The organism is uncultured Marinobacter sp. (assembly GCF_913055835.1).
Lineage (GTDB): Bacteria > Pseudomonadota > Gammaproteobacteria > Pseudomonadales > Oleiphilaceae > Marinobacter.
The window spans coordinates 1-57,026 of sequence record NZ_CAJXKQ010000005.1; the positions used below are offsets into that span (position 1 = coordinate 1).

General features: G+C 57.3%; 54 protein-coding genes (1 of these 54 running past the window's edge). 22 read left to right on the top strand and 32 right to left on the bottom strand.

The window, feature by feature from the left end; translation table 11 throughout:
* Positions 1-149 precede the first annotated feature (149 nt).
* Positions 150-737 (bottom strand): hypothetical protein, encoded by a 588-nt coding sequence (locus QZ534_RS04445; RefSeq protein WP_296931837.1) that lies wholly within the window; start codon positions 735-737, stop codon positions 150-152.
* Between the two features lie 614 nt (positions 738-1,351).
* Here QZ534_RS04445 and QZ534_RS04450 point away from each other — a divergent pair.
* Together QZ534_RS04450 and QZ534_RS04455 are read left to right on the top strand one after the other, a co-directional pair.
* Entirely contained in the window at positions 1,352-1,603 is a 252-nt protein-coding gene (locus tag QZ534_RS04450; protein ID WP_296931839.1) for a type II toxin-antitoxin system Phd/YefM family antitoxin, read from the top strand.
* The gene (locus tag QZ534_RS04455) at positions 1,600-1,851 is read left to right on the top strand and encodes a Txe/YoeB family addiction module toxin (RefSeq protein WP_296931842.1); all 252 of its coding nucleotides are present in this window, start codon (positions 1,600-1,602) and stop codon (positions 1,849-1,851) included. Before QZ534_RS04450 ends, QZ534_RS04455 begins: the two co-directional genes overlap by 4 nt.
* 74 nt (positions 1,852-1,925) lie before the next feature.
* On the opposite strand, the gene QZ534_RS04460 is transcribed toward QZ534_RS04455, so the two are convergent.
* Positions 1,926-2,594, bottom strand: coding sequence for a hypothetical protein (locus QZ534_RS04460; protein WP_296931844.1), 669 nt, complete (start codon positions 2,592-2,594; stop codon positions 1,926-1,928).
* A 471-nt stretch (positions 2,595-3,065) separates the two neighbouring features.
* Positions 3,066-3,416: a DUF413 domain-containing protein gene (gene maoP, locus QZ534_RS04465; protein WP_296931846.1), complete on the bottom strand. Its 351-nt coding sequence runs from the start codon at positions 3,414-3,416 to the stop codon at positions 3,066-3,068.
* 458 nt (positions 3,417-3,874) lie between these two features.
* Here maoP and QZ534_RS04470 point away from each other — a divergent pair, with 458 nt between their 5' ends.
* From QZ534_RS04470 to QZ534_RS04485, 4 genes are all read left to right on the top strand, one after another.
* Positions 3,875-4,900: a DUF2235 domain-containing protein gene (locus QZ534_RS04470; protein WP_296931847.1), complete on the top strand. Its 1,026-nt coding sequence runs from the start codon at positions 3,875-3,877 to the stop codon at positions 4,898-4,900.
* Positions 4,901-4,998: 98 nt separating this feature from the next.
* Positions 4,999-5,331 carry an SMR family transporter gene (locus QZ534_RS04475; protein WP_296931849.1) on the top strand — a complete coding sequence of 111 codons (333 nt, stop codon included), beginning with the start codon at positions 4,999-5,001 and terminating at the stop codon, positions 5,329-5,331.
* 27 nt (positions 5,332-5,358) lie between these two features.
* Positions 5,359-6,087, top strand: a complete 729-nt coding sequence (locus tag QZ534_RS04480) for an SGNH/GDSL hydrolase family protein (RefSeq protein WP_296931851.1) — start codon at positions 5,359-5,361, stop codon at positions 6,085-6,087.
* 20 nt (positions 6,088-6,107) lie between these two features.
* Complete coding sequence (locus tag QZ534_RS04485) at positions 6,108-6,998, top strand: mechanosensitive ion channel domain-containing protein (protein WP_296931853.1); 891 nt, start codon at positions 6,108-6,110, stop codon at positions 6,996-6,998.
* An 18-nt stretch (positions 6,999-7,016) separates the two neighbouring features.
* On the opposite strand, the gene QZ534_RS04490 is transcribed toward QZ534_RS04485, so the two are convergent.
* The 4 genes from QZ534_RS04490 to QZ534_RS04505 form a co-directional block, all read right to left on the bottom strand.
* Positions 7,017-8,696 (bottom strand): NAD-dependent malic enzyme, encoded by a 1,680-nt coding sequence (locus QZ534_RS04490; RefSeq protein ID WP_296931855.1) that lies wholly within the window; start codon positions 8,694-8,696, stop codon positions 7,017-7,019.
* Positions 8,697-8,834: 138 nt separating this feature from the next.
* On the bottom strand, positions 8,835-10,493 hold the full coding sequence (locus QZ534_RS04495) for an acetolactate synthase large subunit (RefSeq protein WP_296931857.1): 1,659 nt from the start codon (positions 10,491-10,493) through the stop codon (positions 8,835-8,837).
* Positions 10,490-11,683, bottom strand: coding sequence for an L-lactate dehydrogenase (locus QZ534_RS04500; protein ID WP_296931860.1), 1,194 nt, complete (start codon positions 11,681-11,683; stop codon positions 10,490-10,492). Before QZ534_RS04500 ends, QZ534_RS04495 begins: the two co-directional genes overlap by 4 nt.
* A gap of 5 nt (positions 11,684-11,688) precedes the next feature.
* Positions 11,689-13,302 (bottom strand): FAD-dependent oxidoreductase, encoded by a 1,614-nt coding sequence (locus QZ534_RS04505; RefSeq protein ID WP_296931862.1) that lies wholly within the window; start codon positions 13,300-13,302, stop codon positions 11,689-11,691.
* A gap of 88 nt (positions 13,303-13,390) precedes the next feature.
* Between QZ534_RS04505 and QZ534_RS04510 the strand changes: the two genes are divergently transcribed.
* From QZ534_RS04510 to QZ534_RS04530, 5 genes are all read left to right on the top strand, one after another.
* Positions 13,391-14,404, top strand: coding sequence for an AraC family transcriptional regulator (locus QZ534_RS04510; protein WP_296931864.1), 1,014 nt, complete (start codon positions 13,391-13,393; stop codon positions 14,402-14,404).
* A gap of 74 nt (positions 14,405-14,478) precedes the next feature.
* Positions 14,479-14,865, top strand: coding sequence for a hypothetical protein (locus QZ534_RS04515; protein WP_296931866.1), 387 nt, complete (start codon positions 14,479-14,481; stop codon positions 14,863-14,865).
* Positions 14,866-15,015: 150 nt separating this feature from the next.
* Positions 15,016-15,624, top strand: a complete 609-nt coding sequence (locus tag QZ534_RS04520) for a sigma-70 family RNA polymerase sigma factor (protein ID WP_296931869.1) — start codon at positions 15,016-15,018, stop codon at positions 15,622-15,624.
* Entirely contained in the window at positions 15,621-16,352 is a 732-nt protein-coding gene (locus QZ534_RS04525) for an anti-sigma factor (RefSeq protein ID WP_296931871.1), read from the top strand. Before QZ534_RS04520 ends, QZ534_RS04525 begins: the two co-directional genes overlap by 4 nt.
* A 117-nt stretch (positions 16,353-16,469) precedes the next feature.
* On the top strand, positions 16,470-16,898 hold the full coding sequence (locus tag QZ534_RS04530; RefSeq protein ID WP_296931873.1) for a hypothetical protein: 429 nt from the start codon (positions 16,470-16,472) through the stop codon (positions 16,896-16,898).
* 63 nt (positions 16,899-16,961) lie between these two features.
* Here QZ534_RS04530 and QZ534_RS04535 read toward each other — a convergent pair whose 3' ends face one another.
* Positions 16,962-17,204, bottom strand: a complete 243-nt coding sequence (locus tag QZ534_RS04535) for a hypothetical protein (protein ID WP_296931875.1) — start codon at positions 17,202-17,204, stop codon at positions 16,962-16,964.
* Positions 17,205-17,292: 88 nt separating this feature from the next.
* Positions 17,293-18,789: a hypothetical protein gene (locus tag QZ534_RS04540; RefSeq protein WP_296931877.1), complete on the bottom strand. Its 1,497-nt coding sequence runs from the start codon at positions 18,787-18,789 to the stop codon at positions 17,293-17,295.
* 377 nt (positions 18,790-19,166) lie between these two features.
* On the opposite strand from QZ534_RS04540, the gene QZ534_RS04545 reads away from it, so the two are divergent.
* Positions 19,167-19,661, top strand: coding sequence for a gamma-glutamylcyclotransferase family protein (locus tag QZ534_RS04545; RefSeq protein ID WP_296931879.1), 495 nt, complete (start codon positions 19,167-19,169; stop codon positions 19,659-19,661).
* A gap of 13 nt (positions 19,662-19,674) precedes the next feature.
* On the opposite strand, the gene QZ534_RS04550 is transcribed toward QZ534_RS04545, so the two are convergent.
* On the bottom strand, positions 19,675-20,955 hold the full coding sequence (locus QZ534_RS04550; RefSeq protein WP_296932191.1) for an FAD-binding oxidoreductase: 1,281 nt from the start codon (positions 20,953-20,955) through the stop codon (positions 19,675-19,677).
* 184 nt (positions 20,956-21,139) lie between these two features.
* On the opposite strand from QZ534_RS04550, the gene QZ534_RS04555 reads away from it, so the two are divergent.
* Positions 21,140-22,657 carry an aldehyde dehydrogenase gene (locus QZ534_RS04555; RefSeq protein WP_296931880.1) on the top strand — a complete coding sequence of 506 codons (1,518 nt, stop codon included), beginning with the start codon at positions 21,140-21,142 and terminating at the stop codon, positions 22,655-22,657.
* A 70-nt stretch (positions 22,658-22,727) separates the two neighbouring features.
* Here QZ534_RS04555 and QZ534_RS04560 read toward each other — a convergent pair whose 3' ends face one another.
* Entirely contained in the window at positions 22,728-24,092 is a 1,365-nt protein-coding gene (locus tag QZ534_RS04560; protein ID WP_296931882.1) for a glutamine synthetase family protein, read from the bottom strand.
* 255 nt (positions 24,093-24,347) lie between these two features.
* Between QZ534_RS04560 and QZ534_RS04565 the strand changes: the two genes are divergently transcribed.
* From QZ534_RS04565 to QZ534_RS04585, 5 genes are all read left to right on the top strand, one after another.
* Positions 24,348-24,674, top strand: coding sequence for a hypothetical protein (locus QZ534_RS04565; protein WP_296931883.1), 327 nt, complete (start codon positions 24,348-24,350; stop codon positions 24,672-24,674).
* Positions 24,675-24,960: 286 nt separating this feature from the next.
* Positions 24,961-26,067, top strand: a complete 1,107-nt coding sequence (locus QZ534_RS04570) for a polyamine ABC transporter substrate-binding protein (RefSeq protein ID WP_296931885.1) — start codon at positions 24,961-24,963, stop codon at positions 26,065-26,067.
* A 3-nt stretch (positions 26,068-26,070) separates the two neighbouring features.
* On the top strand, positions 26,071-27,189 hold the full coding sequence (gene potA, locus QZ534_RS04575) for a polyamine ABC transporter ATP-binding protein (protein WP_296931887.1): 1,119 nt from the start codon (positions 26,071-26,073) through the stop codon (positions 27,187-27,189).
* A 4-nt stretch (positions 27,190-27,193) separates the two neighbouring features.
* Positions 27,194-28,123: an ABC transporter permease subunit gene (locus QZ534_RS04580; protein WP_296931889.1), complete on the top strand. Its 930-nt coding sequence runs from the start codon at positions 27,194-27,196 to the stop codon at positions 28,121-28,123.
* Positions 28,116-28,943, top strand: a complete 828-nt coding sequence (locus QZ534_RS04585; protein ID WP_296931891.1) for an ABC transporter permease subunit — start codon at positions 28,116-28,118, stop codon at positions 28,941-28,943. The genes QZ534_RS04580 and QZ534_RS04585 overlap by 8 nt, the downstream gene beginning before the upstream one ends.
* 24 nt (positions 28,944-28,967) lie before the next feature.
* Here QZ534_RS04585 and QZ534_RS04590 read toward each other — a convergent pair whose 3' ends face one another.
* The gene (locus tag QZ534_RS04590) at positions 28,968-29,858 is read right to left on the bottom strand and encodes a LysR family transcriptional regulator (protein WP_296931893.1); all 891 of its coding nucleotides are present in this window, start codon (positions 29,856-29,858) and stop codon (positions 28,968-28,970) included.
* 104 nt (positions 29,859-29,962) lie between these two features.
* On the opposite strand from QZ534_RS04590, the gene QZ534_RS04595 reads away from it, so the two are divergent.
* Together QZ534_RS04595 and QZ534_RS04600 are read left to right on the top strand one after the other, a co-directional pair.
* Positions 29,963-30,403 (top strand): DoxX family protein, encoded by a 441-nt coding sequence (locus tag QZ534_RS04595; protein ID WP_296931895.1) that lies wholly within the window; start codon positions 29,963-29,965, stop codon positions 30,401-30,403.
* A gap of 24 nt (positions 30,404-30,427) precedes the next feature.
* A complete protein-coding gene (locus QZ534_RS04600) occupies positions 30,428-31,201 on the top strand; it encodes a class III extradiol ring-cleavage dioxygenase (protein ID WP_296931897.1) in 774 nt (257 codons plus the stop codon).
* An 85-nt stretch (positions 31,202-31,286) separates the two neighbouring features.
* Here QZ534_RS04600 and QZ534_RS04605 read toward each other — a convergent pair whose 3' ends face one another.
* The 12 genes from QZ534_RS04605 to QZ534_RS04660 form a co-directional block, all read right to left on the bottom strand.
* Complete coding sequence (locus QZ534_RS04605) at positions 31,287-32,282, bottom strand: branched-chain amino acid ABC transporter permease (protein ID WP_296931899.1); 996 nt, start codon at positions 32,280-32,282, stop codon at positions 31,287-31,289.
* Positions 32,283-32,284: 2 nt separating this feature from the next.
* Complete coding sequence (locus tag QZ534_RS04610; RefSeq protein ID WP_296931901.1) at positions 32,285-33,172, bottom strand: branched-chain amino acid ABC transporter permease; 888 nt, start codon at positions 33,170-33,172, stop codon at positions 32,285-32,287.
* Between the two features lie 104 nt (positions 33,173-33,276).
* The gene (locus tag QZ534_RS04615) at positions 33,277-34,488 is read right to left on the bottom strand and encodes an ABC transporter substrate-binding protein (RefSeq protein ID WP_069184246.1); all 1,212 of its coding nucleotides are present in this window, start codon (positions 34,486-34,488) and stop codon (positions 33,277-33,279) included.
* A 72-nt stretch (positions 34,489-34,560) separates the two neighbouring features.
* Complete coding sequence (locus QZ534_RS04620) at positions 34,561-35,283, bottom strand: ABC transporter ATP-binding protein (RefSeq protein ID WP_296931904.1); 723 nt, start codon at positions 35,281-35,283, stop codon at positions 34,561-34,563.
* Positions 35,280-36,083, bottom strand: coding sequence for an ABC transporter ATP-binding protein (locus QZ534_RS04625; RefSeq protein WP_296931906.1), 804 nt, complete (start codon positions 36,081-36,083; stop codon positions 35,280-35,282). The genes QZ534_RS04620 and QZ534_RS04625 overlap by 4 nt, the downstream gene beginning before the upstream one ends.
* Before the next feature lie 78 nt (positions 36,084-36,161).
* Entirely contained in the window at positions 36,162-36,965 is an 804-nt protein-coding gene (locus QZ534_RS04630) for an alpha/beta hydrolase (RefSeq protein WP_296931909.1), read from the bottom strand.
* A 4-nt stretch (positions 36,966-36,969) separates the two neighbouring features.
* Positions 36,970-37,386, bottom strand: a complete 417-nt coding sequence (locus QZ534_RS04635) for a PaaI family thioesterase (RefSeq protein ID WP_136631801.1) — start codon at positions 37,384-37,386, stop codon at positions 36,970-36,972.
* A complete protein-coding gene (locus QZ534_RS04640) occupies positions 37,383-39,032 on the bottom strand; it encodes an AMP-binding protein (protein WP_296931912.1) in 1,650 nt (549 codons plus the stop codon). The genes QZ534_RS04635 and QZ534_RS04640 overlap by 4 nt, the downstream gene beginning before the upstream one ends.
* Positions 39,033-39,204: 172 nt before the next feature.
* Entirely contained in the window at positions 39,205-40,266 is a 1,062-nt protein-coding gene (locus QZ534_RS04645; RefSeq protein WP_296931914.1) for a proline racemase family protein, read from the bottom strand.
* Positions 40,266-41,408: a zinc-binding dehydrogenase gene (locus tag QZ534_RS04650; protein ID WP_296931916.1), complete on the bottom strand. Its 1,143-nt coding sequence runs from the start codon at positions 41,406-41,408 to the stop codon at positions 40,266-40,268. Before QZ534_RS04650 ends, QZ534_RS04645 begins: the two co-directional genes overlap by 1 nt.
* A gap of 100 nt (positions 41,409-41,508) precedes the next feature.
* The gene (locus tag QZ534_RS04655; RefSeq protein WP_296931918.1) at positions 41,509-42,609 is read right to left on the bottom strand and encodes an AI-2E family transporter; all 1,101 of its coding nucleotides are present in this window, start codon (positions 42,607-42,609) and stop codon (positions 41,509-41,511) included.
* A gap of 144 nt (positions 42,610-42,753) precedes the next feature.
* Positions 42,754-43,479, bottom strand: a complete 726-nt coding sequence (locus tag QZ534_RS04660; protein WP_296931920.1) for a DUF3592 domain-containing protein — start codon at positions 43,477-43,479, stop codon at positions 42,754-42,756.
* A gap of 183 nt (positions 43,480-43,662) precedes the next feature.
* On the opposite strand from QZ534_RS04660, the gene QZ534_RS04665 reads away from it, so the two are divergent.
* Positions 43,663-44,529 (top strand): SUMF1/EgtB/PvdO family nonheme iron enzyme, encoded by an 867-nt coding sequence (locus QZ534_RS04665; RefSeq protein ID WP_296931922.1) that lies wholly within the window; start codon positions 43,663-43,665, stop codon positions 44,527-44,529.
* Between the two features lie 14 nt (positions 44,530-44,543).
* Here the strand turns inward: QZ534_RS04665 and QZ534_RS04670 are convergent, their stop codons facing one another.
* From QZ534_RS04670 to QZ534_RS04705, 8 genes are all read right to left on the bottom strand, one after another.
* Positions 44,544-47,216: a LysM peptidoglycan-binding domain-containing protein gene (locus QZ534_RS04670; RefSeq protein ID WP_296931924.1), complete on the bottom strand. Its 2,673-nt coding sequence runs from the start codon at positions 47,214-47,216 to the stop codon at positions 44,544-44,546.
* A complete protein-coding gene (locus QZ534_RS04675) occupies positions 47,203-48,063 on the bottom strand; it encodes a DUF4123 domain-containing protein (RefSeq protein WP_296931927.1) in 861 nt (286 codons plus the stop codon). The genes QZ534_RS04670 and QZ534_RS04675 overlap by 14 nt, the downstream gene beginning before the upstream one ends.
* Complete coding sequence (tssI, locus tag QZ534_RS04680) at positions 48,032-50,146, bottom strand: type VI secretion system Vgr family protein (RefSeq protein WP_296931929.1); 2,115 nt, start codon at positions 50,144-50,146, stop codon at positions 48,032-48,034. The genes QZ534_RS04675 and tssI overlap by 32 nt, the downstream gene beginning before the upstream one ends.
* Before the next feature lie 192 nt (positions 50,147-50,338).
* Positions 50,339-51,226: a 3-hydroxyisobutyrate dehydrogenase gene (mmsB, locus tag QZ534_RS04685; RefSeq protein ID WP_296931931.1), complete on the bottom strand. Its 888-nt coding sequence runs from the start codon at positions 51,224-51,226 to the stop codon at positions 50,339-50,341.
* 191 nt (positions 51,227-51,417) lie between these two features.
* A complete protein-coding gene (locus QZ534_RS04690; RefSeq protein ID WP_296931933.1) occupies positions 51,418-52,488 on the bottom strand; it encodes an enoyl-CoA hydratase/isomerase family protein in 1,071 nt (356 codons plus the stop codon).
* A 33-nt stretch (positions 52,489-52,521) separates the two neighbouring features.
* Positions 52,522-53,301: an enoyl-CoA hydratase gene (locus tag QZ534_RS04695; RefSeq protein ID WP_296931935.1), complete on the bottom strand. Its 780-nt coding sequence runs from the start codon at positions 53,299-53,301 to the stop codon at positions 52,522-52,524.
* 62 nt (positions 53,302-53,363) lie between these two features.
* Positions 53,364-54,530, bottom strand: coding sequence for an acyl-CoA dehydrogenase family protein (locus QZ534_RS04700; RefSeq protein ID WP_296931938.1), 1,167 nt, complete (start codon positions 54,528-54,530; stop codon positions 53,364-53,366).
* A gap of 93 nt (positions 54,531-54,623) precedes the next feature.
* A complete protein-coding gene (locus tag QZ534_RS04705) occupies positions 54,624-56,117 on the bottom strand; it encodes a CoA-acylating methylmalonate-semialdehyde dehydrogenase (protein ID WP_296931940.1) in 1,494 nt (497 codons plus the stop codon).
* A gap of 161 nt (positions 56,118-56,278) precedes the next feature.
* Between QZ534_RS04705 and QZ534_RS04710 the strand changes: the two genes are divergently transcribed.
* A protein-coding gene (locus QZ534_RS04710) for an AraC family transcriptional regulator (RefSeq protein WP_296931942.1) crosses the window boundary here: on the top strand, positions 56,279-57,026 show its 5' portion. It continues 128 nt past the right edge of the window; 748 of the gene's 876 nt are visible here — the first part of the coding sequence; its start codon is at positions 56,279-56,281; its stop codon lies beyond the right edge, outside the window.

Below are 57,026 nucleotides of genomic sequence, written 5' to 3' on the forward strand. Positions count from 1 at the left end.
CGTCGCACTCAAAAGCGAAAAACAAATCAGAGAGACCACGATAAATCCATGTTTTAGCGACTAAAGACGATTCCATGAGTGACCTCTAACGCCGTGGATAAGCTGCCGGTGCAGAGCGCAGCGTAGTACTGGTCACATTCACCCATTGGTTACGTGTTTTCGCCATCTGATTCACCGCGATAGATTTCATAAAGCTCATCAATAATAGGTTGAATATCCAACCTCAGCCCAAGAGATTCAAAAATGCCTGAGTCTGTAAAAAAGGCCCTGAAAAAGTGATACGGAACCTCATCTCTTCGCATCTCCGGCCCCACATATGCCGGATACACATTTCCCACTATGGGCTTTGACCATAGATAGCTATCTAAATTTTCGTCTAAGTGCTCAAGGTGATTTCTTAGATCTTTGTTTCGAATAGAACTATTACTCTTTATCTTGAAAGCCTTACGTAAACTTTGGGCCCGTTTTTTGTGAACTTTATTAATACCCTTGTTGATGGGCCAAAAGTACTTAGAAAGGCTAGCAGTATGAATCAATATACTTTGTATCGAATCAAGGATTGGGTCTGTAAGGCTATGAGGATCTTCTTCCGCATTTCTAGCCTCTAAACATTGTACAAGGAACTGGACAGAAGCAATTGCCGACTCCAAATTGAACCTGATAGCTTGACCATAAAAAGCGAAATGCGCCGGTTGAATGCCCTCATACCTGTCTATGTATTCTTTCATGTCTTCCATGATCACTCACTACACATAACGCCGCCAGCATGCGCGGCTACGAAATGGAGGCGAAGCCGCAATGTAGTAGACGTCGCCGTGACTGGCATGGTTAGGCATTTTCTCGGTCCCTCGCACCGCACGGAGCAGCCGGTAATTTGTCCGCCAGAGTGCGCTGCCATGCCGTAGCAACTTCCTGGGAACTGAATATTCCCTGTAAGTTTCCACCATGTGTTGAGGCCCATGTTGTCGCCTTCAAGAACTCGCGACCGCCGACGACAATGTGGCTCATTTTACCGCCGTTTGTTTCCGTAAATCTCTCAAAGCTCGTAGCACCAAGTTCCGTCAACCTGATGAAAACCGGCCAGCCGCGTTTCGTCTGTTCCCCTACGGCTGAATCCTGCACATAAGACGAACACAGGTGAAACTCCAGCTCAGTCTCTGCTAGAGCAATGGCAGGAATAACCAGCAAAAGAATAGCTATCCATTTCATCGTGACGATTGCCTAACGCCCGGCTCACGCGCCGGTTTGGAGCCGCGAAGCGGCGGAAAATCGGTCGCTGTGCAGCCGATTGTTAAATCTTTTTCTGTACGGTATCCTGAACAGGAACAACATCCTGTACAGGAGCAACCATATGGATGCTATTAGTTACACAGCTGCTAGAACCAATCTAGCAAAAACCATGGATCAGGTCTGTGAAGACCATTCTCCAGTGATCATCACCCGGAGCAAATCCCAGTCCGTGGTCATGATCTCCCTTGAGGACTACGAAGCACTGCAGGAAACTGCATACCTTCTTCGGGCGCCAAAGAACGCCCGTCGTTTGCTGGAATCCGTCGCCGAGCTGGAGCAAGGCGGTGGTCAGGAAAAGGAACTTCTTGAATGAAACTGATCTTCTCCGAGAACGCCTGGGAAGACTATCTGTACTGGCAAAAAACCGACAAAAAGATCCTTAATCGAATCAATAAGCTCATCAAGGAGACCAAGCGAGAACCGTTTGAAGGCGTCGGTAAACCCGAGCCCCTCAAACACAGTCTCGCCGGTTATTGGTCCCGCCGAATCAACGAGGAACACCGAATCGTTTACAAGGTCACGGATGACGCTTTGCTTATCGCCCAGCTCCGGTATCACTAATGATTTAACGCCACGCATAACGGGCCGGTTTGTGGAGCGCCCAGCGGAACAAAGCGGTCCCGTTGATGCGCTTGTTACGTTTTCTCTCTTTCGAACTGTATAAGAAGCCCACCATGCTCTGCGCCTTCAGGAAACTCCCCTGTTTTTTGCAGAACCTCAATCATAGCTTCTGATTGCTGATAAATAAGGCCAATATCTATAGACCATTTCATGTTGTAGAACTTTCGTTCTTCGGAAATATAAACCCTTACGGGAAAGGCATGAGGGTTAAAAATATCTTTTTTAGACAGGACCATATTATAAGCAGCCCATGGCGACTTTCTTTTCTTGCTGTCGCTCAGCTGCACTATTGATTGATCTAGGTACTCATCAAAGTGCTCTAGGGTATTTCTCACTTTCGCATTCATTATTTCACTGAGACTAATATCCTTGAAAACCTCGGCCAGCTCTTTGGCCCGGTGTTGCCTAAGGTTGTAGGCTGCCGTGCTTTCATTTCTTTGTTTTTGAGTCGGAGTTTTCAGCAGTTTTTTTATGTTTGCGGAATGCGAGAGTACAGAAGAAATTAGAGTGTGTACTTCTGGGTCAACTTTGATGTAGCCGTCTTTCTCTGGCACTGGGGCTTTCTCAAATATTTCCTCACATTTGTCTTTGATGCTGACAGCCAAGTACCACAACTCTTGACCATAAAGACCTAGCAAATGCTTATCCAGCATTTTGGTAGATTTATGGTTAGTTTTGATCACAAGCACTCACTCCTTCGAGAACGTAACGCCAGCCATAAGCGGCGCCCTGACAAGGGCGTCCGGTGGAGGGCCATCGGCCCGGAACAACCTTAATGGCCTTGTTAGCACTACACCACCTTGTAAGTGCGGTGTTCACCTGGCCCACTCCACGTTATTGCGGTAAATGATTGCTGGACCAACCCCTTATCTTTGAGGGTTTGGACTATGGCAGCTGGCGGCCAACCGGCTGGCTCATCAGTAAAGACATACCCTTTTTCGATGAGTGCTACGACTAGCTGTGCCAGCTCATCGTCTGTTGTGTATGGCAATGAGGTTTCTTGATCAGAGACACAAACCTTGCCATTCATTATTTGGGTTACGTACCGGATTTTCATAATCGTATGAGTGCTAACGCCAGCCAGCATGCGCGGCTACGGAATGGAGGCGAAGCTGCAATGTAGTAGACGTCGCCGTGCCTGGCCTTGTTATGTTTTACTTAAAATGGCCGTAAACACCCCATCCACGACCGGTTATACCCAAGTTCACCAGCAAGTCAGCCTCTTGCTTGCCCACATAATCTGGATTTTCTGACTCCCAAATCTTGCGTTTAATGTACTTTGCCCAGACTTTTTCGAACTGACTTTCCGGATTTTTGTTTCCGTTACAGACCTCAACGAAGCGCTCTTGGGCTGGTGTTTCGGGAGTAATTGCCCCGCGCATCAGAGCTGCCAGCCAAGAGCCGTAAGTTATGAGCAGCTCGATCTCGTCCTCGGAGAAGAGTGTATCGGGCACATTGGGCTGAAACTCCATTTTCCGATATTTTAAGTGCTCTGCTGAAGCCACGAATCACTCCAGGAAACATAACAGCTAATTATACGAACGCGTTCGTATATCACCCGTTCGTAAAACTCCATTCAAAAATGCTCAAACAAACACAAATTTTTCTAATAAAAACAATATATTAATAAACAATTATTACAACTACCGCCGGAGTTATACGCCCTTTTCTGAGCCACTCTTGCTCCCATCATGGGCGTATAACTCCGCCGTCCCTTTTCCTACTTCTCAACCCTATCAGAGAGTTACCATTATTTCTCACGCAGCTTCCGGAGTTTTGCGAACGCGTTCGTATAACTCCAGCCTTCGCAGGCCGGCTCTACCCTACCTTCTCCATACCTGAGATACTCACAGAACACCCACCAAACAGGATGTACCGGCTGCTTTCATCGGCCGGAAGGTGGCCAGGTTGCTCTGCGGATTGCCAGGGCAGCCGGGAACAGCAGCGACAGGAGGTCATTCCCATGAAACGCATCGCTATCTGCTTTGATGGCACCTGGAACCGCCCGGAAGAGATCCTGGGCGAGGATTTTCCCACCAACGTTCTGCAGTTTGCCCGCGCCATCCGGCCCACCGACGGCACCGGTGTTGAGCAAGTGGTGTTCTACGACTGGGGCATTGGCTCCTACCACGATGAGCTTCGGGCCGGTGCCACCGGGTACGGGCTGGAGAAGAACGTGATGGACGGCTACCGGTTTCTGGTGCACAACTACGAGCCCGGAGACGAGATTTTCCTGTTCGGCTTCAGCCGCGGCGCCTACACCGCCCGCAGCCTGTGCGGGATGATCAACAACTGCAGCGTTCTTCGGAAGGAGCACGCCAATCTCATAGAGAAAGCGTTCAAGCTCTACAAAACCAAGAAACACAAGGCCAACGGCGATCACGCCATGGCCTGGAAGGCGAAGTACTCCGTGGAGCAGCGCACGCCAATCAAATTTGTGGGTGTGTGGGATACGGTGGGTGCGCTCGGCCTGCCCTTTACCTTCTTCGGTCTGATCAAGGATCAGGACCTGTTTTACGACCGCAAGATCGGCAGCAACATTCGCGTGGCCCGGCACGCGCTGTCGCTGGATGAGCAACGGGAGGATTTCGAGCCCACGCTCTGGGACCCCCGCGAGGGTACCGATCTGGAACAGATCTGGTTTGCTGGCGTGCACTCCGATGTTGGCGGCGGTTACGGTCCCGACAAGCAGGAGCGTACCCTGGCGGACATTCCCCTGCTCTGGATGAAGGCGGAAGCCGAAAAGCAGGCCCTGGTGTTCAACGATTACCTGCCCACCGAAACCCACGCCAGCGCCGAACAACACAATGAGTACAAGGGCAAGTACAAGCTGCTGGGTAAGCTGGTACGCGAGATCCCGCCCCTTAAAACCAACCACACCTGGGTTCACCCGAGCGTAAAAGAGCGCTACGCCAGCGGATACCGCAGCGACTCCATCGAGCAGTTCGTGAAAGCCCACGGGCAGTGGCCACCGCTCTGGCCGGACTAAACCGGCCCTGCCCTCCCCGGTTTTTGGTAGACTCCACGGCCAGAGAGGCCGGCGGTTACCGCCGTGCCTGTTCATTGGCCAACGGGAGTCCGCGAATTGTGAAAAGCTGGGTTTTTCTGGGCATTGCCATCGTAGCGGAAGTGATCGCCACCACCGGCCTGAAAGCAAGTGATGGCTTCACACGCCTCTGGCCGAGCCTGCTGGTGGTGGCCGGCTACGCGGTAGCCTTCTATTTTCTGTCGATCACACTCAAGGAGATTCCCGTTGGGCTGGCCTACGCCATCTGGGCGGGCCTGGGCATTGTGCTGGTGGCGCTGATTGGCTGGCTCATCTACGGCCAGAGCCTGGATGCCGCCAGCGTGATCGGCATGGCGCTGATAATTTGCGGCGTGGTGGTGATCAACGTATTTTCCAGGGCTTCTGTCCATTAAACACCCGGCCAAACCGAGGCACGTTCCATGCACCTTCCCTTCTGGCTGACAACCGCCCTGCTGTTTCCGGTCCTGCTTTATCAGGGCAGGCGTGCCCGCCGCACAACACCCAGGCTGCCGGAAGCCAGCGGCTCTCCGTCTGGCCAGTACGGTGAAGGCACTCCAGCAAGGCGAATCCTGGTGATTGGCGAATCCACGGCAGCTGGTGTTGGCGTTGAAACCCACGATCAGGGCCTGGCCAGCCAGCTGGCAAGGCGGATTCATGAGCACACCGGCCAGACCGTGGCCTGGCACACCTTCGGAATCAACGGGATCCGCCTGGGCCCACTGGTCCGGAAGCTGGAGGGTACCCGGTTACCGGATGCAGACCTGGTGCTGCTGAGTATGGGCGTGAATGACACCACAGGCTTCACACCCCGGATTCGATTCCGCCGGGAATTGAAGGCGCTGCGTCATTGGCTAACCCCGCGATATGCACACCCGCTGTTGCTTCTAAGCGTGCCACCGATGCATCTGTTCACCGCCCTGCCCGCGCCGCTTCGGCATGTGATGGGATGGCGCGCGCGACAGCTTGACCGGGTTTATCAGAATCTTGCCAAGGAAGCCCCGGCTGACTTTCTCTATCTCGATTACCCCGCCGTTACCGATCCGACCCTGCTGGCCAGTGATGGCTACCACCCCGGGCCGAAGGGCTACGCCTATATTGCTGATAACTTGTTACCACTGCTCTTTCGCCTGACAATAGGCCGGTATTAAAACGTCAGGACCCCCAAACCATGCTCGAACAGTTCTCCTGGATACCGGCAAATTTTGCCCTGCCGGCGTCCCTTTTCCGGCCGATCATCAGCACACTGCTTCTGATTCTGGCCATCATCATCATGCGCACGCTGACGGCCGGGTTCATTCGCCGCAATGTGGCGTCTTCGGAGCTGCGCGGCCGCTTGCTGGTAAATTTCCGGAACGGCTTTTTGTTGCTGGGCGTCCTTGGCGTGGCATTGATATGGGGCGACCAGATTCGCTCCCTGGCGCTGTCGATTGTCGCCATTGCGGTCGCGTTTGTGGTGGCCACCAAGGAACTGATTCTCTGCATATCGGGGGCCATTCTCAAAAGCGGTGCCGGCTCCTTCAACCTGGGCGATCGCATCCAGATCAAGGATTTTCGCGGCGACGTTATCGACCAGACTCTGCTGGCTACGACAATCCTTGAAGTCGGGCCGGGTAAAACCGGGCACCAGCGAACCGGGCGGATGATCGTGATTCCGAATGCCCTGTTTGTGGCAGAACCGGTGATCAACGAGAGTTTTACCGATCACTGGGATTTTCATGTCTTTACCGTGCCGTTCAAGCGGGAGGACGACTGGCAGGGCGCCCAGAAGGCGCTACTTGAAGCCGCCAACCGCCAGTGCGAGCCTTATCTTGAGGCCGTTCGCAAGTATATGAAAAAGGTGGGAGTTTCTCGGGGGCTGGAGGTTCCATCGGTAGACCCGAGAGTGACCATCCAGGCGCCAGTCGCCAACGAGATTCACCTCGTGGTGCGCCTGCCCGCCAAATCCGGGCAGCGCAGCTACATTGAGCAGGCCATCCTGTCCGAGGTGTTTTCGAGCGCCGACTTCTCGAACAAGAAAGCACAGCCGTCGGAAGATGCGCCCAATGACACGGACGCCTAGCGACGGGCAGTTCTGCCCCTAGATAGCACGCCGGAGGTAATGCCGGTAGCGCGGTCGCCAGAAATTGCGCTCGATGGATCGACGGATGGTGTCTTCATCGGATCTCAGGGCCACCCCCTCCTCCTGGGCCTGCCAGGCCACATCGAAGGCAATCTGGCGGCTGAGTTCCTGAATGCCGGCCAATTCTGGCAGCAATCCTTCCCCGGTGCCCTGAACGATGGGGGCCTGTTTCGCCAGGGCGTTGGAGGCCGCGGTGAGCATGGTGTCCGTTACCCGGGAAGCGCCGGCAGCCACCACGCCCAGGCCAACGCCCGGGAAGATGTAGGCGTTGTTGCACTGGGCAATGGGGTAGGTTTTGCCATCAAGTTCAACCGGCTTGAAGGGGCTGCCCGCAGCGACCAGGGCCTTGCCATCGGTCCACGTCAGGATATCTTCGGGTGTGGCCTCTACCCGGGAGGTGGGGTTGGATAACGGCATCACCACGGGTTGGTTGCAGCCGGCGCGCATGGTTTTGATCACGTCCTCGGTGAATAGGCCGGGTTGGCCGGAGACACCAATGAGTACCGTTGGCTTCGCCTGTTTGACCACATCGATCAATTCCCGGCCTTGCCAGTCCGCGACCCGCCCAGGATCCTGGGCGAGTGCTTTCTGAAAAGCCTGAAGGCCGTCCTGATCGCTGGTCAGCAGACCGTCCCGGTCGACCATGTAGACCCGCCGGCGCGCCTCCTGCTCGGACATCCCTTCGTTGGTCATGGCAACGATAATCTGCTCGGCAATGCCGCAGCCGGCCGAACCGGCGCCCAGGAAGGCCACCGTCTGGTCACTGACCTTTTCGTTTTTCGCTTTGCAGGCAGCCAGCAAGGTGGCCAGGCACACCGAAGCGGTGCCCTGGATATCGTCGTTAAAACAGCAGGCCTCATCCCGGTATTTGTCCAGCAGCCGCATGGCGTTGTTCTGCGCGAAGTCCTCAAACTGCACCAACACGTTGGGCCAGCGGCGCTTCACCGCCGCCAGAAAGTCGGCGACGAAGGCGTCGTACTCTTTCTGGCCAATTCGCTTGTGCCGCCAGCCCATGTACATGGGGTCATCCAGCAGTTCCTGATTGTTGGTGCCCACATCCAGCATTATGGGCAGGGTATTGGCCGGGCTGATGCCGCCACAGGCGGTGTACAGGGACAGCTTGCCGATGGGGATACCCATTCCACCGATGCCCTGGTCGCCCAGCCCGAGAATGCGCTCGCCGTCGGTCACCACAATCACTTTGACCCGCTCCTTGGTGGCGCTGCGCAACAGGTAGTCCAGGTGTTCCCGGTCTGGATAGGAGACAAACAGGCCGCGATGGTTGCGGTAAATGTTGGAAAACTCCTGGCAGGCATCCCCCACGGTCGGGGTGTAGATGATCGGGAGCATCTCCTCCAGATGGTCTTCCAGCAGTCGGTAAAACAGGGTTTCGTTGTCGTCCTGGATCGCCCGGAGGGTTATGTGGCGGTCGAGATCGTTCTGGCACAGTTTGTACTGTTTGTAGGCCCGTTCAGCCTGCTCTTCGATCGTTTCCACATGCTGTGGCAGCAGGCCGACCAGATTGAAATCCAGGCGCTCCCGGTTGGTGAAGGCACTGCCCTTGTTCAGCAAGGGCATTTCCAGCAATGAGGGGCCGGCGTAGGGGATGTACAGCGGGCGTTTTTCTGGATCAGTCATGATCACCTCCCAAGGCAGGTGGGCTGCGAACGAACGGAACTCAGCGCTTCGTTGTTAAGAGTGACTATGCCTGATGAAAGCATAGTCGCTGAGTTCCAGTTCGTCCGCCCCCCTGCTGAGCCGCCCTGCGAGGCTACCTCAGGGAGCCAGCTTGCGCTTCAGCGCCTTGGAAACCGACAGCGGCAGACTGGGCAGTGAGCGCAGCATCCAGGGTAGTATCCGGCGCTTCACCCCGCTCAGGGATTCCGGGATCACGGCTTCAATGAGATGTGGCCCCGGCATTCTCTGGGCGTATTCCAGGGCTTTCGCCATTTCCTCGGCGGTGTGTACCCGCACAGCATGAACGCCCATGCCGTTGGCCATCTCCGCGAAGTTGATCACCGGGCCGCGCAGGTCCAGCTGGGATTTGGCCTTCTCCCCGGCCTCTTCGGCGCCTACCCGTTCCAGTTCGATATTGAGTACGGAGTAGGAGGCGTTGTTGAAGATGATGGAGGTGACGTTCAGCTGTTCCCGGGCCATGGTCCACAGGGCCTGAATGGTATACATGGCAGTGCCATCGCCGATCAGGGCAATCACCGGCCGGTCCGGGCAGGCCACGGCGGCACCCACAGCGTTGGGCAGACCCTGGCCAATGGCGCCACCGGTGAGGGTGATCATGTCGTGGCGGGGAGCGCCGGCGGTCATCACCGAGAGCATGAGGCTGGAGGTGATGCCTTCATCAACAATGATGGCGTCTTCGGGCATCAGTTCACCCACGGCTTTACAGACTTTCTCGGCGGTGAGTTTGCCGCGCGGGCGGCCAGGCCGTTTCGCAGGTTGCAGCTTCGGTTCGGCCTGGCTGGCACCAACAGCATCGTTGAGTTTGTTCAGGCTTGCCAGGATGTCCTGGTCGGGAGCCACCAGGGTATGCACTTGGCAGGTATCCGGAACCAGGTAGCTCTTCTTGCCCGGGTAAGCGAAGAAAGAGACCGGCGCTTTGGCGTCCACGAGGATCAGTTGCTCAACATCCGTAAGCTGGACCGTCGCCAGCTCCGCCAGGTAGGCCAGACGCTCGATGCAAGGCAGCCCGGCGCCGCGCTCCATGCGGGTCGGAAAGGTTTCCGCCAGCAGCACCACGCCACTGTGCGCGGCCAGCTTGGCCGCCGCCAGCATGCTCGGTTCACGCAGGGAATGGCCGCCCATCAACAGGGCGGTTTTCTTGCCGGAGCGGATGGCCGAGGCAATGGCCTCTACCGTGGCATCGTCCGCAGCCTCGGGCTTGGGCGGGGCGAGCGGTGCGCTAGGCACGCCGCCCTCGCCCCAGGAGACGTCCGCCGGAAGAATGAGCGTGGCTACCTGCCCGGGCGCTGTGCGGGCGGCGGCAATGGCTTCGGCGGCGTCCTGGCAAAGGGTTTCGGTGCTCTTGGCGGTGCGAACAAACCCCGGGGACACGTTGCGGGCTACGGTCTCGATATCAGACTGCAGCTGGGCATCGTATTTCACGTGGTAGGTGGCGTGGTCGCCCACAATGTTCAGCACCGGCACCTTGCCCTTGCGGGCGTTGTGCAGATTGGCCAGGCCGTTGCCCAGGCCGCAGCCCAGGTGCAACAGGGTAGCGGCGGGTTTGTCGGCCATGCGGGCATAGCCGTCAGCGGCGCCGGTGGCGACACCCTCGAACAGGGCGAGAACCGCCCGCATTTTGGGCTCGTCATCCAGGGCGGCCACAAAGTGCATTTCACTGGTGCCGGGGTTGCTGAAGCAAACTTCAACACCGGCGTCCACCAGGGTTTTCATCAGGGCTTGCGCGCCGTTTGTCATTGTTGTTCTCCAAGCTTTCCGGGTTCAGGGTTTGAGTTTCTATCCAGTTGATCTTCGCCGATGTCAGCAATTTGGGTAACGCCGGTAAGGGTCATGGCCAGGCGTAGCTCCTGCTGCAGGCTGGACAGCAGGTTGTTCAGCCCGGCCTCACCGCCGCCGGCCAGCGCCCAGGCCCAGGGGCGGCCGATCATCACGCCCCGGGCGCCAAGAGCCAGCGCCCGGAAAATATCCACGCCGCTGCGGATACCGCCATCCACGAGCAGTTCGATTTCTGACCCGACAGCGGCCACAATTTCGGGCAGTTTGCTTGCACCCGAGGCGACGCCGTCCAACTGACGGCCACCGTGATTTGAGACGATGATGCCTTCTGCCCCAACGTTCACTGCCTGGCGGGCGTCGTCCCCATCGAGGATACCTTTCAGCAGCAGGGTACCCTTCCAGTGGCGGCGCAGCCATTCAATGTCGGCCCAGGTCACGGTCGGATCGAACTGGGCATCGATCCAGGCCTTGAACGCATCGAGGTTGCCAGCGTCCGGCACCACGTCGCTGAGATTGCCAAAGTTCAGGGGGCCGCCGCGCACGGCCACATCCCAAAGCCAAAAGGGGCGGGACAGCAGTTGAACGGCCTTCAGGGCCTTTGCGCGGGCGCCGGAACTGGCGAGACCATTGCGGAAATCGCGATGGCGCATGCCTGGCTGTGGCAGGTCGACGGTAAACACCAGGGTCCGGCAGCCGGCGGCCCAGGCTTTATCCAGCAGAGCTTCGATACGGGCCCGATCACGAATCATGTAGAGCTGGAACCACACCGATCGGGAGACAGCGGCCTGCACTTCTTCCACCGGGCAGATACCCACGGTGGAGAGGGTAAACGGGATGCCAGCGGTTTCTGCGCTGCGGGCCGCCTGCACCTCCCCACGCCGGGCCATCATGCCGGCCAGCCCAAGGGGTGCGAGCACCACAGGCATGTCGCAAGCCTCGCCGGCCAGGGTGCTTTTGGTATCCACCTGGTCGACATCAATCAATACCCGCTGGCGCAGCTTTATGCCTTGCCATTCGCTTTCATTGGCGTGGAGGGTCTGTTCGTCCGTCGCGCCACCATCCAGGTAATCAGACAGGAACCGGGGTAGCCGGGCGCGGGCCCTTGACCGGTAGTCTTCAGCGGTAGCCGGGTAGCTCAGCTTCAACGTCATGGCGGTCAGCCTCCGGCCACGATAGCGCGCACCGCTGCCCGGGCGGTCATGATGCAGCCCGGCAGGAATGTCCCTTCCAGGGAACGCTTGCCGTTGGCACCACCGCCCCCGAAGCCTGCGGCCTCGCCCACACAGTAGAGACCTTCAACGGGCGAGCCCTGGGCATTGAGAACGCGGCTCTGCAGATCGGTTTGCAGGCCACCCAGGCTTTTGCGGGTGATCAGCTGCATGCGGATGGCGATAAACGGGCCCGCACCGGATTTCTGCAGCGGCGCCGGCTTGCAGGTGCGCAGGCGGTCCGGCTTCCATTCCCGGGCGTGCTGGATCATGCGGATCTGGGGATCGTCATGCATGCTGGTGCCGCTGGTGAAGTTGGCATCGAAGGCATCGGCGGTCGCCTTGAGCGTGCCCGGGTTGACGTCGTTGGAACAGGTCAGCGCGTTCATCTTGTTGGCCAGTTCGGCCAGACTGTCTGCCACCAGGAAATCCCGGCTTTCGTGCTGCATCTGCCGCACCAGATTATGGTTGCCCAGCAACAGCTCTTTCACGAACAGGGGGAACTGTTTATCCCGGATGCGGGCATTGTGCTCGGCGCCGGAGATAGCGAATTCCTTGGCGGCGATGCGCCAGTTGAGCAAGTGCCACGTCCAGGGCTTCTCCTGTTCCGCCACTCGCTGGCAGAGCCAGTGGGTATCGAAACCAGTCACCAGGGGTTCCGGGCCAATCCGTTCACCCCGGTGGTTCAGCCACAAGGCCGATTTGCAGGGAATGGTGGAGAGGCCGTGGCCGGGAAAATGGGGGTACGGATGCGGGAAACCGGCCGCATAATTCCACATTTCGCCGGCGTGGGTAATCCGGCCTCCGAGGGTGTCGGCCACCCAGTGATGCATGCGGCCATCGGCATAGGGGTGGGCACCGTTCAACATGCGGGTGGGTTGTGGGCGATCCACCGGCCAGTTGGCCCGGCACTCCTTGTGGCTGCCGTTGATGCCGCCGGTGGCCAGAACCACGGCAGACGCGGCGAAGCGGACTTCCTCACCGGTGGCGTCGTTGATGGCCAGGGCGCCGCTGACTTTTCCCGCTTCGTGGTCCAGTTCGGTAATGCGATGCTGGTGCAGCAGCGTGAGCTTGCCGCTGGTGTTCTCCCGATGCAGCGCCGTCATCAGGCACCGGACCAGTTCCCGGGCGGTGCCCCAGACCACGTGGTAACGGGGCAGACGGTTGCCATCCCCGAAGCGACCGCGCTCAACCCAGTTCACTGCGGGCAGGAACTTGATGCCTTCGTTGCTGAGCCAGTCGTAAACCTCGGAGCGAGAGTGCTCCACATAATATTTGGCCCATTGCAGGGGCAAGTCATCCTCGGGTGCCAGCTCGCCAAAGCTGAGCCAGTCTTCCAGGGCGATCTCCGGTGTGTCGGCAATCTTCATGCGTTTCTGCAGCGGAGTGCCCACCAGCATCATGCCGCCGAAGGCCCACAGCGCCAGGCCACCCATCCGTTCTTCCGTGTCCCGGTCTGCCAGGGTTACGGACTTGCCGGCACGCAGGCCTTCCAGAGCGGCGACAATACCCGCCAGCCCGCCACCGACCACCAGAATGTCTGAGGAAATCACCTTGGCCATAACGCATCCGACCCGATTGCAATGAGTTGTCAGGTTTAAAGATATACCGGTACCATGGCTTTAAAATTGACATCAGAGGCCATCAAAATTGACTTTAGAGGCCACCGTTTCCATTGGCTGGGTTAACACCGTGATCGGTGCTGCGCAGAGGCTGTCGGTAACGGCCGACCAACTGCTGGCAGAGGCGGGTATTCCGCACTCCGCCTGCGAACTGGAACGCTGGCCGATCGACGATATCACCCGGCTCTGGCACGCCGCCGAGCGCTGCACCGGCGATCCGGGCTTCGGCCTGAAAGTGGGTGCCGAGTTTTCCCCGATGAGTATCAGCGGCGTCGGTTTTGCGCTGCAATCCGCAGCCACGCTTCGGGAAGCCATCGTGATGGTTCAGCGTTTCCAGCGGCTGATCTCCGATGGCGGGCGCTTCCAGGTTGTCGCCGGCAATGCTGCGACCTGGCTGGTGTATCATCCCCGGCAAGGCCAGCTGGCATTCAGCCCCCACCAGATCGAGGCGGTGCTGGCTTCGGTGGTGGGCTTCGGGAGCTGGGTGACAGGCACCCGAATGCAGCCGGCCCGGGTGCAATTCAGCCAACCCCGGTTGGGGCCGTTAGCCGGTTACCAAACCGTATTCAATTGCCCGGTGGAGTTCGAGCAGGCATTCAGCGGGGTACTGATTGACAACAGTGTTCTGGACCAGCGCCTGCCCCAGGCGGACCCACAGCTTGCCCAGGTGCACGAGCGCTACACAACCGCTCGCCTCGCCGCCCTCTCCATCAACAGTGCCTCGGTGCCAGAAATACGCAGATGGCTCACCGCTCGTATTGGGCCGGTGCTACCCCGCCGGACAGACGCAGCCGAAGCCCTTGGCATCAGCGAACGCAGCCTGGCCCGACGCCTCCATGAGCAGGGCCAGACCTTTGATGGGCTTGTAGACGACGTACGCCGTGAAAAAGCCCTGCAGGCGGTCGCTGATTCCACCTCTTCCCTGCCGGAAATTGCCGAAGCGTTGGGATTTGCCGAGGTAAGCACCTTTTACCGCGCATTCCGCCGCTGGACGGGCATGCCGCCGGTGCGGTGGCGCAAGCAAAACACTGTGCTATTGTGATCGACAGGGCCAAACCCGAAGTAAGCGTGCCGTGGGTAAGGCCCTGGCAATTAATCGACACGGAGGTAGTCTTTATGCATATCGCAAAAGAAGATGTACCTATACGGATCGATGCTCCCGGTGCAATAGCCCGTCAGAAAACCGATTTCGGAGATGTTACGGGCTACGGGAAGATGGGCGCCGAATACTTTTCCTTTGGCGCTGGCACCGATATAACCGAGTTGCTTCACGGGCTTGAAAACGACAGTTGTCAGAGCCCCCATTGGGGATACGTGGTAAGCGGCGAAATTACCGCGATCTATACCGATGGCACAGAAGAAACTTCCCGCAGTGGTGATCTGTTCTACTGGCCTCCCGGCCACAGTGTGAGAGCGGAGGCCGACACCGACATTGTGATGTTCAGCCCCGAGCACGAGCATGGCGAGGTGATCGACCATATCGGGCGTCAGGTTAGCGGCTGAGCCGTTGACCACAACCCCTAACGTGAGGAGGGGAGCACCCTCCCTTCCTCACAACCACCCGTTTCAGCTGATGGCCTTCGGGCAAATTCCTGTTGAGCAACGGCGAACCAACCAGTAACCTGCTGAACAGACACCATAGCCCGAGGCACCATGAAGCCTGACTCCCATCAGCTCCCAGACAATGCCATCGGCGCGCCGAATTCGCAGTCGCCCTCAGACACCCCTGAGCATGTTGCTGAGCTGATTCACCGTGTGGCTCAGAAAGACCGCCAGGCGTTCGCCCTCCTCTACCAGGCAACTGCCACGAAACTTCTGGGCACCGTGTTGCGTATCCTCAGAGACAGAGGATGGGCAGACGATGTTATCCAGGACAGTTACCTCAAGATCTGGCAGAAAGCAGAGCAATTTCAGGACGGCAAATCCTCACCTATCACCTGGCTGGTTTCGATTGCCCGTAACAGTGCAATTGATGAGCTGCGCAAACACCCAGCCGGACGCACCACGAACAGCGATGAGCTGGACGAGATGCCGGGCAGACAGTCAACCGCTCAGGAACAGCTGGAAGACCAGCAGGCAGCAAATAAGCTGAATCACTGCATAGACCAGCTGGAGAAAGACCGACAGGACATGGTGCGCCTGGCCTACCTCAACGGCTGGTCCCGGGAAGATCTGGCAAGCCAGTTCGAGCAGCCGGTCAATACGGTGAAAACCTGGCTACACCGCGCCCTGAAACAGATCAAAAGGTGCCTGGAATCATGACGGAACGCGACGACCTGGACATGCTTGTTGCAGAGTTCGTTCTGGGCACCTTACCGGCCCAGGAGCGGGAGTATGTTGAAACCCGGCGCCGCGAGGATCCGGAGGTGGAGGCACTGATTCTGCAATGGGAAGAGCGATTGGGCAGGCTGGCTGAAGAAACCGAGCCCGTGCAGCCGTCGCCCGCGCTGTTCGCAAAAATCGAGAAGGCTCTGGACCGAATCGAATCGACACCCCGCAAGGCTGCTGAAACCTCCAACGTGGTTGCACTGCGTAGCCAGCTGACTCGCTGGCGCTGGAGCACGGCGGTTGCTTCGGCGGCGGCCCTGGTCTTGATGGCGGTTCTGGTGTTGCAGCCACAGCCCACGCCAGAAACGCAGTCTTTTGTAGCGGTGTTCCAGCATAACGATGAGCAACCGGCATTCCTGCTAACAGTGGATCTGAAGGAGCAACGGCTCAATATCCGGCCGGTGACCGCCGAGCCAAGACCCGGAAAATCCTATCAGTTGTGGATCAAGGCAGATGAGCTGGGGCCAAACCCGCGTTCGGTGGGCGTTCTGGGCAACGATTTCAAACTTGATGAGGGGGCCTTGAGAAGTTACGACCCAGCCCTGCTCAAGGAAGCCACGTTCGGTATCAGTGTCGAGCCGGAAGGCGGCTCACCCACTGGCCAGCCGACCGGGCCGGCGATTCACGGTTACCTCTACCCCACCGATGGCAATAATCAGTAGTCGGGACCACAAAAATTCACCGGTACCTGAAACTTTGCGCATCCACTCCCGTAGCTGCAGTTAACCCGCCCGATAACAACCCAAAGGGCGGGAAACACTGAGACTTAGGAGAACGCAATGACCAAGCACGCAAAAACATCCGTACTTCTGGCCGCCGTGGTTTCCGGCGCTTTCGCAACCGGCTCGGCACTGGCCGCTGAGCATAAAGCCGGTGTCTGGACCAATGATCAGTCCGTCGCCAACGGCGTTGTATCCGCCAGGAAGGTGGTTGCCGAACAAAATGGCTGGCTGGTGGTTCATCGCACCGACGAATCCATGAAGCCCGGCCCGGTGGTTGCCCATGCACCGTTGCGCAAAGGCATGAACATGGATGTCGCGGCTATCCTCACCGAGGAAGTTCAATCCGGTGACATGCTGATGCTGATGGTTCACAGCGAAGACGGCGGCATGAAAACGGGTATTTTCGAGTACACCCTGGGTGCCAAGGAAGATGGACCGATCAAGAGAGACGGCAAGCTGGTGATGTCCACTATCACAGCGAAATAATCGCTGTCGTTATTGCCGGCTGCTGCGCTGACTGGCAGATGCAGCCGGCAACTCAAACCGCGGTCATTCGTGGCTGCCATCTCCTTTCACGCCCAATCTGTCCAGATACAGGTGCAGTTCCGCCTCGCTCATATCCACGTATTCAAGCACCCGGCCATACAACATGGCGGTAGGCACGTTGCGGCCGTTCAGTTCACGCTGGGTTTCCTGCAGAACGTAAAGAATGATGCGCTCGGTACGAGTGAGGCCGTCGCGAACATCGGGGATGACTTCAAGGAGGGAGTGGCGATCGTCGGGAAATTCCATGATGTACTCAGAGTGAAGCCGTTACCTGGTACATGTTAGCAGGCCGGCAGCGAAGCCCACAGGGGCAGCGCTGCCTCTCAATACCAGATCAGATCTGTTTGTACACCACCTCGGACAGGCGGCTGCGGTTGCCATCGGTATCCAGGGTGCGGATAGCGAAGTACCAGGTGCCCTCAGTCAGCTCATCGACCAGCAGCTCGTCGACAGAGGCGTCACCTATCGCCAGGCTCTGGTCAAGGTTCTCAGCACTGGTGCCGTAGACCACTTCGAAGCCAGCGATTTCGCCCATGGCCAGGCTCTCGCCATTCTCGCGGGTCAGTGGTGCAGTCCAGCTCAACAGCGCCGTATTTGCCGGGACAGTTTCCTCGGGCGTGGTTTCGGTGACTGGCTCACTGGTTTCAGTGTTTGTTCCTGTGTCTGCGACGGTTTCGTCAGTCGTAGTATCCGTGGTTGTTTCACCGCCTGAAGTCACATCACCTGAGGTGTCGGGTTCAGTTGTACCGGCAACCTGCTCGTCAGTTGAACCAGTAGAATTGTCGGTAGCTGTATCGGTGCTGGTGTCCGTCGAGCTGTCAGTGGTGCTGCCGGAATCAGTGCCAGCGGTTTCATCGCCGCCGGTGACTTCTTCGGTGGTTTCACCGGAGTCGGCAACACCGGTGTCAGTCTCTTCATTTACGTCGGCAATGGTTTTGAAGCGCTGCACATTACGATACTCGACAACCACCAGTTTCTGGCTGATGACACTTGAATCCACGGCATTCTGAAGCTCAGAAGACTGCAGGGCAGCGGCACTGACAAGATCCGCCAGAGCAACGTTGGTACCGTCACCCATAACGCTGATCTGGCCGGTGGCGCTGACCTGTGAGGTGACATCCGCCAGCACATCGGAAATCGAATCCCATTGGGCGTTGTCATTCACCAGGGCCAGGAATGCCGCATTGGCAATCGCAACCTGAATGGCGTCAGCGGTTACGCCTGTCATTCCATCCAGATTGGTGAGATCCGGCGGAGTCAGGCGCAAGGCGCCGGCAGGAAGGCCGAACCAGTTTTCCACTGTGGTGTAGGCATTGGAAATGGCAACCGGTGAAAGGCCTTCACCACTGCGCTCGGCCAATGTTACGGCCAGATGGGTCAGCGGAGTGAGGTTCACGGTTTCCATGCGCAGATCGCCCGCACCGCGGAGGCTGAAATTGCTGTCCAGGGGCATGGTCTGGCCAAAGGCTACCGGTGCACTACCCGCCTGATCGCACTGGGGCACCACATCGCAGATCATACGGGTGCCGCCATCGGCCGTAAGCTCTACCAGGGCCCAGCCCTCGGCTTTGCCGCGGAGCTGCCATTCGTAACTGCCATCGTCTGCCGTCAACACCGGTTTCGCTGCCTGGCGCTGAGGCGCGTAGTAGCCGTCTTTATCCGCAATCAGGCGATTGGCAACAACCAATCCCTGCTGAATGACGCCCTTCATTGCTGCGCCGGCAATCTGCACCGTCGGCTCAGGCGTGGCCGGAGCCTTTGACGTCGTGGTGGTTTCCTCACTCGTAATGTCCAGACCGCAGCCCGAAAGCAGAAAGACCGCGGGTAACATCAGCAGTCCTTGCTTCGTTAGTTTTTTGCCGCAATATGACATCTTTTAACACCAATTATTTGACGAATTTGAGCGAATCTTACAGCGGCAGTTTTCGGTTATATGCGGCGCAGTTCCGGATTTTCCGGAGCAAGTCCGTCAGGAATTTGGCGTTTACGGAGGGATACACGTTGTGATGGAAGGTTACAGCCCCGGGCCCGGATTGCGGTTTATAAGGCATTGTTTTACGGTATTTTTGCCTATCAGGCCCACATTCCGGCTGTAGGCCGGTAACGACTGGCGCGAAATCTGATTACAAATTTAAACGTTGATAGAGTGAGAGCGGCTTCACAGTTATTCGCAGGCCCCTCCCCGATAACGGAGATACAGCGGACTTCATGTTTTGCTTCACCTACGGCTCCAACATGTCACGAAGAAGACTGCAGGCCCGGGTGCCATCGGCCCGGTTCGTGGCTGTGGCAGAGTTACCTGCTCACCGGCTTCGCTTTCACAAGTCTGCAGGAGACGGCTCGGCCAAATGCAATGCGGAAGAAACCGGTAACCCTGAAGACCGCGTGATTGGCGTGGTTTACGAGATCGACGAGGGAGAAAAACCGGAGCTTGACCGGCATGAGGCCCTGGGATTCGGCTACGATGAAAAGCAGGTAGAGCTCGCAACCGGCAGCGAAAGACTGCAGGCCTGGATGTACTACGCCACCCGCATCAACAATGCACTAAAGCCTTTCCACTGGTACAAGGACCATGTACTCATCGGCGCCCGGGAAAACGGCCTGCCAGCTGAGTACGTTGCTCAGATTGAAGCCGTGGAGTCAATTGACGACCCGAAGCCGGAACGGCATGGACGTGAGCTGTCGATTTACGGCAAGTCTTGATCCGCCCTGGAACTCAAACCCCTAGCTTGTCCCGCAACGCATAATACCAGGCGCCCATTGCCGTCAAAGGTACCCGGAACACGCGCCCACCCGGGAACGGGTAGTGAGGCAGGCTGGCGAACGCGTCGAACCTCTCCGCCTGCCCCTGGATCGCGAGTGCCAGCGCCTTCCCGGCAACGTGAGTAAATGTGACACCATGGCCGGAGCAACCCTGGGAGTAGAACACATTCTCGTGCAATCGGCCGAGCTGGGGCAGTCGCGACAGCGTAAGCAGGAAATTGCCGGTCCAGGCGTACTCGATCTTCGCGTTCGCCAGTTGCGGGAAGGTTTTCAGCATATTCGGACGAATCAGCCGTTCGATGTTAGCCGGGTCCCGGGCGCCGTAGACCACACCACCTCCGTAAATCAGGCGTTTGTCACCCGACAGCCGGAAGTAGTCCAGCAGGTAGTTGCAGTCTTCGACGCAGTTGTCGTTGGGAAGCAAGTCTCTGGCGACGGCATCGTCCAGCGGTTCGGTGGCAATAATCTGCGAGCCGCATGGCATGGATTTGGCGCCAAGTTCCGGCACCAGGCTGCCGAGATAGGCATTGCCCGCCAGAACTACATACTGCGCCCTCACCTCGCCCATGTCGGTTTTAACGGTTACAGTTTTACCGGGAACGATGCCCGTTACCGTTGAGTGTTCGTGAATCACACCCGCGCGCGACTCCAGCGCTGCGGCTTCACCGAGGGCCAGATTTAGCGGATGAATGTGGCCGCCCGCGTGATCGATGGCGCCGCCGACATACCGTTCCGTGGCAACCCGGGAGCGGATAGCATTCCGATCCAGCAATTCCAGCTGGTCATACCCGAATCGGCGCCACAGCGCCTGCTGGGATTCCAGGTGCTTGAGTTGCTTTGAGTTGAGCGCGGCAAAAATACCGCCTTCCTTCAGGTCGCAGCGAATGCCATAGCTCTTCACCCGCTGGCGAATAATCTGGCTGCCCTCGAAAGCCATTTCAGACAGCAGCTTCAGGTGGCCTTCTGAAGTCTGTCGTTCGATGCTGTCCAGGTCGCGGCTAAAGCTGTTGACGATCTGGCCACCATTGCGCCCCGAAGCACCCCAGCCAACGGTTGCAGCTTCCAGAACCACCACACGGAAACCGGCTTCCGCCAGAAATAATGCCGTCGACAGACCGGTGTAGCCGGCACCGACAACACAGACATCGGCCTTGCAGGATCCTTGCAGCGCCGGGCGCACAGGGGCCGGGTTGGCGGAAGCTGCGTAATACGAGGGAACCGGGGGATACTCGATCATTATGTGACGCCAGACAGGGTGATAGAGACGTTCAGGAACCGGCGCCAACGATCCGCGCCGCAGAAAGTCTATGCCAGCGCCGGGCGTTCGGAAAGACACGTTCTTATACCTATATCGCGGGCGGCGCCGGGGCGTGAAAGTGCTGCTATGATTGCACAACTCTACAGCCTGCGAGGCGCCAATGAATCAACCCGTCAGCTCTTGTACCCCAACCAGCCAGGCCGAATGGCAGGCCCTGACCGACAAGCTCACACTCGAGGGCCGCGCTTACCTGAACGGCGCCTATCAATGGGCTGCCAGTGGAGGGACCTTTACCTCAATCAGCCCGATTGACGGGCGCGAGCTGACCGCCATCGCCAGCTGTGATCAGAGCGATGCCGACCAGGCCGTTATGGCTGCCCGCTCCGCCTTTGAGGCAGGCATTTGGAGCCAACTGGCACCAGCCAAACGCAAGGCGGTGCTGCTCCGGTTCGCTGAGCTTATCGAAGCCCACGGCGACGAGCTCGCCCTGCTGGAAACCCTGGACATGGGCAAGCCCATCAGCCACGCCAGGAACGTGGATGTGCCGGCCACCGCCCGGGCGATCCGCTGGACCGCCGAGGCCATCGACAAGGTGTACGGTGAGCTTGCCCCCACGCCCCACAACCAGATTGGCATGATTTCCCGAGAGCCCATGGGTGTGGTGGCGGCCATCGTGCCCTGGAACTTTCCGATGATCATGGCGGCCTGGAAAATCGCGCCGGCTCTGGCCACGGGTAATTCAGTCATACTGAAGCCCTCCGAGAAATCTCCCCTGAGCGCCATTCGCCTGGCCGCCCTGGCCGAGGAAGCGTGCGTTCCCGCCGGCGTTTTCAATGTGCTGCCGGGCTATGGGCACACCGTGGGCAGGGCCCTGGCGCTGCACATGGACGTGGACTGCCTGGTATTTACCGGTTCCACAAATGTGGCCAAACAACTGATGATTTACGCCGGCCAGTCCAACATGAAACGGGTGTGGCTGGAGGCGGGTGGCAAGAGCCCGAACATTATCTTCGCCGATGCGCCAGACCTGAAAAAAGCCGCTGCCGAGGCGGCGAGTGCCATTGCCTTCAACCAGGGTGAGGTGTGTACTGCCGGCAGTCGCCTGCTGGTCGAAAACAGCATTCGTGGCGAGTTTGTTGAGCTGATTCGCGAAGCCCTGAAAACCTGGCGCCCCGGACACCCGCTGGACCCGGCCACCACCTGCGGCGCAATCGTCGACCAGGCCCAGCTTGATCGGATCATCGACTACATCGGCATCGGACAATCTGAGGGCGCACGCCTGGTGGAGGGCGGACAGCGGATTCTGGAAAACACGGGCGGCCTGTTTGTTCAGCCCACAGTGTTTGACGGGGTGAATAACCAGATGCGCATTGCCTCCGAGGAAATCTTCGGGCCAGTGCTCTCGGTGATCGGGTTCGATACAGCTGATGAGGCCGTCCGCATTGCCAACGATTCCATCTACGGCCTGGCAGCGGCAGTGTGGACTTCCAATATCAATACTGCCCACAAGGTGGCCAAGGCCCTGCGAGCCGGCAGCGTTTGGATTAATCACTATGACGGCGGTGATATGACCGCACCCTTCGGTGGCTTCAAGCAGTCCGGCAATGGTCGCGACAAGTCGGTCCACGCGTTCGACAAGTACACCGAATTGAAAGCGACCTGGCTGGTTCTGGAGTAGAGGGGAAAGAGTCAGTTGGCAAATGCAAAACGGCGCCCTCGAGGCGCCGTTTTTTACGGCTCACACACCGCTATACCGTGTGGAGGTACCAGAGATACTCCAGGTCCGAGATGGTCATCTCGAACTCATTGAGCTCATGCTCTTTGCAGGCCACGAACACATCCAGAAACTGGCTGCCGAGATAATCAGCCATCACTTTCGATTGCCCCAGCTCCCGCAAGGCATCCCGCAGGTTATTCACCAATGAGGCTTCGTGCTGCTCATGGGCATTACCCACGGTGACCGGTGGTGGCTCGATCCGGTTGGAGATACCGTAATGCATGCCAGCCAGCACGGCTGCCATCAACAGGTACGGGTTGGCATCGGCACCGGCGACCCGGTGTTCGATTCGCAGGGCCTCCGGATCACCGCCCGGCAGACGCAGCGACGCAGTGCGGTTGTCCACGCCCCAGGTGGCAGCACTGGGCACATAGTACTCCGGGCTGAACCGTCGGTAGGAATTGATATTCGGGCAGAACAGCGCCATGGCATCGTTCATGGTGGCCACCAACCCGCCAACCGCCCAGCGCAGCATATCGTTGGGTGCTTCTGCGTCACCGGCAAATACGTTGCGGCCCTCGCTGTCCACCAGGCTCACGTGCAGGTGCATGCCGCTGCCGGCCTGGTTGTGATAGGGCTTGGCCATGAAGGTGGTGTCCATTTCATGGTCGTAGGCCATGTTCTTGATCAGCCGCTTCAACAACGTCGCGTGGTCGCAGGCCTGTACGGCGTCATCCACGTAATGCAGGTTGACTTCGAACTGGCCAGGCGCCGATTCGGCCACCAGCGCATCAGCTGGCAGCTCCTGCTCATGGGCGGCATCCAACACGTCCGCCAGGAATTCCGCGTATTCGTCGAGATCATCAATGGAATAGGCCTGGGTGCCAGCCGGGCGCTTTCCGGAAATAGGCGATTTTGGCGGCTGGGGGCGACCCGAGAGGTTCTCCTGGTCGATCAGGTAGAACTCCAGCTCAAAGGCAGCTACCGGAGTCAGCCCGAGCTCCTCAAACCGCTTAATGATGTTCTGCAATACCACCCGAGGATCGGCAAAAAACGGGGTCTCGCGGTCCAGCTCATACATGGTCAGCAGCAGCTGCGCGGTGGGCCGCTTCTGCCAGGGTTCCATGGTGAGGGTATTTTCAATGGGCAGACAGACACGGTCGGCCTCGCCAATGTCGAGCCCCAGACCGGTTTCTTCCACCGTGGTGCCCTGAATGTTCAGGGCAAAGATGGAAGCCGGCATGGCCACGCCACGCTCAAACACCTTCGCCAGCGCAGACGGATCCACCCGCTTGCCGCGAACAATGCCATTGATATCCGGGATCAGCAGATCAACAAACTGCAGTTCGGGGTGTGCCTGAAGGAACGAGTCGGCACTCGTAGAACCAGAAGCCATAGGGAACGCCTTCCATTACGCAAACAGGCCTGGTGCCGAGGGGCCGGCGCAGGAGTTTCAACGCTCCTTTATCCCGGTTTCCTGAGCATTTGGCAAGATACGCACATACCGTATTTTGCCCGGAAGCCGGGCAATCAAGACAACAACCGCCCAAAGCCCGTCCCGGGGGAACCGTCCTTCTCCGATGTGATAGCATGCAAGGGTTGCCTACCGAGCAGCGCAGCCACTTACCGCCACGCAAGGGAGCCACGTTCCATGAAAACTCTCGCAGGCCTGACCCTGATCCTGGCCACATTCAGCACCGGCAGTTGGGCTGAGACGGTCGACTTCAATAAGCGCAACGCCCACATTTTCTGCTCTTCCCACCTGGCCGTTGTCAGCGAGTCTGTGGACAAAGACTCTGAGGAATACCAGGCATTGCGTTATCTCTCCGGCATGCACCGCAAAGAAGCTCAGGCCATGGGAGCGACCCGGAAGCATTTCCTGGATGTTATTCGTTACCTGGAGCAGGTACGCGACAGCGACAAAGAGAAATGGCAGAGCCTGTCTGCACGGAGCCAGGAAGTCTGCATACAAGATTGATTTGAAAAGAAATATCCGGAAAGCGCCGTTTTTCTACAGCAAAGCGCGCACCGCATACGCATAACTCCGAATCGGTCAGCGAAAATTTCCGTAGCGCATTCCGCGATCTCGTGATACATATCGCGAGAATTCGGCCGGTTCCCCACCGCCGTTTCCAGGACAAGCCTTAAAGGAGTCAAAAGGCGGCATCCCCTGCCACCTGCGGCCACCCTCAGCAGACCTGCACAACACTGCGTGCGTCCTGCACGTTTTGTATTAATCCCTTTTGAGTGAGGGACATCATCCAATGTTGAAGTTGTGTAAGCCACAGGCGCTGGCCGCCTCTGTTGCGTTGTCTCTGTGTGCCTCCTCCGCGTTTGCCGCCGAGGAAGTGCGTGTCTACAACTGGTCCGATTACATCGCCGAGGACACCCTGGCGAAGTTCACGGAAGAAACCGGCATCAAGGTGATCTACGACGTCTACGACAGTAACGAGATCCTCGAGGCAGCCCTGCTTTCCGGTCGTTCCGGCTACGATCTTGTTGTGCCTTCCAACCACTACGTGGCCAAACAGATTTCTGCCAACGCCTTCGTAGCGCTTGACCACAGTAAGCTGCCGAACATGAGCAACCTGAACCCGGATTTGATGGATGATCTGGAAAAGGTAGACCCGGGTAGCCAGTTTGCTCTGCCTTATCTCTGGGGCACCAACGGCTATGGCTACAATGAAGGCCGCATTCAGGAAATTCTGGGCGACAACGCCCCCACCGATTCCTGGGCGCTGGTATTCGATCCGGAAGTCACCGGCAAGCTCGCCGCCGGCGGCTGCGGTATTGCCATGCTGGATTCCGGCGAAGAAATGGTGCGTGCCGCTATGGCCTACATTGGCCTGGACCCGAACAGCAACAACGCCGACGACATCAAGAAAGGCGGTGAGGTGATCAAGGCCATTCGCCCGAACATCACTTACTTCCATTCGTCCCGTTACATTGGCGACCTGGCCAACGGTGACCTGTGTGTGGCTGCCGGTTACTCCGGCGACATCCTGCAGGCCGCCGCCCGTGCCGAGGAAGCCGAGAACGGCAACGTGATCCGCTACACCATTCCCAAAGAGGGTGCGGTGCTGTGGTTCGACATGATGACCATCCCGGCCGGCGCGCCGAATGTAGAGAATGCCCACAAGTTGATGAACTTCCTGATGCGTCCGGAGATCATCGCGGACGTGACCAACTATGTGTGGTACGCCAACCCGAACAAGCCGGCCAACGAGTTTGTTGATCCGGAGATTCTGAGTGATACCAGCATCTACCCCACCGATGAGGTGATGAAAAAGCTGTACATCATGGAAGGCCGGCCTCAGGACGCCCAGCGTCTGATGACCCGTACCTGGACCAACGTGAAGTCTGGTCGCTGAGCGGTGGAAAACGGCAACAACACCTCCGCGCAAGCGGAGGTGTTACTCAGCATTCGGGGTATCTCCAAAAGCTTTGATGGCACGCTGGCCGTGGACAACGTCAACCTGGACATCCACAAGGGTGAGATCTTTGCCCTGCTGGGTGGCTCCGGTTCCGGCAAGTCCACCCTGCTGCGCATGCTCGCGGGTTTTGAAACGCCCAACGCCGGCACCATCATGCTCGACGGCCAGGACGTTACGGCTCTGCCCCCGTTCCTGCGCCCGACCAACATGATGTTCCAGTCCTATGCCCTGTTCCCGCACATGACGGTGGAGCAGAACATTGCCATGGGTCTGAAGCAGGACAAGCTGCCCAAGAGCGAAATTCGCGATCGGGTGGCCGCCATGCTGAAGCTGGTCAAGATGGAACCCTATGCCCGGCGCAAACCCCAGCAGCTTTCCGGTGGTCAGCAACAACGGGTTGCCCTGGCCCGCTCACTGGCCAAACGTCCCAAACTGCTGTTGCTGGACGAACCCATGGGTGCCCTGGACAAAAAGCTGCGGACCGAAATGCAGCTGGAGCTGGTGGAAATTCTGGAAAACGTGGGCGCCACCTGCCTGATGGTGACCCACGACCAGGAAGAAGCCATGACCATGGCCAGCCGTATTGCAATCATGGCACAGGGCCGGATTGCCCAGATCGGTTCGCCCATCGATATCTACGAGAGCCCGAACAGCCGCATGACCGCGGAATTCATTGGCTCGGTGAACATTTTCGAGGCTTATATCCGGGAAGACGAAGCCGACAGCGTTACGTTGACCAGCGACCTGCTGGACGCGCCGGTATTTATTGATCGCGGCGTGACCACCCCGGCGGAAAGCACCGCAACACTGGTGGCCCTGCGCCCGGAAAAAATTTACCTCACCGCGGACAAACCCGACGGCGACCACAACTGGAGCTGCGGAACAGTAGACAACATCGCGTATCTGGGCGACATAACGTCCTACTACGTGAAACTGGCCAGCGGCAAACGGGTTCAGGCAACCATGGCGAACGTGGAACGCCGTGGCGAGCGGCCAACGTGGGGCGACAGGGTATTCGTATCCTGGGAAGCCTCCAGCCCCATCCTGCTCTGGAACTGAGCCGATGAGACGGAAACTTTTACCCACTCCTCTGACCGAGCGGGTGCGTGCAGTCCTGTTCAATCGCCGGGTCGTGTTCGGTATCCCGTTCCTGTGGCTGCTGTTGTTCTTCCTACTGCCCTTTGCGCTGGTGCTGAAGATCAGCCTGACCTCGGCGGTGATGGCCATTCCCCCTTACGAGCCCGTATTCCGGTGGCTGGACAACACCCTCTCGGTGGTGGTGAATATCGGTAATTATCTGTTCCTGCTGTCGGACAGTCTGTACTTCGCTGCCTATTGGGGGTCGGTGAAGACGGCATTCCTGGCAACGGTGGTGTGCCTGCTGATTGGCTACCCCATGGCCTACGCCATGGCGCGGGCCCCGAAGCACTGGCAACTGGTGTTGCTGCTTATGGTGATGCTGCCCTCCTGGACCTCGTTCCTGATCCGGGTTTATGCCTGGATGGGCATCCTCGGCAATCAGGGGCTTCTGAACAGTTTTCTGATGTGGCTGGGTTTGATCGATCAGCCGCTCAAGATGCTGAACACCAACTTCGCTGTGGTGCTGGGCATTGTCTACGCCTATCTGCCGTTCATGGTGCTGCCCATCTACACCAATCTGGTGAAACTGGACGTGCGCCTGCTAGAGGCGGCATCAGACCTGGGTTGCCGCAGCCTGACCACCTTCTGGGCTATCACCCTGCCGCTCTCAAAGGCCGGCATCCTCGCCGGTTCCATGCTGGTGTTTATCCCCGCGGTGGGCGAGTTCGTGATTCCGGAGCTGCTGGGCGGGCCGGATACGCTGATGATCGGCAAGGTGTTGTGGGAGGAGTTCTTCAACAACCGCGACTGGCCGGTGGCGTCTGCCCTCGCGATCGTGATGCTGTTGTTACTGCTGGTGCCGATCGTGCTGTTCCATCGGTTCCAGGCCCGGGAGATGGAAAAGCATGGTTAAGTCCCGTTCCTTCAGTTTCTCAAAAGTGATGCTGGTTCTCGGCCTGCTGTTCCTGTATCTGCCGATGTTTGTGCTGATCGTGTATTCGTTCAATGCGTCCCGGCTGGTGTCGGTATGGGCCGGATTTTCCACCCAATGGTACGGCGAGTTGTTCCGGGATGAGCAGATCCTTTCTGCCGTGTGGATGAGTCTGCGGATTGCCTTCTACTCCGCCAGCATGGCGGTGTGCCTGGGCACGCTGTGTGCGTTCGTGATTACTCGCTTCAAGAAGATGCGCGGGCGCACACTGCTATCCAGCATGATTACCGCGCCGCTGGTTATGCCAGAGGTGATCACCGGTCTGTCACTGTTGCTGTTGTTCGTACAGATGGCCCAGACCATTGGCTGGCCGGTGGATCGTGGCATGGCCACCATCTGGATCGCACACACCACCTTCTGCAGTGCCTATGTGGCGGTGGTGGTGTCAGCCCGTTTACAGGAGGTGGATCGCTCTATCGAGGAGGCGGCCATGGACCTGGGCTGCACGCCACTGAAGACCTTCTTCGTGATTACCCTGCCGGTGATTGCCCCGGCCCTGGTGTCCGGCTGGTTGCTGGCCTTCACCCTGTCGCTGGATGACCTGGTGATTGCCAGCTTCGTGTCCGGGCCGGGTGCGACAACACTGCCCATGGTGGTGTTCTCATCCGTGCGGATGGGCGTTTCGCCGAAGATCAACGCGCTGGCTACGCTCATCATTCTGGCGGTATCGCTGATTGCGTTTATTGCCTGGTTCCTGATGCGCCGTGCGGAACGACGGCGACTGCAAACACCGGACGCCTAGCGTCCGGTGTTCCGTCCCTCGCCCTCACAGGGCATCGGGAAAGGCCGAAACCAGGTAATCAACCAACGCTCGAACTTTGGGCGTGACGAACTTCCGGGTGGGATAGACGGCGTATACGCCCAGCTCGGTGGAACGGTACCCCGGCATCAGTTCCACCAGCCTGCCATCCTCCAGCTCTTTGTTTACCAAAAAGCCGGGCTGCAGTACCACGCCCTGTCCGGCCACGGCGGCGGCGCAGCAGGTTTCACCGTTGTTGGCGTACATCCATGGCCTTACCCGGATACTGGTCTTGCCGTCAGGGCCTTCAAAGGGCCAGTCGTTGCCCGTGGTGAAGTTGCTGTAGCCGATGATCCGGTGGCTGGCCAGATCTTCCGGTTTGGCTGGGGAGCCGTGAGCCGCGATGTAATCCGACGAGGCGCAGGCAATGAGCCGGGTAGAGGTGATCCGTCGGCTGACCAGCGTGGAGCTTTGCAGCGTGGCAATCCGGATGGCCAGATCAAAGCCTTCCTCGACGATGTCTACCAGCCGGTCCGAGAGGTCGATCGACAATTCCACATCCGGATAGCGGGCGTGAAATTCTCCCCATAAAGGCGCCAGATGGCTTATTCCGAAGCTCACTGGCGCATTCACCCTCAACGTGCCCCGTGCGACATCATTACGGGCGGTTATTTCTGCTTCGGCTTCCTCAACCCCGGCCAATAATTCCCGACACCGGACATAGAACACCTCGCCCTCCCCCGTGAGCGACAGGCGGCGGGTGGTCCGCTGCAGCAACCGAACCCCCAGACGACTTTCCAGTTCGCTGACATAGCGCGAGACAGCGGCCTTGGACATGCCAAGATTCTCTGACGCAGCAACGAAGCTGCCGGCCTCAACCACGTTGCAGAACGTCTGCATCTCCAACAGTCGATCCATTGTTTCTATTTCCGGAACAGTTAATTCAATAAAGCCATGTTTATCCCGTTTATTGATATTTGTAAAGTTCTCCCACGGTCAAAACACACCCAAGGAGATTCATCATGAACAACGCATTCCTGAACAAACTGATCAGCACTGACGCAGGCTGGGGCGCATTGGCCCTCCGGATTCCCGTCGGTATCATTTTCGCCGCCCATGGCGCCCAGAAACTGTTTGGCTGGTTCGGAGGTTACGGCCTGGAAGGTACCGGCCAATGGATGGATTCCATCGGGCTAAGCCCCGGCTACCTGATGGCCCTGTTGGCCGGCGGTGCGGAATTCTTCGGCGGACTGGCACTGATCATCGGCCTGCTGGTTCGCCCCGCCAGTGCGGTGCTGGCATTTGCCATGCTGGTCGCCATTTTCAGCGTTCATATCGGCAACGGCCTTTTCATGAGTAACAATGGCTATGAGTTTGGCCTGGCCTTGCTGGCCGTGTCGGTATCCCTGGTATTCAGCGGCGCAGGCCGCGTGTCCATTGACCACGCGATTGCCGCCCGATAAACACCGCAACCCGGAGGAGCAATCATGAGTCTGTTTGTTTCCCACGGCGCTCCCACCTTCGCACTGGAGCCGGGCCTGGCGGGCCCGGCCCTGACGGAGTTGGGCAAACGCCTGACAAGGCCCGAAGCTGTGCTGGTGGTTTCACCGCATTGGATGACGCCGGAAATCCGGGTGGGCCTCTCAGAAACACCCGAGACCATTCACGATTTTCGTGGTTTTCCAGCTGAACTCTATGATCTTGAGTATCCTGCAGCCGGCCACCCCGAACTGGCGCGAACCGCCCTGGCGTTGCTGGAGGCAGGCGGCTGGAGCGCACGGGCTGACGACACCCGGGGCCTGGATCACGGGGCCTGGGTCCCGATGATGCACCTTTTTCCCGATCACTCGGTGCCGGTGTTCCAGGTTTCGATGCCAACGGATCTTGACCCTGAGTCAGCCTGGCAGCTGGGCCAGACCCTGCAGCCACTCGAGCATGAGGGTGTGCTTATTGTCGGGTCTGGGAGCCTTACCCATAACCTTTACGAGGTTCGCTGGGGGGACGAGAACGCCTCTGGCTATGCTCGGGAATTCACGGATTGGGTGCGAGCAAAGGTCACGGCAGGCGACCACCAACAATTGATTGCGACACTGGAGAAAGCGCCGCATGCACAACGTGCGCACCCCACCACAGAGCACTTCCTTCCTCTGTTGGTGGCGGCCGGTGCGGCCGGGGAACAGCAACCCGGCGTGCTGATTGATGGCGGAATCGAACACGGTGTTCTGGCCATGGATGCCTTTGTTTTCCGGCATCCGGCCTGAAGCCGGAACAAGCATCCAACCCCCGGCAATGCAAAAGGGCCACCCCGAGAGGTGGCCCTTTTGGTTTTCAGGTGGGAGGGCTGGTTCAGCCGAGATTCTTTTTCACGAACTTCTGGATCTCACCCACGATACCGCTTCGGAAAGCCAGAACCGTGATCACGAAGATACCGCCAAGAATCGGATCTACCCAATCCCGTAAGGGACCCTGGGAAAGGTTATACTCGATATTCACCACAAAGGTGGCACCCACCACCGGGCCAAGCAGGGTTCCCATACCACCGACCAGAGTCATCAGGATGACTTCGCCCGACATATGCCAGTGCGCATCGTTCAGGGAGGCGAGCTGGAACACGACGGATTTCATGGAACCTGCAAGACCGGCCAGCGCTGCGGAAATCACGAATGCCAGCACCTTGTAACGATCCACGTTATAGCCAAGAGATACAGCACGGGGCTCGTTCTGTTTGATGGCCTTCAATACCTGACCGTACGGACTACTGACAATGCGCTGTACCAGCAGATAGCAGGCGATAAACACTGCCAGCACGAAATAGTACATGTTCAGGTTATCTTCGAGATTGATGAATCCCAGCAGCTCACCCCGGGGGATACCGTGCATACCATCTTCGCCACCCGTGAACTCGGACTGAACGAAGAAGAAGAAAACGAGCTGCGCCAGGGCCAGGGTGACCATGGCGAAATAGATGCCCTGCCGACGAATCGACAGCAAGGCGAAACCGGTTCCCAGAACCGTGGCCGCGAGGGTGCCCGCGATGATGCCCATTTCCGTGGTAAGTCCGGAGTAATTGCTCAGCAGGTAACCTGTTGTGTAGCCACCCGTGGCGAGGAAAGCCGCATGGCCGAATGACAGCAGGCCGGTGAATCCGAACAGAAGGTTGAACGCTACCGCAAAAAGCGCGAAGCAAAGGATCTTCATCAGGAAGACCGGATAGACCGCGAAGGGCGCGGCCAGCAACAGAAGCAGCAGGACGCCGTTGAGCATCATCTTCTTCCGGTCCTGGACTGCCTGCTGTTCAACGATGGCCTTATGAATGTCGGCAGAATTCGCTGGCTGGTTCATGATTATGCCTCCTTACCGAACAGGCCACTGGGCCGGAACATGAGCACCAGAACCATGACCAGGAAGACGACCGCCGAAGAGGCCGGTGGATAGAACGTTTTGGTCAGACCTTCAATAACGCCCATGAGAATACCGGTGATAATTGCACCGCCAATGGAGCCCATACCACCGATAACAACAACGGCGAAAACCGTGATCAAGGTGGCCGATCCCATGACCGGCGTTACCGAGTAGATTGGGGCCGCCAGGACACCGGCGAACGCGGCGAGCGCGACTCCAAAGCCATAAGTCAGGCTGATGAGCAGGGGCACATTGATGCCGAAGCCCTGCATCAGTTGGGAATCCTCTGTGCCTGCACGCAGATAGGCACCCAGCTTGGTTTTTTCGATCATGAACCAGGTTGCAAAGCAGACCAGCAAGGCCGCAACGATAACCCAGGCCCGGTAATACGGCATGAACATGAAGCCGAGATTCACGCCACCCTTGAACATGTCGGGCATCGTGTAGCGCAGGCCGGAAACACCAAACCAGTTAACCAGCACGCCGGTGATAATCAGCGCCACACCGAAAGTCAGGAGCAGGCTGTAAATATGATCCTGCCCCGCGATGCGGCGCAGCAGGAAATACTCGATAACAACGCCAAAGGCGCCAACCAGCAGCGGGGCCAGCAAGAGCGCAGCCCAGTAATTAACGCCCAGATAGTCAAACATCAGGACGGTGGTCATGGCGCCGAGCATGTACATGGCACCATGGGCAAAGTTGATGATCTTCAGCAGACCGAAGATGACCGCGAGCCCAAGGCTCAGAAGGGCGTAAAAGGCGCCATTGATGATTCCGATCAGGAGCTGGCCGGAGAGCACAGCTACAGGGACGCCGAAAATCATGGACATTGGGCTAACTCCAGAAGCAGCACAGGGGTTGGTTGTTGTTCTTACTCAAATCTCTGAGTTGCGGGCTCACCCTGCCCTGTTGCCGGGTGAGCCCTGTGCCGGTCTTAGTTATTAACCAGCTTGCACTTGCTCTCGGAGAGCGGACGGTAAGATTCTTCCGCCGGAATGGTCCGCAGGATCTTGTACAGATCCCACTCATTCGTGGACTCAGCCGGAGTTTTCACTTCCGCCAGGTACATGTCGTGCACCATACGGCCGTCAACACGGATCTTGCCGTTCTTGGCAAACATGTCGTTGATGGGCGTATCCATCATCTGTTTGCGCACTGTCTGGGCATCATCGGAACCGGTCGCCTTGACTGCGTTCAGGTACTGCATGGTGCTGGAGTAGATACCGGCGTGAACCATGGTCGGACGAACACCGGTCTCTTCCATGAAGCGATCAGACCATTCACGGGTCTCGTCGTTCATGTCCCAGTACCAGCCGGTGGTCAACTGGATGCCCTGAGCGGTTTCCGCACCCAGTGCGTGCACGTCGGTCAGGAACAGCAGCAGGGCTGCAAGAGTCTGGCCAGACTGGGTGACACCGAACTCACTGGCCGTTGTAATGGCGTTGGTGGTGTCAGCACCGGCGTTTGCCAGGCCGATTACATCAGCGCCGGAGGCCTGGGCCTGCAGGATGAAGGAGGAGAAATCCTGGGTCGGGAACGGATGGCGCACAGTGCCGATCACTTCACCGCCGTTAGCCTCAACAACGCGGGTCACGTCGCCTTCCAGAGCGTGGCCGAACGCGTAATCGGCAGTCAGCATGTACCAGGTTTTGCCGCCTTCTTTAACGACCGCACTGGCGGTACCGTTGGCCAGCGGATAAGTGTCGTAAACGTAGTGGATGTGGTTCGGGGTGCAGTGTTCGTTGGTGATACTGGAAGCGGCTGAACCGGAGATGATACCCAGGCGATCGTTCTCTTCCAGAATCTTGCTCACGGCAATAGAAACGGAAGAAGCCACCATACCGGCCACCAGATCAACATCCTCGTTCTCAACCCAGCGACGAACGGTGCTGGAGGAAGTATCGGGGCTGTTGCGGTCATCAGCACTGACCACTTCGATCTTGGCGCCATTTACCTGACCACCAAAGTCAGCGATCGCCATTTCCAGGGCCTTCAGCCCGTTGGGGCCTGCCAGGTCACGGTAGGTGCCGGACATGTCTGCCAGGTAACCGATCTTGACCGTGTCGTTGGAAATAGCCGCTTGGGCTCCGCTTGCCATCATGGCTGATGCAACGGCTGATGTCAGAAGCTTTTTCATCATTGTCATTGTTGTATCTCCGCTACTGTCTTGCGTTGGTTCGGGTTGTTGTTGCTTTTCTTGCTCTCGTCCTATCCGGGATCAGACCCCCAAATAGCGATCCAGCACCGACTGCTTGGAACTCAGTTCGTTGGCGCTGATTTCTTCCACAATCTGACCGTGCTCAACAACGTAATGACGGTCGGCTAACGGTGCTGCGAAGTGGAAATTCTGCTCAACCAGGACAATGGTCAGCCCCTTGTTTTTCAGGGCAATCAGGACCTCTCCCAGTTTTTCTACGATGACCGGGGCAAGACCCTCGGTGATTTCGTCCAGCAGCAGCATGTTGGCGCCGGTGCGCAGAATGCGCGCCATAGCCAGCATCTGCTGCTCGCCGCCGGACAGCTTGGTGCCCTGGCTGGAACGTCGTTCATACAGGTTTGGGAACATGTTGTAGATTTCTTCCAGGCTCATGCCGCCACTGCGCACAACCGGCGGCAGCGTCAGGTTCTCCTGGACACTGAGCGAGGAAAAAATGCCCCGATGCTCGGGGCAATACCCGACACCCAACCTGGCAATGTGGTGAGGCGCACAGGACATTGTCTCCTCACCGTTAATCATGATGGAGCCGGTGCGCCGGCCAACCATGTTCATGATGGCCTTGAGGGTTGTGCTCCGGCCAGCGCCGTTGCGGCCCAGCAACGTCACCAGTTCTCCGCGATTAACCACCATGTCGATGCCATGGAGGATATGGGATTCGCCGTAAAAGGCATGCAATCCTGAAAGACGGAGCTGTTCGTATTCGCGATCTGAATTACTGCTCATTGCGCCGCCTCCGACTGTTCGCTGTCAGCGGTAGTACCCCGCTCTCCACTGCCATCACTGCCCATGTATACCTCTCGCACCCTTGGGTCGGCAGAGACAGCAGCATAATCGCCCTCGGTCAGAACGGCGCCCTGGGCCAGCACGGTAATGCGATCGCACAATTTGCTGACCACGCTAAGGTTGTGCTCAACCATCAGAACGGTTCTTCCCGCTGCCGCCTTGCGAACGAGCTCTACCACACGATCCACGTCTTCCGAACCCATGCCCTGGGTTGGCTCGTCAAGCAACAGGATTTCCGGCTCCATGGCCAGCGTGGTTGCCAACTCCAGAGCACGCTTGCGTCCGTAAGCCAACTCAACGGTGGTGGTGTTGGCAAACTCTGCAAGGCCAACGGCATCCAGAAGCTCCATGCAGCGCTGATTCAGTTTGTGCAGCGAATTACCGGATTTCCAGAAGCTGAAAGAGGTGCCCTCGAAGGTCTGCAGGGCTACGCGGATGTTCTCCAGCGCTGTCATGTGAGGGAATACGGCAGAGATCTGAAACGAGCGGACAATGCCCTGTCGGGCGATGGCGGCGGACTTCATGGTGGTGATGTCCTGATCCTTGAACAGGATCTGACCGCGAGTCGGGATCAGGAATTTGGTGAGCAGATTGAAGACCGTGGTCTTGCCAGCACCGTTAGGGCCGATCAGGGCGTGAATATGGCCTTTCTGGACCTTCAGGTTCACGTCGTCGACCGCAACAAAGCCCTTGAATTCTTTGACAAGGTTACGGGTCTCCAGAACGTACTGTTCACTCATGAGCCAATCTACCTTTGTTATTGTTGTGCGTTTTGTCTGGTTACCAGATTAGATTGACGTATACGTAAACGTCAACACTTAATTGCAGTTTTTAAGTACACTCTCGCTACGCAAAAAGTCGTATAGAAGGTCTACTACCTGGTCCTGCTTTTCCAGGTGGGGAGAGTGCCCGGTTTCCTCAAGAAGAACACCCTGGGCGTTGGGCCCGATACCCGCAACTATATCTGTAACCTGCTCAGGCACCCCGTATTCATCGTTCTCCCCCTGAATGATCATAGCCGGACATTCGATTGCCGCCAGCCAGCGACTAAAATCCATGGCCGCCTGAAAGCCCTCGTCTCGCCAGACTGTCTGCCAGGCATTAAAGAGGTCGTCGGTCCGGTTGCCGTGGTAGCGTGCCAAACGATCACGTATATCGGTCTCTCGATAGCGAACGGCCATCTCTTCGATACCGGCAAGGGTAAGGTGATCCGCGTAGATGTGCGCGGCCATGGTTGCCAGAGCCTTCATGCGACGCCCCATTGCCCCAGCAGCCACCAGAGCAATGGAACCACCATCACTGTGCCCGATCAGCACAACATCCCTGATTTGGAGCTTATCCAACAACCGGGGCAGCCACCGATGACCGGCAACCTCCAGGTAATCGTATGGGCGAGGAAGCTCTTCGTCAGACGAGTGGCCATAACCCTGCCGATTGTAGACCAGCGCATCACAGCCGGTTGCTTTCGCCAGTTTTTCCGGAAACTTCCGCCACAAAGCGATGCTGCCGAGGGATTCATGGAGAAAAACCAGCACCGGGCCTTTCGGCTCTGCGTGCTGGATCCGCCTCACTTCCAGTTCAACACCGTCGCCTACCGACACCATCATGTCACGAATCTGCATGGCGTTACCGGTTAGGCGGAATGGAGTAAGTCATGGTGGAGTGGGCCACCGGCTCTTCCGCGCCTTCAGAGTAGACAAACACCTCACCCACACCCATGGTGCGGCCCACTTTCAGCATGGTGGCACGGGCCCAGATCGGCTGATGAGCCACCGGCTTGCGGAGGAAATTGATATTGAGGTTGGTGGTGACTGCCAGGGGAACCAGGCCAATCTTGCTCAACAAAGCCGCGTACAGGGTGACATCCGCCAGCCCCATCATGGCCGGCCCGGAGACGGTGCCCCCGGGCCTCAGGTGCTCCTCATCCACTTCCAGCTTCATCTCTGCCCAACCATCCCCGAGTTTCTGCAGGGTGCCGTAAGCGGCCCCCTGCGGAAACTGCTCGTCAAGGAAGGCCTGCAGCTCTTCAAACGTAATGATCATGCGCCGATTTCTTCCTTGGCCTGATTACGCAGAACGAAGCGCTGGATTTTCCCACTGGGTGTCTTGGGCAGTTCGTCAACGAACTCGATTTCCCGCGGGAAAGCGTGGGTAGAAAGCCTGCGACGTACCAGTTCCTGAAGCTCGTCTTTCAGGGCCTGCTCGTCCCCGATTGCATAGTCGCCCTTGATCACCACATAGGCCTTGATGATGGAGCCGCGCTTCTCATCGGGCTTGCCGACAACACCTGACTCCGCCACAGCGGCGTGCTCCAGCAAGGTGCTCTCAACGTCTGCCGGACCCACCCGGTAGCCGGCCGTGGTGATGATGTCATCATCCCGGCCACTGAAGGAGAAGTTGCCATTGCCATGGTTGATGACCATATCGCCTGTGAGGTAGTAGCCGTTTACGAACGGGTCCTTTTCACCCCAGGTGTAACCGTCGAAGTGGAAAAGCGGGGACGCTTTTACGTCGACCGCCAACTGACCAACTTCACCCTCGCCTACTTCCTCATTTTTCTCGTTCAGTGCAACAACCTTGTGTCCCGGAGAGGCATAGCCCATGGAGCCTTCACGAACCGGATGCGCAAGACCGTGGAAGTTGCAGCAGGTCATGCCGGTCTCAGTTTGACCATAGTGATCTTTCACCGGGCAGAAATGACGGTTGCGAATCCAGTTCACCACTTCCGGGTTCAGGGGCTCACCGGCGCTGCTGGCAACCCGAAGGCCCAGGTTCTCGCCTTCGGGCAGTACGTGGTCGTTGGCCTTCAGCAGGCGGTAAGCCGTGGGTGCCGCCGCCAGGTTGGTGATCTTGTATTTGCGGATCATGTCGTAGGTGGATTCGGGGGTAAAGCCACCCGGATTGAAATGCGTGGCGTGACCCATCAGAAGTGGCCCGACGACCGCATAGTAAAGTCCATAGGCCCAACCAGGATCAGCCACGTTCCAGAACCGGTCACCATCCTGCAGATCAATGGCGTATTTCATGTATACGTAGAACGCCAGGAGCGCTTTGGCCGGGACAGCAACACCCTTCGATTTACCGACGGTTCCGGAAGTAAACATCTGCAGGAACGGATCGTCGCCCTTGATCATGACAGGCTCAAATTCACTGGACTGAGCCGCCAGGGTTTCCTCGAAGTCCGGGATGTCCGCGCCAATCTCACTGGCGTTGACACCCACAACCGGCGGGCAGACTTTGACATCGTTCAGCTTGGGATAGTTCTCCGGGTTAGTCACTACCAGCTTGGTGCTGGCCCGCTCAAAACGGTATTCAATGGCGCCGGAACCAAAGGCTGTAAACAGCGGCTGATACACGGCACCGGCACGCAGGGTTCCGGCGATAACGATGAGCAGCTCCGGAGTGCGCGGCAGGAGTGCAGCCACCCGATCGCCCTTCCCGATGCCCTGGGATTTCAGATAATTGGCGAAGCGCGCAGAGGCGTCTTTCAGCTCGGCAAAAGTCAGACTGCCATCGCCGCCATCCTCGGTTTCGTAGTAGAGAGCAACCCGACTGGGGTCGTCTGCCCACTTATCGCAGATTTCGTGGCACACGTTGAGCCCGCTATCCAGACGTCCATCCAGGATGTCCGCTTCCAGAGCAGCAGGATCGAAGTTGTTGTAAACGTCGGTATATTCCGGAAGGCTCATTCTCAACTCCTGTTGTTTTTATCATTGAAAGCACGGGTCAAGGTTTAGCACAGGCTTCACTTTACGTAAAGGTAAACTTTAGACCAAAAAGGAAGAAAATTGCCGGGTTTTATGAGGTGGAAAACCGGGCGCAGCGAGTATGCCGCGCCCGGAAAGAGGTCCGGAACGGAGCTCAGGACTGAGGGGTGATTTTTCCGGTGTGGCGACTCGATAGAATGTGGTGCAGTGAACCACACTCCACCATGGGATCATCACAATTGACCACGATGTCGGAACGGGCAATGACATACCCCTTGCCGGTGATGCTGTTCTTGATCACCTGGTACTCGCCCTCCTGCTCTACAGAGGTAAATTCGCCGATAAATCCCGTTTCCCTGAGTGAGATGGTTTCGAGTTTGTCGCCCGGCTTAATGCTGCCTTCGTAGTTCATCAGCGCCAGGCGCGCTGAAGTGCCAGTGCCCGTTGTACTCCGGCAAATCACACCGGGATGCACATAGGTCGCGGACCTGGACCGGTAATAGCCGTCTGCCACTTGCTCAACAGGCCCCATGAAGTGGAGGAACGGCAACGGCCCCACATCGCCCAGGGTGTAATGGGAGAAGCCCCGCTCGGCCTGGATGGCTTCGACGATGGCATGAGCGGTTTCCGCCAGCTTGCGCTCTTCGTCCAGAGTGAGGTCAAAGCCCATGCTGGCCGCATCAACCAGGGCGTAAAAGCCGCCGCTGTAGGCAACGCTGTAGGTAACCTCACCCAGTGAGGGAACATCGATGCTGGCCTTGTAGGTGTGGATATAACTGGGCAGCCCTTCACAGGTGACAGCCTCTACCACCCCGTCGTGTACGGTCGCCTCGATCTGGACCAGACCAGCAGGCGACTCCAGCATGAAATTCTGCTTGCCTTCCTGTTTCGGAACAATGCCCGATTCCAGCACGGCGGTAGCCGTACAGATGGTGTTGGAGCCGGAGTAGATCGGGTAGCCCATGACTTCCATGATGATGTAACCGGCGGCAGCCCGGGGATCGGTAGGCGGTACCAGTAAATCCACTGACATCTCCGGCACGCCATAAGGCTCCTCCAGAAGCAGCCGGCGCAGGCCGTCGGCGTCATCCCGGAGATATTCCATCTGCGCCCGAACGGTGTCGCCCGGCAACAAGTCTATCCCGCCAGTCACAATCCGGCTGACATCACCGCCGGCGTGGGTATCCATCAACTGAATGGTCAGTTCCGGTTTCATCAAGCGCTCTCCAGGGACCAGGGTTGGCCGTGTTCTTCCCATTGTGAGTCGGGAACGATCACGATCTTGCCGAGATAATTACTACCCCGGTTCACAAAGTATTCTTCTGCCCGATGCAGATCAGAGAGCCTGAACGCACCGTGCAGAACAGGTTTCAACTGCCCTCCCCGGATCCAGGCCATCAGTTGTTCCGCCTCTTCCCGGGTACCATGGGATACCCCGAAAATCTGCACCTGGTACAGGTAGATCCGGGTCCACAGGATTTCGCTGATGTTGCCACCACTGGCACCGGCAATGCTCAGGCGCGGGTAGGTGCTGCGGGCGTTCATATCAAAGATCATGGTGTCGATGAACACATCGGTCATCTCCCCGCCGACCAGGTCCATCACCGCGTCGATGGGCTTGCCACCGGTTTCCGCTTTCACCCGGTCCACGAAGCTGTCCATATCGGAGCGGTCCAGCACCGCTTCGGCGCCCAGCTCCAGCAGAGCTTCCGCCTTGTCCTGTTTGCTGAGGGCGTACGGAATGGCCCCCATGATCCGGCAGAGCTGGATGAGGGCCGTGCCAACGCCGCCACTGGCACCGGTAACCAGCACCCGCTCGCCCGCCTTGATGTTGGCCGACGTGAGCATGTGCATGGCGGTCTGGTAGGAACACATTCCCATGGACGCCACTTCGGCATCCGACAGTTCAGCGTTGGGAATGTGATGGAACTGGTCGGACGGCAGTGCCACATATTCGGCGTAGCCGCCATCGGCACCGTGGCCGAAGTAATCCGGGGTGAGATTGATGTCCCGCCGGTCATTGGCGTAGATGTTAAAATCCAGCAGCCCGCGCTCGCCGATGCGGGACTCAGCCACGCCGTCACCAACGGCCACAACCAGGCCGGCGATATCTGCCCCCTGAATCCGCGGAAAAACCAGCGTGGGCTTGCCGCCCATCTGGAAGGATGTCATTTCGCCTTTTTTGGTCGGGTAAAGCCCTTCCCGCGCTTTGCGGTCGGTGTTGTTTTTCGCCGTGGCCGTAACCCGGACGAGCACCTCGCCCGGCCCTGGAGCCGGAACTGGCACGTCCTGATACTCCAGTTTATCAACTCCACCGTGACCGGTCAGAACCATGGCTTTCATGGTATTCGGGATCATGGGCGAACGATCCTCCCTGTTTGCTGAATTTCGGGTATTCAGAGAGGATAGGTGAGTTTTACAGGCGTGTCAGTGCGTGTTGCGGGTATCCATTATCAGGCTACCTGGCAATCACTTTATAGACCGGACGCAGCTTGGGAATCTGCTTGAGGACCACCTGGATGACCGTCATCAGAGGCACCGCCAGAAGCACGCCTACCGGCCCCCATAGCCAGCCCCAGAAGAAGATCGAGACAAAGATGATCACCGGGTTGATCGCCATCCGAAATCCGTGAATCCACGGTTCGATAAATAACCCCACGAGCATGGTTAACCCGAGGAATCCCAGAGGCGCTATGGCCATCATCCAGAGTTCATCCAGGCTCACCACGGAAACAATGGTCAGCATCGAAATCGAGAGGATATTGCCCAGGTATGGGATGAAACGGGCAAGACCTGCCACCAACCCCCAGACAGCCGGATCGGGAAGGCCGACCGCCCAACTGATCAACCCGGTTGTTGTGCCAACAAACAGATTGCTCAAACCCAGCACCCCCAGGTACTGAGCTATTTGGTGCTGAGACTCATGGGTCATTCGCAAGACCGTTCTTCGTTGGTCTATCGGTAACTGACGGATGAAGTTGTGAATCAGCCGATCGCCACTAACCAGAAGAAAATAAGTCAGTGCCAGAGCCAATGCCAGGCCCGCGATGCCATTTCGGGCCTTGGCCATCAACTGGCTTCGCCAGGAGTCTGTCTGCAGAACAACAGTGGTTGGCTGCTGATCCGATTCCGAAAGCTCCTCCACAGACTTCTCAACCTGCTCTGCCGACTCGGTTACCCTGGCGATCTGGCGACTGATCTCGCTTTCGCCAACCAGCAAACGGGAGATTCCCTGGGGCACTTCCTCCACCCACTTTAAGGCTGGAGTTGCGACCGCAAGGGTAATTCCGACAATCCCTGCCAGCACCAGCAGCACGAGAACCAGAGAACTGACCATTCGGGGAATTCGCCATTTCACAAAGGCTCTTTTAACAAGAGGAGACAGCAAAAGGCTTGTCATGACGGCAAGAATAATCGGCAGAACAATCTGGTGAGCCACATACAGCGTGTACAGCACGCCCAGGCCGAACAACCCGTAAACCGGCGTCGCCAGGTCCGATGAAATCAGCGGGCGTTTGTTCTCTTCCGCCGGCTCGTTATTGGTGGATTGGCCGTCCATGATGAACCCTGCATACCGTGAAAATAAACTGGCCCGGAAGAATCCAGGCCAGTGTTTATGACAGTCAGTCTACCTTCACCAATGCACGGGCGCATCCGGGGGAGGGTTACGTGGGGTTCATTTGAGTGGCATTCCAGCGCCCGGTCAACCCGCCATCTTCGGCAAAAAAGACGTATCAACCCAGTAGCGCTTGGGATTTGTCGGATTTATATAAACTGGTATCGAGTCGCTATGGATATGCTCCGATGGATCAAACCAGAGGTTTCCACTCCTGAACACATGAATATCGGAAGTGACCGGATTCTGCCACTGACACACGATCTGGAAGGGACTTTTGCCGTTCATTACGATCATCTGGTTCTTTTCAACACTTTTAAAAATTCCCTGAACAAGTTGTCCGGTTTTTCGAAGCTTCGCAGCCCCACTATTCCTGACAGCCGGTACAACAAACATACCCGCTCCAACGGCAAAGAAAACACCGCCCAAACCGCCTACAATTAGGGTTACCCCCCACAGCGAAAAGAATCCATCGATTCTTGCAGACTCCGCATTGCCGGGCATGAACAACACACGAACCGTCTCACCGCGACTGTAACTTGGAGGGTTGCTGCCACTGGATGAGAGGAACTCTGTGAACCTGCCCTTTTCGTCTTCGAAACGGACGAGAGGATAGTAGGCATTAGAATCACTGGACCGTGATCGAATCAGGTCGGTGACAACGCCCGGCTTGGCTGTCGCGGTTTCAAGAAAGGTTGAAGTGCTCTGGAAAGAGAAAAAGGCGCCGACAAGCATGCCGACACCCACGAGTGCAAAAATCACCCGCAGCGTATTGAAGGTTTTCATATCAGTTCCTTTGAAGTTTGCTTCCATGCCGAAAACGCCCTGTTTTCGGGAGCACAAATTATACTTGAATCGATAAGCCTTGAAAGTCTCAAGATGAGACGCGCTTCCTCCAATCTGTACAAACTATCTCTATGGTAATTCTGTTGCTTCAAGCAAGTTGATAGAATGCTGTTAACACATGGAGTGTTAACCCCATTGCACGGAGCAAGCATGCGTTACCTTGTTTTTTCTTCTCTTTTTGTCACCTCTGCCCTTTCCGGATGCAGCCTCTATTACGAATCCCAGGCAAAAGACATGGTTCAGCGCCAGATGGACGCCATGGTTTTTGTCGAAGGTGGGGAGTTTATGATGGGGAATCCTGGGGGGTGGAGTGTTCGCAGCGATACCATTCCAGCACATCGTGTCATCGTTGATGATTTTTATATTCAGAAATACGAGGTTTCCCAGGAGGATTTTGAGCTGTTCATGGCGGTTACGGGATATGAACCCTCGGACAGCCGTTATAAAGATATGAAAGATGAAATGCCGGAGCGTTTCGACAACGGATTACCAGCGGTCACTTCATGGGTTGATTCAAATGCTTTCTGCCTTTGGTTGGGCAAACATACCGGTAAAGAAGTCCGACTGCCCACGGAGGCCGAGTGGGAATATGCTGCACGCGCCCAGGGCCAAATGCTTCCGTATGCCACCGAAAATGGAGAGGCAATTGAGAATGTCACGATGGCGGCTAAGATTGAAGTTAGCCGCTACAACCCTTCTGCAAAAGCCGCACTGCCTAACCCTCCCGGAGCATTTCCACCGAATGCTCTAGGCTTGTATGACATGTCTGGCAACGTTGGCGAGTGGGTTGGCGATAAATACTCAAGTGATTATTATCAGAGATCTCCAATCGATAACCCTAAGGGGCCTGCGGTGGGTCAAACAGACATCTTTGAAGGGCTTTCCTACCGGGTCCTTCGAGGGGGCCACTACGAAGAGTTTGAAGGAAACACAACCGTAACTCGCCGTAAGGGATCTGAGACACTGGCGGCCAAAAGCCGCGGATTCCGCTGTTCTTGGGATCCGGCAGGAGATTAACTTTTCAACAAATTCTAGCCGAGCACCCTTGATAACCACTGCTCGGTTTTTAGTGACTGGGCGGAACGAAATAACCTCTGAACAATGATCTTCGAGTAATTGGTCTTAAAATCGTGGAAACTACCTTTACGCCCCCCATTACCAATCCTCTTAAAAACCTCTACCAATTCACGGTGGCTACTTATCGTCTCAAGAATTTTCATAGTCGCTTCGTTGATCAATTCCTTATATGGATCCTTGAAGCTAAGAGAGCCTGAACTGTTTTTCGTCAGAGCTTCTAGTAGTTCGGCCTTGGAAGGAGGGGTTAGCTTATTTAAGCTATCGTTCTCGAGAATTACCGCAGCGACATCTCGAATTTGTGAATTGTCTTTTGTCAAATCCGCCCAAAACATTTCAATTCGTTCAACACCTTGAGAAACGATTTGGTTAAAGTCAGATTTAGTTATGGCGAATGTTTTAATTAATAAAGTAATCTGCTTAAAAGCGCCTTCATCAATCCAATCCAAAAATCTAAAATCGCTCTGCTCGAGCGACCACCTTACAAACTTAACCAACTCCCATATCTGCTCAGCGTTCAGTTCCGCAGCAATGCCCCCACTCCCGCCGGGGCCAAGAACCAGACTACCTTTGAAAAAGGCCACAAGCTTGCTCTCGCGAAGTTCAATTTTGTAATCAAAACCAAAACCGATTCCGGATGAAACCGCAATTTCTGGCTTTACCTCAGCCAGCAATTCAAACTCAGGATCCCCCCCTGTTTGGTCATCAGTCGCTCCATCAACTTCCTCATAAGCAGCCTTCCACTTAACCCCAAATCTGGCTTCATTACTTACGGTTGCGCCAGCAAAAGCTTGCCCGTTGGTCTGGCCAGAGACACCAACATCCCCGGGTGCGCTGGACACCTTTGCATTTGCTGCGAGAGACAGACAGGCACCCGCAAACCCTTGAATCCGGTATTCCGCGTCTGCCCTGAAGTATCCACAATGGAGCTTTATCGAGTTTCCCTGATGATTTTCGTACTCGAGGAGCACCTTTGCTCCGGTCTCATCCGGCAGCCTGGCGGCAAAGGTCGCCTCACCCTGCAGGAGACTGTACGTTCCTTGCATTTGGGTACCAATATAGGCTTGGCCCTTTTCGGGCTCGTAGTTGGCCTCCAGGCTGCACTGCGCGGCAAACCGGAACATCTGTGCTTCGGCACCTGCGGCGAAACGACCATCTTCGGTTGAAGCTTCTTTTTTAAATAATTCAATTTCCAACTGGTTAAAGAAGTTGTCCTCTTTGCTCTTCCACTCAGCAAACTTCAACTTGAGCGACCGGTCGTTCTTCAGGCCGTTTTTCGCCTCATCCCAGGCCCGCTCAAAGTCAGCAGCACTCATAACTGCTCGAACATCCGAAGCCTTAAGCGGCTTCCAGTTAGTGCGTAATTGATTCAGAACCTCTAGGCGGGCGTAGCGGTAACCTGCGGCACCAGTGTGCTTAAGTTCAACTAGAGGCTGGGACTTCATAGAACCGAGGTTCGGCTTTGCGAGAACATCGACAGCCGAAGGTGGACTGGTTTCCACCAAACGCCTCAGGGTTTTCTCTATATCCACGATGAGTTCTCGTCGCTCCTGCTGTTCCTTACGGTGCTTTTCAACTTCGTCTTGGTGGATTATGTTCCAAAGCCGGACAGCCCAGGATACTCTCGCGGCATATTCGCTGACGTAATCCATGTAGGGAATTAGCTCATCATCGAGTTCGTTCAGTCGCTTCTTTTTGTCTACCAAAGACTGAATATCAGCCTCTGCAATGAAATCTGGCCAGCGGGTGTATTTCTTCAATTCCTGGGCTTCATGCCCGAGCCGTTGCACTCGGTGGCTATCTGCGTCCTGATCACTCTGAACCATCCGATACTGAAGCTCAGCCTCCAAAGCCGCCCTGAGGAACCTGAGCCTCTCATCCATTTCATCCAAGTCTTGTTTGCTGGCTTCGGTTATCAGCTCGTGAGTCTCAACCTTTGCCTTCACGCCAGGCAGTGTCGCTTCCAGTTCGGCACAAAGCGTTGTGAAAACTTTTACTGAGAGCAAGTCTTTCCTGTCTGTGAGGTTGGCTTGACTCGCGGGAAACAGAATCTGGCTTCGGATCTGATTGATCTCATATTCAATCCGTTTTTCTCTACGACGCTGATGTTCGAGTCGTTGTCGCTCTCGTTTCCAGCGGGCCTCGTAGTCATTGAGCAGCTCCTTTGCTGTAGAGCTTTGCTCAGTTTCGGGGAGTGCCCGCAACTCTCGAAGGCTGTCCCAAGCCTTTTCGCGCGCAGCAGGTATATCCTCCACTGGCCCCGCTTCCGCCTCCTTTAACTCAATCAAGGGCTCGTTGAGAGTCTCAATCTCACCAATCAGATCCTTCAGCTGAGTGCGACTAAGCGCATAGACAGTGTCTTCCTCACCAGTGACGTGGACAAGCGCTTCGCACTCAATTGAACACTGAGAGCATTCAAGATCATCTTTCGTATCATCATTAGCCGATTGCGCTGCCGGAAAAGCCTTTTGGTCTACGGAGTTTTCAGGGACAGTGAGATTCCATCCAGCTTCAATGTGATTCACATCCTTGATGATCGGATTCTCATTCTTGATCGCACTCAACGAAACCTGATACTTCGAAGCAATAGCTGAAAGCGTTTCCCCTGACTGAACTTTATGCTGTGGCATCCGTGCCCTCCAATATACGTTCCATCGCGTTCATACGGTCCGCCGGCGTCATCTCCGGGGCTTTAATAACTTTCTGAAAATCTGACGTCCCAACCAGATCAGAGCCATTGCGGATGCAAAGTCGCAACCAACGCTCTTGTAGAGAAGCAGTTTCTAAACCGAGTTTCGAAGCTCTCTGAAGCTGCTCCAAAACCCAGACTCTTCGGTCTCCGCTTTCAGGCAAATAATCCCGATAGACTTGCTCATAAGCCATTGCACGATCAGCCAATCTATAGGGCGGCAACGCGGATAGTTCAGACTGAACCAACGAGGGTTGTTCGGGGTGTTCTATCTTTCCGGCTTTATCAGGCGACTGGTATGCTTGCCAATCCGACCCGCTATGCCAGTAGATTGTTACTCCGGCATTCACGATCGGCTTTGCTCGCCCTGCAAAAGCTGCCAGCAATGGACGAAAAGACCTTGGATCGTAAAATCGAAACAGTCGCTCATCCGACTTTGCAAGTGCTAGCAACCATCCCTGGGCCCAATTAAAAACACACGTCGAGCTTTCCGGCGAATCAATGAAGATTCCCAGCGGCACAAAGCTCAATCGCTCTTTAAGCTTTCTATGGAATTGGGTGTCTCCATTGAACGCCAGGAGTATGGGTCCTTGATTCCATGAGGCCTGCCATCGGGTATTCTCCAGAAGGCTCCACCACTGAACCGAGCCATGTTGGTCAGCTTCGTAGAGAAATCTGAGGAAGCTATCATCGACCGCGAGGTCAATGACGGCAAAGTCCGCGCTGGAGGGTTCCTGAGCCAGCAAATCCAGGCTATCAAGCGTGCTGATGTAGTTTGCAGCGTCCATTCTCATCAAACTCACAATCGGAAACGACAGGCGCTCCCTGGTTGGCTGATTCCTTCAGCAATGTTGAGTGATCTGCCAAAACCTGCGGAGCACTCTTTCCTGTCTCACGTTGGTCGGTTTCTTCTAGCTGCACAGCGCCCGAACTTCCGTCTTGGGCAACAATGCCGGCGGGCAGCTCCGGGGCTTTATCTGCCACCCGACTCCCACTCCCCGGCCCGCCACCAGAATTCATGCGCACCGAAGGCCCGGAGACCGTAACGCCACTGGGATCCAGCTTCAAAAAGCTGCCACCGGCTTTCAGCGTGAGTTCGGCGCCCGCCTCGATTACGACTTTCATGCCCGCCTTGTGGTGAATCTCGGTGCCAGCTTCAACGAGCTGGTTTTTGCCCTGTTTGCTGTGAAAACTTCCACCCACGGATAGACTGTAATCACTGTCGACCGACTCACGCTGTTCACCATCGACAGTGCGGTGCTCATTGCCTTTCACGTGACTGAAATCGTTGTTTTCGACTGTGCGGTGACTGTCGTTCAGAATCACCTCCGTGCGGTTGTTCTCGGTGAGCAGATCCAGGTCTTTCTGGGCATGAACGTAGATCTGCTCCTGGCCCGCCTCATCCTCAAACCGCAGTTCGTTGCTGCCCTCGCCCTTGTGGGTTTTGGTTTTCAGTGTTGTGCGGGTTTTGTGCTCCGGGAGCCCATAGGGCGGCGTGTTGGTAACGTGGTGGGTTCTGCCGGTGATGATCGGTTGGTCCGGGTCTCCATCCAGGAAGGAGACAATTACCTCGTGACCGATTCGTGGCAAGGCCATGAAACCGTACTGGCCGCCGGCCCAGCCCTGGCTGACCCGGAGCCAGGCACTGCTGTGTTCGTCGTTCCTGCTGTATCGATCCCATGGAAACCGCACTTTCACCCGACCATATTCGTCGCAGTGGATCTCCTCGCCTTCCGGACCGGTGACAATCGCGATTTGCGGGCCGTCCATAAGAGGACGGTGGGGCGTCTGCGGTACCCAGGTAAGGTCGGCAGGTATGGCATTGAACTGGTTGTGGTATGTAGTGGGGTCGCTGCCGCCCTCTTCTTCCAACGCCTGGGGCTGGGAACCAGTATGGGTAACTGCGGTTAGCAGCCATTCCCGGTTCAGGGCGGCGCTGTCATGCTCTTTCAGTTCAACCTTGGCGCCGGCGCAGAAATCCGGGCGATTGCTCTCACCGGATGCGGTACTGGCATCATTGCGCAGGGACTGGAGTCTGGCTTCGGTAAACGGCTGGCCACTGGCGTCAGCCTTGAAGCGGCCGGGGTAATCGTAGTGCTGGTAGTCTTCCCGGTGCTTCAGGTCGCCGCTGGCTTGCTCATGCATCAGCGCATAAGCCGGATTCCGGAAGGTGTAATCCTTCATCGCTACGGAAGCGACCCGCACTCGCTCTTCATACCGGAATCGAAAAACCGAGGGGCGCTTGGTGCTGCCGCCGGCTTTGGCGTTATATTCCGCCGGTTCCAGCTTGGGCGCATCGCCATGATGGTCGGCGATTACAAGCGCCGGCTGTGTCTCCGCGTCCACGCTCCCGTGTTCATAGCGATAGTGCCAGCCCTCTTCAGCAGCAAGGCGCTCCAGAAAGGCCAGGTCGCTTTCCCGATGCTGAACACAATACTCCCTTTGCTCCGGGGTGCGCTTCAGGTCGAAAACCGAATCGATAATGCCCCGCTCTTCTAGCAGAGTGCGCACGATCGTGTCGGTGCTCTGGGTCTGGAACATCCGGCTATTGTGCATCATCCCAAGGCGCCAGAGCGGCGGCTGGATATTCAATTCATAGCGGGTACGCCGGTGGCCCGCATCGCCCCGAACGAATTCGTTGACCACCCCGGTGAAGCGCCTGAGCGGCTCGCCATCCTGCCAGACCACGAGATCCAAGGGTTGCTCGAGAATTTCAGATGCCTGAATCGACGGATCGGTGCTGGAAAGCTCCAGATGACCGTAAAATACTTCGGAGAGGCGTTCGGTCAGTGTGAAACCAACCACGGAAAATAAATCTGAGGGGAGGCCGCCAACACGGGCGGTAAACTGCAATCCGCTTGCCTGAGGCATATCTTCAATCCCTGAAGGTATGGTTATGTCCCGTTCCCGGCGGCCTTTGGCCAACCAAATCCCTGGTTGGGCTACCGAGAAACAACTGGCGGCAAAAGTACCAGCACTGACTCTGAAAATCCAGCCGCTGGTCGCAAAAACGGTAACATGGCCGGGGTCAGATGAAATGCTGCATCTGACCCCGGACGCACATTATTCAGGCTTGTAAAGCCGCTGGATGCTGGAGAAGTCCAGATTTCCATTGCCCTGCCCCGCATGGAGCTGGAACAGGTTGCGGGCCAGAGAACCCATGGGAATGGAGGCCTGATTTTTGACAGCGTTATCGAACGCCAGCCCCAGATCCTTGGTCATCAGGTTCACCAGGAAACCGCCCTCATAGTTGCGTGAGGCGGGCACCCCTTCCATCACACCCGGCCAGGGGTTGTAGACGTTCAGGGCCCAGTTGCCACCGGAGCTCTGCTTCATGATTTCAGAGAGTACCGCAGGATCCAGGCCGTTCTTAACGCCTAGTGCCAGCGCCTCACTGGTGCCGGACATCAGAATAGCCAGCAACATGTTGTTGCAGATCTTGGCCACCTGACCGGAGCCATGATCGCCGGCGTGGAAAATGTTTTTGCCCATGGCGTCGAGAATCGGCTTGGCCTGGTTGAAGGCTTCTCCCGAGCCACCACAGATGAATGTCAGCGTACCGGCTTTGGCACCGCCAACACCGCCAGAGACTGGCGCATCGAGGAATGGAATGTCCTTGGCACGTGCCACTTCGGCAACGCCCCGGGCTGTTTCAGGTGCGATGGTGGAGGAGTCGATAACCAGGGTACCAGCAGGCAGTTTCGCCAGCAGGCCATCGTCACCAAGATAGACCGCTTCCACGTGTTGGCCAGCCGGCAGCATGGTGATGACACACTCGGCGCCGCTGGCTGCCTCGTGGGCGGTGTCTGCGGTTTTTGCGCCTTCGGATACCAGAGCAGCAACCGCATCTTTGGACAGATCGAATACGGTGACCTCGTGGCCGGCTTTCACCAGGTTGCTGGCCATGGGGCCGCCCATGTTACCGAGGCCGATGAAGGTAATTTTTGCCATGTTCATTCTCCTTGTTCTTATATTTCTAGTGTTTGTCGGATTACGCTGCGCTAATCCGACCTACGGTTTGGTTGCGCTTCGGGTAGGTCGGATTATTTCGTCGGATTACGCTTTGCTCATCCGACCTACGGTTTGGGTGCGTTCCGGGTAGGTCGGATTAGCGGAGCGTAATCCGACACCCAGGCCGGCTATCAGCTGAAAAAGTCGTCAATCCAGGCGCTATCCGTTTCGGCAAGGGACGCATAGCGCCAGCGGGGCTGCTGGTCCTTGTCGATCAGAAGCGCGCGGATACCCTCCGCGAATTCGCCCTTGGTGAGGCACTTGGTGGAGAGCACCAGTTCCTTGTCGAGCACCTCTTTCAGGCTGTCGTGTTTGCAGCCGTGGAGATGACGCCAGACCAGAGCCAGGGACGTCGGCGAGGCCCCGGCCAGGGAACGAGTCGCTTTCGCCACCCACCCGTCGCCACCGGACAGCTCTTTCAACTGGTGAACGGTCGCCTCCAGGGAGTCGGCATCGGTGACCCGATTGATCTCATCGAAGTGGGTGCGAACCGGTGATTCCGGCATGGCGTCGGCGCTCTCACGCTCGTATTGGCGCAGCACACTACCAACCACCGCATGGGGATCTTCGCTCTGCCAGTTACGCTTGCACAGCTCGGCAACAACATCGGCCTTCAGATCATGCCGGATGAAGCGGTCGGCAAGGCCAGTGAAAATTGCATCAGCGCCGTTCAGGCGAGCACCAGTCAGCCCCAGAAACAGGCCGGTGCGCCCGGGGGTGCGGTTCAAAAACCAGCCCGCAGCAACATCGGGATAGAGGCCGATGGTGATCTCGGGCATGGCGAGCTTCGAGCCTTCGGTCACCACCCGGTGAGACGCGCCCTGCATAATGCCCATACCGCCGCCCATTACGATGCCGTGCCCCCAGCACACGAGGGGTTTCGGAAAGGTATGGATCAGGTAATCCAGCTCGTATTCCTCGGTGAAGAATGCCTCACCCTCACTGGCGCCCTGAGGCTCGGTCATGCTGCGATACAGGGCTACGATGTCGCCGCCAGCGCAGAACGCCTTGTCACCCTCGGATTCCAGCCAGACGGCCTGGATTGCGGGGTCTTCCGCCCAGCGCTTCAGTTGCGGCGTCAGCAACCGGATCATCTCTAGCGAGAGCGAATTCAGTGCTTTTGGTGTATTCAACCGGGCCACGGCGATCAGCGCGCCATCGCCCGTCTTCCATTCTTCAAAGATAATGGGTTGATCACTCATAACAGGTCCTTGAGCCAGTTTTACGGGCCGGCTTCAGCGGTTTTTCCATTCCGGTTTGCGCTTGTCGAGAAACGCATTCACGCCTTCTTTCTGGTCTTCCGTGGAGAACAGCTCAACAAACAGTTCCCGCTCCATGCGCCAGCCGTCATCGTGGCTGCGGCCGTCACGGGCGCTCATCACCAGGGTCTTGCACCGGGCAGTGGACGACGGGCTCTGCTGGCACGCCATTTCCGCCAGTTCCAGGGCCTTCTCCAGGCTCTTGCCGGACGGTACTACTTCTTCCACCAGACCGATCTGCAGAGCCTTGTCAGCCTTCACGCGCTCGCCGCACAGGATCATCCGCTTGGCCCAGCCCTCACCCACCAGCCAGGGCAGGTTCTGGGTTCCGCCTGCACAGGGCAGCAGGCCAACGCCCGCCTCGGGCAAGGCCATCTGGGCATGCTCTTCGGCAATACGGATGTCGCAAGCCATGGCACACTCGAGGCCGCCACCCATGGCGTAGCCGTTCACCGCCGCGATAGAAACACCGCGGAACCGCTGCAGCGTGGAGAAGGCCTCGCCAAAGAGCTGGCCCATCTCGTTCGCCCGGGCCTTGTCACCATCGGCGAAGGTTTTCAGATCAGCGCCAGCGGAATAGAACTTCTCGCCCTGCCCGGTCATCACCAGGGCAAAGATATCCCGGTCTTCGTTCAGTTCCTTGACGATCTTCGTCAGGGCAATCAGCGAATCCTTTGTCCAGGTGTTCGCGGGCGGGTTGTTGATGGTCAGTACTGCAATGTGTCCGCGTTTTTCAAGCTGAATCAGGTCACTCATTTGTTATTCCTCATACTGAAAATGGGGTCGGATGACGATTTCATCAGACCCCATTTTTATGCTTATTGAATTGCCTCAGCCACACCGTCATCGAGCAGGCGACGGGCAACAATCAGACGCATGATTTCGTTGGTACCTTCCAGAATCTGATGCACCCGCAAGTCGCGGAGATAACGTTCGAGCGGGTATTCGCGAATGTAACCATAGCCGCCGTGAAGCTGCAGCGCCTCGTTGACTACCTCGAAGCAGGCATCGGTGGCGAAGCGCTTCGCCATGGCACAATGAAGTGTTGCCTCCGGATCGGCGTTGTCGAGCTTGAAGGCACCGAGACGAACCATCTGCCGTGCGGCGACCAGATTGGTGGCCATATCGGCCAGCTTGAACTGCAAAGCCTGGAAAGCCGCCAGCGGCTTACCGAACTGTTCGCGCTCGTGCATATAGTTACGGGCACGGAGAAGGGCCGCCTGGGCGCCACCAAGGGAACAGGTGGCGATGTTCAGACGTCCACCATCCAGGCCTTTCATGGCAATGGCAAACCCGTCGCCCTCGTCACCAACTCGGTTGCTGGCCGGTATGCGGACATTCTCGAGGCTGATCATCCGGGTCGGTTGGCTGTGCCAGCCCATTTTCTCTTCGTTCTTGCCGTAGGAAATGCCATCGGCATCCGCGGGAATCACAAAGGTGGAAATGCCTTTATAGCCGGAATCCGGCGCTCCGGTCCGGGCCATCAATACCAGAATGTCAGTGGCACCCGCACCGGAAATAAATACCTTACTGCCGTTGATTACATAGCTGTCGCCATCGCGCACCGCCTTGGTACGAAGATTGGCCGCGTCTGAGCCGGCGCCCGGCTCGGTCAGGCAGTAGGAGGCGAGCCACTCGCCACTGGCGAGTTTCGGCACGATTTCCTGTTTGAGGTCGTCCGAGGCAAAGCTGGCAACCATCCAGGTAGCCATGTTGTGGATGGTGATAAACGCAGCCGTTGAGGGACACGCGGCGGCGAGTTCTTCCACGATGACCGAGGTGTCCAGCCGCGACAGCCCCATGCCGCCGAGCGCTTCGGGGGTATACATCCCCATGAAGCCCATCTCGCCGGCTTCTTTCATCACATCGACCGGGAAAATATGCTCGTCGTCCCACTTTGCCGCGTGGGGCGTCATGGCTTTTTCCGCAAACGCCCTCGCGGCCTCGCGAAACGCCAGCTGATCTTCGGTGAGGTTAAAGTCCATCGTTACGCTCCAGATAGAGAGGGCTTGGCATTGGGCGGGGAAAACAAGGGGCCGGAAACAGGTTCCGGCCCAAATACCCCACCTTCAACGCAATTAACGCAACTGGATAGAGAAGTTGGCTTCCGAGCTGGTCGCTTCACTGGAGAACCAGCGGGAGGTAACCGTCTTGGTTTCAGTGTAGAAGCGAACCGCCTGCTTGCCGTAGGCGTGCTGATCACCGTAGAAGGAGCCCTTCCAGCCGGTGAACGAGAAGAACGGCAGGGGCACCGGAATGGGGATGTTCACGCCCACCTGGCCCACATCGATTTCATGCTGGAAGCGACGCGCGGCACCGCCGGAGCTGGTAAAGATGGAAACGCCGTTTCCGTACGGGCTCTTGTTCACCAGTTCAATGGCATCACCGAGGGTGTCGGTTTCCACGCAGGACAGCACAGGGCCAAAGATTTCTTCGTTGTAGATGTCCATTTCGGTGGTGACACCGGAGAACAGCGTCGGGCCAACCCAGTTACCGTCCGGCAGGCCATCCACTGTGCAACCACGGCCGTCCAGCAGCAGCTTGGCGCCCTGGGCTTCGCCAGTCGCGATAAGAGATTCGATACGATCTTTCGCCTTGGCGGAGATGATCGGGCCGTAGCTGGCACCGGAATCGTTCCAGGCGCCGGGACGCACTTTCGCCATGGCTTCTTTGAGTTCGGGAATCCACTGCTGGGCTTCGCCCACAAAAACGGCAACCGAAATAGCCATGCAGCGCTGACCTGCCGCGCCCACTGAGGCGCCGACCAGGGCATTGATCACCTGCTGCTTGTCAGCGTCCGGCAGGATCACCATGTGGTTCTTGGCGCCGGCAAAGCTCTGCACACGCTTCATGTTGCGAGTGCCGGTTTCGTATATGTAACGGCCGACCGGTACAGAACCTACGAAAGAAACGGCTTTGATGGCGGGATCAGTCAGCAGTACATCAACCTGTTCCTTGCCACCGTGAACCACCTGCAGGACGCCCTTCGGTGCCCCGGCTTCTTCAAACAGCTCGGCAAGGCGCATCGGCGTCAGCGGATCCTGCTCGGAAGGCTTCAGGATAAAGGTGTTGCCGCAGGCAATGGCCATCGGGAACATCCACAGCGGAATCATGGCCGGGAAGTTGAACGGGGTGATACCCGCGCACACACCCAGCGGCTGGATCCAGGAATGGGTATCCACTTCGCGAGCCACGTTTTCAACGGTTTCACCCATCATCATGGAGGCGACGTTGGCAGCGTGTTCGACCACTTCAATACCACGCCAGACATCACCCTTGGCATCGTCGAAGGTCTTGCCGGTTTCCTGGGACAGGATCTCGGCGATCTCATCGTGATGCTCTTTCAGTAGAGCCTGGTAACGAAGCATGACCCGGGCGCGCTCTGAAACAGGCACTTCCTTCCAGGTCTTGAACATTTCGCCGGCACTTTCAATGGCCTTGCGCATTTCCGCATCGGTAGTGCACGGCGCCTTGGCGATCACTTCGTTGGTGGCAGGGTTGGTGACGTCGATCCATTCACTGGTTTGGCTATCGACAAACTCACCTGCGAGATACAGCGGTACATTTTTCATGTTGATGTCCCTGTTTGTTGTTGTGCGGGAAGCCGGCCAGAACCTCAGGGTTGCGGCCACGTTTATCCAAAGGCTAGCACGGGATCGACCAAGGGGTGATTGACTAAATTTCGCCCGTAATGGACTATCTTTCGATTAAGCCTAAAAACAAAAGACCTGAAATGACCCAAACCTCACAGTGGCCGGTGCCCAAAGACAGCATTCGCTACGTGGTGCCTGAGCCGATCATTCGACTGCTGGCAAACCACCCACTCACCCGGGATCTCTACCCGCTGGCGTTCGGGCACTATCGCCGTGCGGTGGGCCACCACATGCACCGGGAACACCATCACGACAATCTTTTGATCTACTGTACCGAGGGCCGGGCGTTCCTGAACGTTGGCGGAGAACCCTACACGGTGGAAGCAGGCGATCTGCTCCTTCTGCCGGCCGGCGCCAATCACCGTTACACTGCTGACCCTGACAATCCCTGGACCATCCACTGGGTGCACTACACCGGGCCTTTGGCCGAGGATTTCAGGAATTACATGGGTTTTGACGGACCGACCCGCATTCGTCATCTGGGCCGGCAACCCCGGCTGCTGGTTGACTTCAACGGCTTGCTATCCGTGCGACAGACCGGTTTCCGGGCCCGGGGCCTGATCCATGCAGCCAACCGGCTGCGGCAACTGTTGGCTGCAGTTCCGATCAATGCCGACGAGACCGGTCACGAACGACAGGCGGAGCTGGAAACCATCCACAACTATATGCGGGAGCATCTGGATGAGCGTATCAGCCTGGAGCAACTGGCTGATCTTGCCGGCCTTTCTCCCGCCCACTTTGCCACCCGCTATCGGGAACAGACCGGCACCTCCCCGATCCAGCACTTCCTGCACCTCAAGGTAGAGCGAGCCTGCCAGATGCTGGATA

What these genes read in the sequence shown, in the direction of transcription:
- QZ534_RS04545 (WP_296931879.1), top strand. Translation starts at nt 19,167, where the DNA reads ATGTTTTGCTTCACCTACGGCTCCAACATGTCACGAAGAAGACTGCAG.
- QZ534_RS04455 (WP_296931842.1), top strand. Translation starts at nt 1,600, where the DNA reads ATGAAACTGATCTTCTCCGAGAACGCCTGGGAAGACTATCTGTACTGG.
- QZ534_RS04585 (WP_296931891.1), top strand. Translation starts at nt 28,116, where the DNA reads ATGGTTAAGTCCCGTTCCTTCAGTTTCTCAAAAGTGATGCTGGTTCTC.
- QZ534_RS04705 (WP_296931940.1), bottom strand. Translation starts at nt 56,117, where the DNA reads ATGAAAAATGTACCGCTGTATCTCGCAGGTGAGTTTGTCGATAGCCAA.
- QZ534_RS04615 (WP_069184246.1), bottom strand. Translation starts at nt 34,488, where the DNA reads ATGACAATGATGAAAAAGCTTCTGACATCAGCCGTTGCATCAGCCATG.
- QZ534_RS04605 (WP_296931899.1), bottom strand. Translation starts at nt 32,282, where the DNA reads ATGAACCAGCCAGCGAATTCTGCCGACATTCATAAGGCCATCGTTGAA.
- QZ534_RS04470 (WP_296931847.1), top strand. Translation starts at nt 3,875, where the DNA reads ATGAAACGCATCGCTATCTGCTTTGATGGCACCTGGAACCGCCCGGAA.
- QZ534_RS04525 (WP_296931871.1), top strand. Translation starts at nt 15,621, where the DNA reads ATGACGGAACGCGACGACCTGGACATGCTTGTTGCAGAGTTCGTTCTG.
- QZ534_RS04500 (WP_296931860.1), bottom strand. Translation starts at nt 11,683, where the DNA reads ATGACGTTGAAGCTGAGCTACCCGGCTACCGCTGAAGACTACCGGTCA.
- QZ534_RS04485 (WP_296931853.1), top strand. Translation starts at nt 6,108, where the DNA reads ATGCTCGAACAGTTCTCCTGGATACCGGCAAATTTTGCCCTGCCGGCG.
- QZ534_RS04495 (WP_296931857.1), bottom strand. Translation starts at nt 10,493, where the DNA reads ATGACAAACGGCGCGCAAGCCCTGATGAAAACCCTGGTGGACGCCGGT.
- QZ534_RS04515 (WP_296931866.1), top strand. Translation starts at nt 14,479, where the DNA reads ATGCATATCGCAAAAGAAGATGTACCTATACGGATCGATGCTCCCGGT.
- QZ534_RS04655 (WP_296931918.1), bottom strand. Translation starts at nt 42,609, where the DNA reads ATGGACGGCCAATCCACCAATAACGAGCCGGCGGAAGAGAACAAACGC.
- QZ534_RS04480 (WP_296931851.1), top strand. Translation starts at nt 5,359, where the DNA reads ATGCACCTTCCCTTCTGGCTGACAACCGCCCTGCTGTTTCCGGTCCTG.
- QZ534_RS04690 (WP_296931933.1), bottom strand. Translation starts at nt 52,488, where the DNA reads ATGAGTGATCAACCCATTATCTTTGAAGAATGGAAGACGGGCGATGGC.
- QZ534_RS04700 (WP_296931938.1), bottom strand. Translation starts at nt 54,530, where the DNA reads ATGGACTTTAACCTCACCGAAGATCAGCTGGCGTTTCGCGAGGCCGCG.
- QZ534_RS04540 (WP_296931877.1), bottom strand. Translation starts at nt 18,789, where the DNA reads ATGTTACCCGCGGTCTTTCTGCTTTCGGGCTGCGGTCTGGACATTACG.
- QZ534_RS04560 (WP_296931882.1), bottom strand. Translation starts at nt 24,092, where the DNA reads ATGGCTTCTGGTTCTACGAGTGCCGACTCGTTCCTTCAGGCACACCCC.
- QZ534_RS04675 (WP_296931927.1), bottom strand. Translation starts at nt 48,063, where the DNA reads ATGGACGCTGCAAACTACATCAGCACGCTTGATAGCCTGGATTTGCTG.
- tssI (WP_296931929.1), bottom strand. Translation starts at nt 50,146, where the DNA reads ATGCCTCAGGCAAGCGGATTGCAGTTTACCGCCCGTGTTGGCGGCCTC.
- QZ534_RS04620 (WP_296931904.1), bottom strand. Translation starts at nt 35,283, where the DNA reads ATGAGCAGTAATTCAGATCGCGAATACGAACAGCTCCGTCTTTCAGGA.
- QZ534_RS04610 (WP_296931901.1), bottom strand. Translation starts at nt 33,172, where the DNA reads ATGTCCATGATTTTCGGCGTCCCTGTAGCTGTGCTCTCCGGCCAGCTC.
- QZ534_RS04530 (WP_296931873.1), top strand. Translation starts at nt 16,470, where the DNA reads ATGACCAAGCACGCAAAAACATCCGTACTTCTGGCCGCCGTGGTTTCC.
- QZ534_RS04595 (WP_296931895.1), top strand. Translation starts at nt 29,963, where the DNA reads ATGAACAACGCATTCCTGAACAAACTGATCAGCACTGACGCAGGCTGG.
- QZ534_RS04520 (WP_296931869.1), top strand. Translation starts at nt 15,016, where the DNA reads ATGAAGCCTGACTCCCATCAGCTCCCAGACAATGCCATCGGCGCGCCG.
- QZ534_RS04600 (WP_296931897.1), top strand. Translation starts at nt 30,428, where the DNA reads ATGAGTCTGTTTGTTTCCCACGGCGCTCCCACCTTCGCACTGGAGCCG.
- QZ534_RS04565 (WP_296931883.1), top strand. Translation starts at nt 24,348, where the DNA reads ATGAAAACTCTCGCAGGCCTGACCCTGATCCTGGCCACATTCAGCACC.
- QZ534_RS04640 (WP_296931912.1), bottom strand. Translation starts at nt 39,032, where the DNA reads ATGAGCCTTCCGGAATATACCGACGTTTACAACAACTTCGATCCTGCT.
- QZ534_RS04630 (WP_296931909.1), bottom strand. Translation starts at nt 36,965, where the DNA reads ATGCAGATTCGTGACATGATGGTGTCGGTAGGCGACGGTGTTGAACTG.
- QZ534_RS04505 (WP_296931862.1), bottom strand. Translation starts at nt 13,302, where the DNA reads ATGGCCAAGGTGATTTCCTCAGACATTCTGGTGGTCGGTGGCGGGCTG.
- QZ534_RS04660 (WP_296931920.1), bottom strand. Translation starts at nt 43,479, where the DNA reads ATGGAAGCAAACTTCAAAGGAACTGATATGAAAACCTTCAATACGCTG.
- QZ534_RS04570 (WP_296931885.1), top strand. Translation starts at nt 24,961, where the DNA reads ATGTTGAAGTTGTGTAAGCCACAGGCGCTGGCCGCCTCTGTTGCGTTG.
- QZ534_RS04670 (WP_296931924.1), bottom strand. Translation starts at nt 47,216, where the DNA reads ATGCCACAGCATAAAGTTCAGTCAGGGGAAACGCTTTCAGCTATTGCT.
- QZ534_RS04650 (WP_296931916.1), bottom strand. Translation starts at nt 41,408, where the DNA reads ATGATCCCGAATACCATGAAAGCCATGGTTCTGACCGGTCACGGTGGA.
- QZ534_RS04450 (WP_296931839.1), top strand. Translation starts at nt 1,352, where the DNA reads ATGGATGCTATTAGTTACACAGCTGCTAGAACCAATCTAGCAAAAACC.
- QZ534_RS04645 (WP_296931914.1), bottom strand. Translation starts at nt 40,266, where the DNA reads ATGAAACCGGAACTGACCATTCAGTTGATGGATACCCACGCCGGCGGT.
- QZ534_RS04625 (WP_296931906.1), bottom strand. Translation starts at nt 36,083, where the DNA reads ATGAGTGAACAGTACGTTCTGGAGACCCGTAACCTTGTCAAAGAATTC.
- QZ534_RS04580 (WP_296931889.1), top strand. Translation starts at nt 27,194, where the DNA reads ATGAGACGGAAACTTTTACCCACTCCTCTGACCGAGCGGGTGCGTGCA.
- QZ534_RS04445 (WP_296931837.1), bottom strand. Translation starts at nt 737, where the DNA reads ATGGAAGACATGAAAGAATACATAGACAGGTATGAGGGCATTCAACCG.
- QZ534_RS04490 (WP_296931855.1), bottom strand. Translation starts at nt 8,696, where the DNA reads ATGACTGATCCAGAAAAACGCCCGCTGTACATCCCCTACGCCGGCCCC.
- QZ534_RS04590 (WP_296931893.1), bottom strand. Translation starts at nt 29,858, where the DNA reads ATGGATCGACTGTTGGAGATGCAGACGTTCTGCAACGTGGTTGAGGCC.
- QZ534_RS04665 (WP_296931922.1), top strand. Translation starts at nt 43,663, where the DNA reads ATGCGTTACCTTGTTTTTTCTTCTCTTTTTGTCACCTCTGCCCTTTCC.
- QZ534_RS04635 (WP_136631801.1), bottom strand. Translation starts at nt 37,386, where the DNA reads ATGATCATTACGTTTGAAGAGCTGCAGGCCTTCCTTGACGAGCAGTTT.
- mmsB (WP_296931931.1), bottom strand. Translation starts at nt 51,226, where the DNA reads ATGGCAAAAATTACCTTCATCGGCCTCGGTAACATGGGCGGCCCCATG.
- QZ534_RS04555 (WP_296931880.1), top strand. Translation starts at nt 21,140, where the DNA reads ATGAATCAACCCGTCAGCTCTTGTACCCCAACCAGCCAGGCCGAATGG.
- QZ534_RS04535 (WP_296931875.1), bottom strand. Translation starts at nt 17,204, where the DNA reads ATGGAATTTCCCGACGATCGCCACTCCCTCCTTGAAGTCATCCCCGAT.
- QZ534_RS04695 (WP_296931935.1), bottom strand. Translation starts at nt 53,301, where the DNA reads ATGAGTGACCTGATTCAGCTTGAAAAACGCGGACACATTGCAGTACTG.